Source organism: Rhodococcus sp. GXMU-t2271 (assembly GCF_041414735.1).
In the GTDB taxonomy this organism is placed as follows: Bacteria; Actinomycetota; Actinomycetes; order Mycobacteriales; family Mycobacteriaceae; genus Rhodococcus; species Rhodococcus indonesiensis.
The window spans coordinates 57,672-114,600 of record NZ_JAUIZP010000057.1; the positions used below are offsets into that span (position 1 = coordinate 57,672).

57 protein-coding genes (2 of these 57 only partly in view) are annotated in these 56,929 nt (G+C 69.8%); 12 read left to right on the forward strand and 45 right to left on the reverse strand.

Annotation, left to right across the window (positions count from 1 at the left end; translation table 11 throughout):
- The 16 genes from QYS60_RS20360 to QYS60_RS20435 all read right to left on the reverse strand — a co-directional run.
- On the reverse strand, positions 1-1,063 hold the 5' portion of the coding sequence (locus QYS60_RS20360; RefSeq protein ID WP_289377129.1) for a cytochrome P450. The gene continues 290 nt to the left of window position 1, outside the view; 1,063 of the gene's 1,353 nt are visible here — the first part of the coding sequence; the start codon lies at positions 1,061-1,063; the stop codon falls past the left edge of the window.
- A complete protein-coding gene (locus QYS60_RS20365; RefSeq protein WP_289377128.1) occupies positions 1,060-2,403 on the reverse strand; it encodes a cation:proton antiporter in 1,344 nt (447 codons plus the stop codon). The genes QYS60_RS20360 and QYS60_RS20365 overlap by 4 nt, the downstream gene beginning before the upstream one ends.
- Positions 2,404-2,412: 9 nt before the next feature.
- Positions 2,413-4,203: an NAD(P)/FAD-dependent oxidoreductase gene (locus QYS60_RS20370; RefSeq protein WP_371384109.1), complete on the reverse strand. Its 1,791-nt coding sequence runs from the start codon at positions 4,201-4,203 to the stop codon at positions 2,413-2,415.
- A 4-nt stretch (positions 4,204-4,207) separates the two neighbouring features.
- Positions 4,208-5,128 carry an alpha/beta fold hydrolase gene (locus QYS60_RS20375; RefSeq protein WP_371384110.1) on the reverse strand — a complete coding sequence of 307 codons (921 nt, stop codon included), beginning with the start codon at positions 5,126-5,128 and terminating at the stop codon, positions 4,208-4,210.
- The gene (locus QYS60_RS20380; RefSeq protein WP_289377127.1) at positions 5,118-6,023 is read right to left on the reverse strand and encodes an alpha/beta fold hydrolase; all 906 of its coding nucleotides are present in this window, start codon (positions 6,021-6,023) and stop codon (positions 5,118-5,120) included. Before QYS60_RS20380 ends, QYS60_RS20375 begins: the two co-directional genes overlap by 11 nt.
- A gap of 1 nt (position 6,024) precedes the next feature.
- Entirely contained in the window at positions 6,025-7,440 is a 1,416-nt protein-coding gene (locus tag QYS60_RS20385; RefSeq protein ID WP_289377126.1) for an NAD(P)/FAD-dependent oxidoreductase, read from the reverse strand.
- A complete protein-coding gene (locus QYS60_RS20390; RefSeq protein ID WP_289377125.1) occupies positions 7,437-8,837 on the reverse strand; it encodes an FAD-binding oxidoreductase in 1,401 nt (466 codons plus the stop codon). Before QYS60_RS20390 ends, QYS60_RS20385 begins: the two co-directional genes overlap by 4 nt.
- 11 nt (positions 8,838-8,848) lie before the next feature.
- Positions 8,849-9,874, reverse strand: a complete 1,026-nt coding sequence (locus tag QYS60_RS20395) for a bifunctional lysylphosphatidylglycerol flippase/synthetase MprF (RefSeq protein WP_371384111.1) — start codon at positions 9,872-9,874, stop codon at positions 8,849-8,851.
- Positions 9,871-10,329, reverse strand: a complete 459-nt coding sequence (locus tag QYS60_RS20400; protein WP_289377123.1) for an SRPBCC family protein — start codon at positions 10,327-10,329, stop codon at positions 9,871-9,873. The genes QYS60_RS20395 and QYS60_RS20400 overlap by 4 nt, the downstream gene beginning before the upstream one ends.
- A 23-nt stretch (positions 10,330-10,352) precedes the next feature.
- The gene (locus tag QYS60_RS20405; protein ID WP_289377122.1) at positions 10,353-11,594 is read right to left on the reverse strand and encodes an aspartate aminotransferase family protein; all 1,242 of its coding nucleotides are present in this window, start codon (positions 11,592-11,594) and stop codon (positions 10,353-10,355) included.
- Positions 11,591-12,631 (reverse strand): SDR family oxidoreductase, encoded by a 1,041-nt coding sequence (locus QYS60_RS20410; protein ID WP_289377121.1) that lies wholly within the window; start codon positions 12,629-12,631, stop codon positions 11,591-11,593. Before QYS60_RS20410 ends, QYS60_RS20405 begins: the two co-directional genes overlap by 4 nt.
- A 10-nt stretch (positions 12,632-12,641) precedes the next feature.
- Complete coding sequence (locus QYS60_RS20415) at positions 12,642-13,772, reverse strand: acyl-CoA dehydrogenase family protein (protein WP_003935963.1); 1,131 nt, start codon at positions 13,770-13,772, stop codon at positions 12,642-12,644.
- Positions 13,753-14,175, reverse strand: a complete 423-nt coding sequence (locus QYS60_RS20420; RefSeq protein WP_238586228.1) for a hypothetical protein — start codon at positions 14,173-14,175, stop codon at positions 13,753-13,755. The genes QYS60_RS20415 and QYS60_RS20420 overlap by 20 nt, the downstream gene beginning before the upstream one ends.
- A gap of 68 nt (positions 14,176-14,243) precedes the next feature.
- Positions 14,244-16,490 (reverse strand): MMPL family transporter, encoded by a 2,247-nt coding sequence (locus tag QYS60_RS20425; protein WP_371384112.1) that lies wholly within the window; start codon positions 16,488-16,490, stop codon positions 14,244-14,246.
- 410 nt (positions 16,491-16,900) lie between these two features.
- Complete coding sequence (locus QYS60_RS20430) at positions 16,901-17,551, reverse strand: TetR/AcrR family transcriptional regulator (protein ID WP_371384113.1); 651 nt, start codon at positions 17,549-17,551, stop codon at positions 16,901-16,903.
- Positions 17,552-17,610: 59 nt separating this feature from the next.
- Positions 17,611-18,291 carry an SGNH/GDSL hydrolase family protein gene (locus QYS60_RS20435; protein ID WP_003935967.1) on the reverse strand — a complete coding sequence of 227 codons (681 nt, stop codon included), beginning with the start codon at positions 18,289-18,291 and terminating at the stop codon, positions 17,611-17,613.
- 173 nt (positions 18,292-18,464) lie between these two features.
- On the opposite strand from QYS60_RS20435, the gene QYS60_RS20440 reads away from it, so the two are divergent.
- Positions 18,465-19,334 (forward strand): biotin-dependent carboxyltransferase family protein, encoded by an 870-nt coding sequence (locus QYS60_RS20440; protein WP_371384114.1) that lies wholly within the window; start codon positions 18,465-18,467, stop codon positions 19,332-19,334.
- A 12-nt stretch (positions 19,335-19,346) separates the two neighbouring features.
- Here QYS60_RS20440 and QYS60_RS20445 read toward each other — a convergent pair whose 3' ends face one another.
- The 6 genes from QYS60_RS20445 to carD form a co-directional block, all read right to left on the reverse strand.
- Positions 19,347-19,817, reverse strand: coding sequence for a hypothetical protein (locus tag QYS60_RS20445; RefSeq protein ID WP_371384115.1), 471 nt, complete (start codon positions 19,815-19,817; stop codon positions 19,347-19,349).
- A 118-nt stretch (positions 19,818-19,935) separates the two neighbouring features.
- Positions 19,936-20,898: a 23S rRNA (guanosine(2251)-2'-O)-methyltransferase RlmB gene (gene rlmB, locus QYS60_RS20450; protein ID WP_003935970.1), complete on the reverse strand. Its 963-nt coding sequence runs from the start codon at positions 20,896-20,898 to the stop codon at positions 19,936-19,938.
- Entirely contained in the window at positions 20,898-22,292 is a 1,395-nt protein-coding gene (gene cysS, locus QYS60_RS20455; RefSeq protein ID WP_054371580.1) for a cysteine--tRNA ligase, read from the reverse strand. Before cysS ends, rlmB begins: the two co-directional genes overlap by 1 nt.
- An 11-nt stretch (positions 22,293-22,303) precedes the next feature.
- Complete coding sequence (gene ispF / locus QYS60_RS20460) at positions 22,304-22,780, reverse strand: 2-C-methyl-D-erythritol 2,4-cyclodiphosphate synthase (RefSeq protein ID WP_371384116.1); 477 nt, start codon at positions 22,778-22,780, stop codon at positions 22,304-22,306.
- The gene (gene ispD / locus QYS60_RS20465; RefSeq protein WP_371384117.1) at positions 22,781-23,473 is read right to left on the reverse strand and encodes a 2-C-methyl-D-erythritol 4-phosphate cytidylyltransferase; all 693 of its coding nucleotides are present in this window, start codon (positions 23,471-23,473) and stop codon (positions 22,781-22,783) included. It lies immediately after the preceding gene.
- A gap of 27 nt (positions 23,474-23,500) precedes the next feature.
- Entirely contained in the window at positions 23,501-23,989 is a 489-nt protein-coding gene (gene carD / locus QYS60_RS20470) for an RNA polymerase-binding transcription factor CarD (protein ID WP_003935974.1), read from the reverse strand.
- Positions 23,990-24,275: 286 nt separating this feature from the next.
- Between carD and QYS60_RS20475 the strand changes: the two genes are divergently transcribed.
- From QYS60_RS20475 to dinB, 3 genes are all read left to right on the forward strand, one after another.
- Complete coding sequence (locus QYS60_RS20475; protein WP_003935975.1) at positions 24,276-24,914, forward strand: lipoprotein; 639 nt, start codon at positions 24,276-24,278, stop codon at positions 24,912-24,914.
- A gap of 107 nt (positions 24,915-25,021) precedes the next feature.
- Entirely contained in the window at positions 25,022-26,434 is a 1,413-nt protein-coding gene (gene radA, locus QYS60_RS20480) for a DNA repair protein RadA (RefSeq protein ID WP_040781902.1), read from the forward strand.
- A 25-nt stretch (positions 26,435-26,459) separates the two neighbouring features.
- Complete coding sequence (gene dinB, locus QYS60_RS20485) at positions 26,460-27,707, forward strand: DNA polymerase IV (RefSeq protein ID WP_371384118.1); 1,248 nt, start codon at positions 26,460-26,462, stop codon at positions 27,705-27,707.
- An 8-nt stretch (positions 27,708-27,715) separates the two neighbouring features.
- On the opposite strand, the gene QYS60_RS20490 is transcribed toward dinB, so the two are convergent.
- Positions 27,716-28,276, reverse strand: coding sequence for a PaaI family thioesterase (locus QYS60_RS20490; protein WP_371384119.1), 561 nt, complete (start codon positions 28,274-28,276; stop codon positions 27,716-27,718).
- A 97-nt stretch (positions 28,277-28,373) separates the two neighbouring features.
- On the opposite strand from QYS60_RS20490, the gene disA reads away from it, so the two are divergent.
- Entirely contained in the window at positions 28,374-29,459 is a 1,086-nt protein-coding gene (gene disA / locus QYS60_RS20495) for a DNA integrity scanning diadenylate cyclase DisA (RefSeq protein WP_003935979.1), read from the forward strand.
- A 37-nt stretch (positions 29,460-29,496) separates the two neighbouring features.
- Here disA and QYS60_RS20500 read toward each other — a convergent pair whose 3' ends face one another.
- Together QYS60_RS20500 and QYS60_RS20505 are read right to left on the reverse strand one after the other, a co-directional pair.
- On the reverse strand, positions 29,497-30,270 hold the full coding sequence (locus tag QYS60_RS20500) for a hypothetical protein (protein ID WP_371384120.1): 774 nt from the start codon (positions 30,268-30,270) through the stop codon (positions 29,497-29,499).
- Positions 30,271-30,328: 58 nt separating this feature from the next.
- On the reverse strand, positions 30,329-30,955 hold the full coding sequence (locus QYS60_RS20505; protein ID WP_003935981.1) for a carbonic anhydrase: 627 nt from the start codon (positions 30,953-30,955) through the stop codon (positions 30,329-30,331).
- A 95-nt stretch (positions 30,956-31,050) separates the two neighbouring features.
- On the opposite strand from QYS60_RS20505, the gene QYS60_RS20510 reads away from it, so the two are divergent.
- Positions 31,051-31,926, forward strand: a complete 876-nt coding sequence (locus QYS60_RS20510; protein ID WP_003935982.1) for an A/G-specific adenine glycosylase — start codon at positions 31,051-31,053, stop codon at positions 31,924-31,926.
- Between the two features lie 7 nt (positions 31,927-31,933).
- Here QYS60_RS20510 and QYS60_RS20515 read toward each other — a convergent pair whose 3' ends face one another.
- On the reverse strand, positions 31,934-32,677 hold the full coding sequence (locus tag QYS60_RS20515; RefSeq protein ID WP_371384121.1) for an alpha/beta fold hydrolase: 744 nt from the start codon (positions 32,675-32,677) through the stop codon (positions 31,934-31,936).
- 32 nt (positions 32,678-32,709) lie between these two features.
- On the opposite strand from QYS60_RS20515, the gene QYS60_RS20520 reads away from it, so the two are divergent.
- Positions 32,710-33,036 (forward strand): antibiotic biosynthesis monooxygenase, encoded by a 327-nt coding sequence (locus tag QYS60_RS20520; RefSeq protein WP_289377109.1) that lies wholly within the window; start codon positions 32,710-32,712, stop codon positions 33,034-33,036.
- Positions 33,037-33,046: 10 nt separating this feature from the next.
- A complete protein-coding gene (locus QYS60_RS20525; protein WP_289377108.1) occupies positions 33,047-33,550 on the forward strand; it encodes a DUF1990 family protein in 504 nt (167 codons plus the stop codon).
- A gap of 63 nt (positions 33,551-33,613) precedes the next feature.
- On the opposite strand, the gene QYS60_RS20530 is transcribed toward QYS60_RS20525, so the two are convergent.
- Complete coding sequence (locus QYS60_RS20530) at positions 33,614-34,054, reverse strand: OsmC family protein (protein WP_289377107.1); 441 nt, start codon at positions 34,052-34,054, stop codon at positions 33,614-33,616.
- A gap of 178 nt (positions 34,055-34,232) precedes the next feature.
- On the opposite strand from QYS60_RS20530, the gene QYS60_RS20535 reads away from it, so the two are divergent.
- Positions 34,233-34,850 carry a YrhK family protein gene (locus QYS60_RS20535; RefSeq protein ID WP_289377106.1) on the forward strand — a complete coding sequence of 206 codons (618 nt, stop codon included), beginning with the start codon at positions 34,233-34,235 and terminating at the stop codon, positions 34,848-34,850.
- Between the two features lie 47 nt (positions 34,851-34,897).
- Positions 34,898-37,744, forward strand: coding sequence for a BTAD domain-containing putative transcriptional regulator (locus QYS60_RS20540; RefSeq protein ID WP_371384122.1), 2,847 nt, complete (start codon positions 34,898-34,900; stop codon positions 37,742-37,744).
- A gap of 19 nt (positions 37,745-37,763) precedes the next feature.
- Here the strand turns inward: QYS60_RS20540 and QYS60_RS20545 are convergent, their stop codons facing one another.
- Complete coding sequence (locus QYS60_RS20545; RefSeq protein WP_371384123.1) at positions 37,764-38,963, reverse strand: acyl-CoA dehydrogenase family protein; 1,200 nt, start codon at positions 38,961-38,963, stop codon at positions 37,764-37,766.
- Positions 38,964-39,069: 106 nt separating this feature from the next.
- On the opposite strand from QYS60_RS20545, the gene QYS60_RS20550 reads away from it, so the two are divergent.
- Positions 39,070-39,948 (forward strand): PIG-L deacetylase family protein, encoded by an 879-nt coding sequence (locus QYS60_RS20550; protein WP_371384124.1) that lies wholly within the window; start codon positions 39,070-39,072, stop codon positions 39,946-39,948.
- 9 nt (positions 39,949-39,957) lie between these two features.
- Here QYS60_RS20550 and QYS60_RS20555 read toward each other — a convergent pair whose 3' ends face one another.
- Positions 39,958-40,905, reverse strand: a complete 948-nt coding sequence (locus tag QYS60_RS20555; protein WP_371384125.1) for a helix-turn-helix transcriptional regulator — start codon at positions 40,903-40,905, stop codon at positions 39,958-39,960.
- Between the two features lie 94 nt (positions 40,906-40,999).
- On the opposite strand from QYS60_RS20555, the gene QYS60_RS20560 reads away from it, so the two are divergent.
- Positions 41,000-41,593: a TIGR03086 family metal-binding protein gene (locus QYS60_RS20560; protein WP_003935992.1), complete on the forward strand. Its 594-nt coding sequence runs from the start codon at positions 41,000-41,002 to the stop codon at positions 41,591-41,593.
- A 70-nt stretch (positions 41,594-41,663) separates the two neighbouring features.
- Here the strand turns inward: QYS60_RS20560 and QYS60_RS20565 are convergent, their stop codons facing one another.
- The 16 genes from QYS60_RS20565 to ftsH all read right to left on the reverse strand — a co-directional run.
- Positions 41,664-44,189: an ATP-dependent Clp protease ATP-binding subunit gene (locus tag QYS60_RS20565; RefSeq protein ID WP_371384126.1), complete on the reverse strand. Its 2,526-nt coding sequence runs from the start codon at positions 44,187-44,189 to the stop codon at positions 41,664-41,666.
- A 256-nt stretch (positions 44,190-44,445) separates the two neighbouring features.
- A complete protein-coding gene (locus tag QYS60_RS20570; RefSeq protein WP_289377098.1) occupies positions 44,446-45,876 on the reverse strand; it encodes a phospholipase D-like domain-containing protein in 1,431 nt (476 codons plus the stop codon).
- A gap of 220 nt (positions 45,877-46,096) precedes the next feature.
- Positions 46,097-46,453 (reverse strand): Lsr2 family protein, encoded by a 357-nt coding sequence (locus QYS60_RS20575; protein WP_289377097.1) that lies wholly within the window; start codon positions 46,451-46,453, stop codon positions 46,097-46,099.
- Positions 46,454-46,555: 102 nt separating this feature from the next.
- The gene (gene lysS / locus QYS60_RS20580; RefSeq protein ID WP_289377096.1) at positions 46,556-48,064 is read right to left on the reverse strand and encodes a lysine--tRNA ligase; all 1,509 of its coding nucleotides are present in this window, start codon (positions 48,062-48,064) and stop codon (positions 46,556-46,558) included.
- 76 nt (positions 48,065-48,140) lie between these two features.
- Positions 48,141-48,584, reverse strand: a complete 444-nt coding sequence (locus QYS60_RS20585; protein WP_371384127.1) for a rhodanese-like domain-containing protein — start codon at positions 48,582-48,584, stop codon at positions 48,141-48,143.
- Between the two features lie 87 nt (positions 48,585-48,671).
- Positions 48,672-49,514, reverse strand: a complete 843-nt coding sequence (locus QYS60_RS20590; RefSeq protein WP_003935998.1) for a type III pantothenate kinase — start codon at positions 49,512-49,514, stop codon at positions 48,672-48,674.
- 2 nt (positions 49,515-49,516) lie between these two features.
- Entirely contained in the window at positions 49,517-49,954 is a 438-nt protein-coding gene (panD, locus tag QYS60_RS20595; RefSeq protein WP_003935999.1) for an aspartate 1-decarboxylase, read from the reverse strand.
- A gap of 31 nt (positions 49,955-49,985) precedes the next feature.
- Positions 49,986-50,927: a pantoate--beta-alanine ligase gene (gene panC / locus QYS60_RS20600; protein WP_371384128.1), complete on the reverse strand. Its 942-nt coding sequence runs from the start codon at positions 50,925-50,927 to the stop codon at positions 49,986-49,988.
- Entirely contained in the window at positions 50,920-51,855 is a 936-nt protein-coding gene (locus QYS60_RS20605) for a Rossmann-like and DUF2520 domain-containing protein (protein WP_054371497.1), read from the reverse strand. Before QYS60_RS20605 ends, panC begins: the two co-directional genes overlap by 8 nt.
- Positions 51,856-51,983: 128 nt before the next feature.
- Positions 51,984-52,865 carry a DUF6779 domain-containing protein gene (locus QYS60_RS20610; protein ID WP_371384129.1) on the reverse strand — a complete coding sequence of 294 codons (882 nt, stop codon included), beginning with the start codon at positions 52,863-52,865 and terminating at the stop codon, positions 51,984-51,986.
- 130 nt (positions 52,866-52,995) lie between these two features.
- Positions 52,996-53,460, reverse strand: a complete 465-nt coding sequence (locus tag QYS60_RS20615) for a DUF3180 domain-containing protein (RefSeq protein WP_003936003.1) — start codon at positions 53,458-53,460, stop codon at positions 52,996-52,998.
- Positions 53,460-53,984 (reverse strand): 2-amino-4-hydroxy-6-hydroxymethyldihydropteridine diphosphokinase, encoded by a 525-nt coding sequence (folK, locus tag QYS60_RS20620; protein ID WP_371384130.1) that lies wholly within the window; start codon positions 53,982-53,984, stop codon positions 53,460-53,462. The genes QYS60_RS20615 and folK overlap by 1 nt, the downstream gene beginning before the upstream one ends.
- On the reverse strand, positions 53,981-54,349 hold the full coding sequence (gene folB, locus QYS60_RS20625; RefSeq protein ID WP_003936005.1) for a dihydroneopterin aldolase: 369 nt from the start codon (positions 54,347-54,349) through the stop codon (positions 53,981-53,983). The genes folK and folB overlap by 4 nt, the downstream gene beginning before the upstream one ends.
- Positions 54,346-55,167 (reverse strand): dihydropteroate synthase, encoded by an 822-nt coding sequence (gene folP, locus QYS60_RS20630; protein WP_052033950.1) that lies wholly within the window; start codon positions 55,165-55,167, stop codon positions 54,346-54,348. The genes folB and folP overlap by 4 nt, the downstream gene beginning before the upstream one ends.
- Positions 55,168-55,199: 32 nt before the next feature.
- A complete protein-coding gene (folE, locus tag QYS60_RS20635; RefSeq protein ID WP_289381516.1) occupies positions 55,200-55,817 on the reverse strand; it encodes a GTP cyclohydrolase I FolE in 618 nt (205 codons plus the stop codon).
- A 68-nt stretch (positions 55,818-55,885) separates the two neighbouring features.
- Positions 55,886-56,929, reverse strand: partial view of an ATP-dependent zinc metalloprotease FtsH gene (gene ftsH, locus QYS60_RS20640; protein ID WP_289381505.1) — the end only. It continues 1,296 nt past the right edge of the window; the window shows 1,044 of its 2,340 coding nt (coding positions 1,297-2,340); its start codon lies off the right edge, out of view; its stop codon occupies positions 55,886-55,888.

A 56,929-nucleotide genomic window follows, 5' to 3' on the forward strand; every position in this document is an offset into this window, starting at 1 on the left:
CGGCGTGGACGATGCCGATCGCGGGGAGCACGGTGATGCCCGCGGGCAGCCGGTATCCGCCCAGGTCGACAGGTGCGGTGAGCTGCCGGGCCACATCCTGGATCACCGGCTTGATGCGCAGCGCCTCCCTGGCCACCGCGCCGAGATACTCGTCGTCCCACGTGTCCGCCGCCTTCTGCGCGGCCGCCAGCACGCCGGGGTTGCGGACCAGTTCGTGGAAGGCCCACGCCAGCCCCGTGGCCGTGGTGTCGTGCCCGGCCAGGAGAATGGAGATGAGCTGATCACGCAGTTCTGCATCGCCGAGCCCACCGTCTGCGTCCTCCACCGCGGCCTGCACCAGCCGGGAGAGCACGTCGGTCCGGTCGTGCAGGTCGCCTGCGACCCGGCGTTCGGAGATCTCGGCGTAGACGATCTCGTCGAATCTGCGCTGATGCTTCCAATGCGTGCTCCAGGGCCGGATCCGCGCAAGCTTCGGGCTGTGCAGTCCCATCAACGTGATCGGGTCGATCTCCGTGATGTGCCGGATCGAGGGTCGCAACTCGGCGAGGCGGTCGGGCGCGGTGACACCCAGCACGACGGTGAGGATGACCTCCAGCATGAGGTCCTGCAGCCGCCCCAATGTGGCGAAGGGGCGGCCCACGGGCCATTGCGCGACCTCGTGCCGGACCAGCGTGGTCACGTCGTCGCGGTAGCCCTGCAGTGCCCGAGCGCTGAACGCGGGCGTGAGCAGCCGCCGGACCCGCCTGTGCCGGTCCTCGTCGGTGACCAGCACGGCGTGCTCGCCCATGACCGGACGCATGATGGCGTTGCCCTCGCCGGCATGGTAGATCTCGGGGCTGCCGGCGAAGACCGTCCGGATGTCCTCCTGCCGTCCGAGCACCACCATGGGCCGGTACGGCGCGGTGGGCTTGATCAGGAAGGTGTCACCGTAGCGCCGCGTGAGCACGGGATAGATACGATGCCGCGCCAGCGTGAACAGCAGGGTCTGGACCACGGCGGGCAACCTCGGGCCGGGCGGCAGCGATGTCGGAGGATGCGCGGTTTCGGATCGGGACAGGGTCATCGTGGTTCCTCGAGTGAGACGGTGCCGGCCCCGGACCGGGACTCGGCGGGTCGCGCGCCGGGTTGCTCTTCGGCAGCGCGGTCGGAGCGACCGACGGCGCGGCGCAGGATGGGTGGGGCCATGACGGACGTGACGACGGCGACCAGGACCAGGGCCGTGTACGCCTCGGTGCCGAGCACCCCCAGGCTCAGGCCGACGGTGGCGATGATCACCTCCACCACACCGCGTGCGTTCATCCCGGCCCCCAGAGCGACACATTCCGCGCGGTCGAGACCGCTGAGTCTGCCGCCGACGAACGCACCGGCGAACTTCCCGGCGACGGCCACGACGAGGAGCCCGGCCGTCGCCAGCAGGACACCGGGCCGGAGCAGACCGGACAGGTCCATCCGGAGCCCTGCGGTGGCGAAGAACAGCGGGGCGAGGACCGACATGACAACCGCATGCAAGGGTGCGAGGACCGGCGCCCGCACGCCGCCGGAGCCGACGAGGACACCGGCGACGAATGCACCCAGGATCGGCTCCAGTCCCATGGCGTGCGTGGCCGCCGCACCGCCGAGGACGAGGATCACCGCCGTGCTCACCATCGCAGTCGAATCGCGTGACGCCTCGGCGTGGCGCACCGCGCGGCGCACGAGCATCCTGCCGACCGTCGCGGCGAAGAGCACGACACCGACAAGACATCCGACCGGCTCCAGCACGTCCGATGCCCCCAGTTCCCCGGCCGTCACCAACGCGGACACCAGCGAGAGCAGGAACCAGGCGATGACGTCGTCGATCACCGCTGCGGACAGGACGAGTTGCCCGATCTTGCCGTCGGTCAGCCCGAGTTCCATGAGCACCTTGGCGATGACCGGGACTGCGGTCACGCAGATCGCCACCCCGACGAACATCGCGAAGACGGCCGGGCTCGTGCCCTCCGGACGCATGGGGGGCGGCGCGATCGCACCGATGCCGACACCGAGTGCGAGGGGAATCAGCAGGCCGGCAAGGCTGATCTTGGCTGCCGGGCCGGCCAGCCGTCGCAGACGCCCGACGTCCACGTGCATTCCCGCCAGACCGACGAGCAGCAGTACGCCGAACTGGCCGACGGCGTCGAGAAGGTGGACCTGCCCGCCCTCCGCAGGGAACAGCCACCCCCACACGCCGGGAGCCACGTGCGCCAGGACGGACGGCCCGAGCAGCACTCCGGCCAGCAACTCTCCGGCAAGGGTGGGCAGGCCGAGTCTGACCGCCAGACCGCCGAGGACCCGCGCACACAGCAACAGCACGGTGACCTGCACCAGGAAGACCAGCAACCAGTGCGCCGGCAGCGGCGCGTTGAGGTCGAGTGCCGATGTCATCGGATTCGCCTAGTCGAGTCCGCCGACCCGACGCCAGTCCCGGTTCCGATACGACACCATGTCGCGGGCCACCTGCATGCTCAGCCCGCTGCCGTGGCGCAGCTCCGACAGATACAACTTGCCCGCTTCCTTAGCCACTCCGGCGAATCCGTTGGTGAAGTAGGTTCCGCGGATGTGGGGCGGACTGGCGTACTTGCCCCACAGCAGAAGCCGGGTCATATCCCACAGCGTGAACTCACCCGTGGGCAGACGATTGTCCGGGTCCAGCGCTCGCCAACCGGTCCACCGCGCGGACGGAACCAGCTCGCTCTCCTTCAGCGCGACGTGGATGCGGTGGCCGGCCTCGGTCGCGTCGATCTCCTTGTCGCGGTATGCCTGCATCGCCGCGCACGCCGCATCGAACATCGCAGCGAACCGCGGATTGTCGACGGCCTGCAACCCGCGGTAGGGCGGTTGCTCCAACCGATCGAACACCGCCTTGTCCCTGGTCTTCTCGTACTCCATGACGGTCTGCATCTGCGCGTTGGCGCCGTACATGGTGGCCAGGCACCACACCCGGTGCCACGCATTCCACAGGTCGAAATGGTCCCAGGAGGTGTACGAGAAGCTGACGAGATCGTCGTAGTACCGGAACGACCGCTTCGTCCAGGTCTGGACGTACTCGAACCGCTCCACCGAGAAGTCGCCCTCCCGGACCGCGGAGATCAGCCGGTGACCGAGTGCGTTCAGGATCATCATGGTGACCGCGAGACCGCTGGAGAACAGCGGATCGATGAAGTCGGACGCGTGCGGGAGCAGGACCCAGCGATCGCCGACGATCTGCTTCGAGGCGAACTGGCTCCGGTTCGAGGACGTGTACGGCCGCACCGCCCGGGCCGCCCGCATCTGCCGCTGGATCGTGGGAAAGCGGTTGACGTGCGCCCAGAACTCCTCCTCCGGCGTCTCGTCGTCTCGCTTCGGGTACACGTCGATGTCGAGATTGATCCCGACACTGCACAGTTGACTGGTGGTGCCCACGTGGTTGTCGAAGGGAATCACCCACGCCCAGCCGCCCTCGAACAGGTGGTGCAGCGTTCCCTGGGAGAACGGGCTCGGCATCAGGTGCTGCTTGCGCGGCGGGGCCACGCGGTCGAACGGTTCGACACCCACGAAGTGATTGAAGATCGTGCGGGACCGGGTCCGGTACGGCGGGTCGATGCGCAGATCGAGCTGCTCGCCGAGCAGACTGCGCATGCCTCCCGCGTCCACCACGAAGCCGGCCCGGAAGTCACCGCTCGACGCGGTCCGGATGGTTGCCCCGTCGGAGTCGAAGTCGACCGCGGTGACCGGCGTGTAGGTCAGACCCGTCGCACCGTACGACAGCGCGACCTGGAACATGTAGGCGTCGACGTCCTGCCGGAAGAAGTGCGAATCCGGGCCGATGGGCGGGCTCCACGTCGGATGCTGTGTGCATTCCTCGGCCGCGAACGGCTCTCCTTCGCGGTGGTACGCGAATCCGAAATTGCGTTTCACCCCGGATGCGGCACTGACCTTCCGCCGAAGTGTGTTGTGCCCGGCCAGGTATCCCAGCTCCGGGACGTCGTAGCGACGCGCCAGCACCCGCAGCCCGACGATCGTCTCCGGCACCGTCGACTCCCCGATCGCGAAGCGTGGATGTCCGCCGGCTTCGATCATCACGACCCGGACGCCGTTGCGGGCGAGGATCGCCGCGAGCGCGGTTCCGCCGATGCCGCCACCGATGATGGCGACGTCGAAGGTGCGGGTGTCGTCGGCCACATCGGGTCTACTGATTTCCAGCATCGTCTCAGCTCTCCTGGTTCGTCGAGATTGCGGCAGCCGGCACCGAGCTGGTGCGCTGCACGAAGTCTGCGAGCAGCTGTGCCACTTCGAACGGTTTGTCCTCGGGAAGCAGCGAACACGAGTCGGCGATCCACTCGAGTCCGGCATCCGCGAAATCTCCGGCCAGACGCTCGGCGTGTGCGGGTGGGAACACGCGATCCTCCCGGGACCACACGACGAGCACCGGCCCCGGGAAGTCACCGAACGACTCTGCGGCCGCGAGGACAGCGCTCGGTTCCAGGCTGCGGAGCATACGGCGGAGGTCTGCGTAGACGGCGTCGCTCTCGAGAGCCGGGAGGACCCACGAGTCGGAGGTGGCCGGTTCGACCGGTCGACGCGTGAGCCAGCCGTAGGACATCGGCAACCGTCGCAGGGCCCGGATGCGCAACGGGCCGAGAATCAGTTCACGCGCCGCCGGCGCGTAGGCGATGGCCTTCATGATCGCCCGGTACCGCCGCGGTGGGCAGTTGTCGTACGCGCCGCCGGCCGTCAGGGCCAACCGTCGGACGAGGTCCGGCCGCGTCGTGGCAACCAGTTGAGCGACGGGGGTGCCGCCGTCGTTGCCGACCAGCGTCACCTCGCGCAGATCGAGTTCTTCGAGCGCCTCCGTCACGATCGCCGCCAATCCGGCGAAGGACAGATCCGCCTCGGGCATCGGGACGGAATGGGCGCCGAAGGGAAGGTCCAGCGCGATGCAGCGGAAGCGCCCGGACAGAGCGGCAACCACCTTGCGCCAGACGTTCGCATTCGTGAGTGGACCGTGAAGGAGAACGATCGGTTCACCGGCACCGGCCTCGAAGTAGGCGAGCCGGCCGGTGGACAGTGTGAGCTCGCGCCGGGTGCCGAGACTGCGATGGCGCCACCATGCGCGACGATCATCGGTCATGAGGGACTCTCGTTTCGGTCGTGGTGATGAAGTGCGAGACGAGTGCGGCCACCCGCTCGGGTCGGTCCTCGGGTGCGAGGGTGTAGGCGTCCTGGATCCATTCCAGCCGTGCATCCGGAAAGTCCCTCGTGAGCCGGTGCGCATTGGCCGGCGGGCAGAATCGGTCCTCCCGGGACCACGCGACGAGGACGGGACCGTCGAACCTGTCGAAGTGCCGCGCTGCTTCCAGTGTGTGCCGCGACTGCAGACCGGTCACCACTCGTGCCAGGTCCCGGCGCACTCCGCGATCCCGGATCGCCGGCAGCACATACGAATCCGAGATGTGTGACGGAAGTGCCCGGCGGGTGAGCCAGCCCTGGGCGATCGGCAGCCGCCGCAAGGACCGCACCGTCATCGGCGCGAGAATCGGGAGCAGGCCTCCGGGCACCGATGCCGCGAGCTTGAAGAAGCCGAATGCCGCGGGCGGACAGTCGCCGTACGCATCACTGGAGGTGAGGACCAGGCGTCCGACGAGATCGGGACGTTGTGCGACGACGAGCTGCGCGACCGCGCCGCCCGTGTCGTTCGCCAGCAGGGTTGCGCCACTCAGTCCCAGCGTCTCGATCGAGTCGACGACCAGTCGTGCCAGCCCGGGCAGTGACAGGTCGACGTGGGGCACGCCGGTATCGTGCGATCCGAAGGGCAGGTCGAGCGTCACGCACCGGAACTGCTTCGACAGCGGGGGCACGACCCGACGCCACAGGTTCGCGTTGACCATCGCGCCGTGGACGAGGACGATCGGTTCGCCGTCTCCGCGTTCGAAGTATCTCACCGCACCCGACCCGATGCGCACGTCGCCGCGTTCGCCGAGATCGGGATGCCGCCAGCCGGACTGGAATCGATTGCGCACCATCATGTCACCTCGCCTGCTTCCGGCCGAACTGCCGGTACAGCGATGCCCTTGCATCGTCGACGACGGAGACCACCGAATTGTGCGGCCGACTCGCGGCACGGACCATGGACACCGCCGCGGGCAGACCCATCAGCCTGCGTGGGTTGTACTCGTGCCTCAGCATGAGCGTGAGGTTGTCCCGGCGCCGGCGGGACGCACTGATGTAGCGGAACAGTTCGATGTCCACCGAGTTGGTCGGAAGACCCAGTCCGATCGACCGGGAGAAGTAGTACATCGGACGCGCTTCGGCGTCGCGTTCCTTCCACCACCGTCGGGTAGCGCGGTCGATGGTGCGCGGGCTCCCCCATTCCGGCAGCACCGTGCGGGTGAACATCCGTACCTGCCGCAGGGCGTCGGAGATCCCCTGGCCGGTGATGACGTCCTTGAAGTGCCCGGAGTCGCCGATCAGCACCCAGCCCGGACCCGCCGCCTCCCGGAAGTAGCCGTCCATCCGACGTACCTGGCGGACGTCACCGACCTGTTCCGCGGCGGCCATGAGACCGCGCAACGTAGGGATGATGCGCTGCGCGTTCTCCTCGAACACCTCCCTGTTCCGGTAGTCGCGGGGATCGTCGCGAGGCGGTTGGGCGACGACCAGGGTCAGGCCGTCGTCGCACGGGACCATGAAATAGATGTCGCGGCCGTCGCGAACCAGCTGGAACTCGGGCGGCACCGGCAGATTCCGGTAGTACCGCCAGACGGCATCGCGATCGTTGGTGGTGACCGCGTACTTGGCGGAACCCGCGAGCTTCGCAACCGTCGAGTTCCTGCCGTCCGCACCCACGACCAGTGGTGCCAGGATCCGGATCTCGCTGCCGTCCGCTCTCGTCGCCAGCACCCCCCGAACCCGTCCGTTGTGCTCCTTCAGCAGCCGTCGCACCGTCACGCCGGTGCGCACCGGCACCCCGACGGCTTCGACTCTGCGACGCAGGAGCTCGTCGAGACCCGAACGTCGCACACACATCCGCGGCCACTGCGGGTGATGCACGGACATATCCACTCCGTCCATGACCGTTCGAGTGGAATGCAGTGGCGGCGACCCGAACTCGTGCAACTCGCGCAGCACGCCCAGCTCGTCCCACAGCCGCAGGTCCTGCAGGTAGTGAGTGGAGAGCACATCCGTTTCCCGCTCACCACGGTCGAGCAGCGCCACGCGCTTTCCCGCCTCCGCGAAGCGGACGGCGAGTGCACATCCTGCGATCCGGGCGCCGACTATCACGATGTCGGCGGTCTCGACGGACGGTTCACCGGTCCGGCTCGAGATACTCTCGCTCTCACGGTCGCCCGCACCGCTCGGCGGCCCGGGATCCTGCGTCGCGGCACCGGGCGGGATGTCGTCCGTCGGCGGCGCCAGGACGGTCGAATCTATCTTCGCGCTCATGAGAAGAGTCCTTCCTCGGCCGGAGCGACGCGCCCGGACACGTCCTCCCGGGACTTCGGCGATCCGGTCCGCAGGTCGTGCCGATCGGCGAGGTCGAGCATCCTCAGGTATGCCCTCGTGCCGGCCTCGAGGGCGGGCTTCGGCAGCGCCAGGCCCCGCAGGCGGGTCCACGGCAGTGTGCTGTCGGCCGCACTGCCGCCCACCGTCCGCCCGAATCGCCAGGCGGAATCCACGGCGAGGGACAGACCGTGACCACACCAGGCGCCCGCATAGAGGACACCGGGCCGTCCGGGCACCGGCGCGACGACCGGCAGCCGGTCCTCGGTACTCCCGGCCAACGCAGTCCATCTCGCCACCACCGGAACATCCTTCAGAATCGGGAACCTCTCACCGATCTCGCGACGGAGTCTCTGCTGTACCGCATCCGCGGTGCGGGCGTCGGGGACGGGATCGCCGGTCGGTACGACGACCGGTCCCCCGCCGAATACCAGCCGGTGGTCGGCGGTCATTCGGTAGTAGTTGAAATAGTTTCGCTGGTCGATGATTCCGCCACGACCGTTCCAGCCGAGCGCAGCGCGCTGTTCGGAGTTCAGCGGCTCGGTGGCCAGTACGTGAGCTCGGATCGTCACCACCGAGTTCGGGAAGGGGTTGAGCTTCTGCGCGTACCCGTCCACGGCCAACAGGACACGGTCCGCGGTGATGTCGGCCGACGCAGTGTAGAGCTTGGTTGCGCCCCCTCGTGCCGGCTGCATGTCGACGACACGACTGTGCTCGTGGATCTCGACACCGCGGCGGCGTAGTGCGCCGGCCAGGCCGAGCAGCAGGCGGTACGGATCCACGAGCAGCACGTTCTCGTACGAGAATCCGGCCACGTATCCCGGTCCCGCCCGCTCGACGAGGTCCTGCGGACCGAGCCACTCGACGCCGAAGCCGAGTTGTTCGAGGTGCATGAGATGGGCCGCCATCCGCTCGCGCTGACGCGGCGTGAGCGCCGCGAGCGTGTGCGGTTCCTCTCGCGCATCACAGTCGATCTGCTCGGTCCGGATGAGCTCGCGCAGCAGGTTCACCCCGTGCTGCGAGGCGCCGAAGGCGGCGCGCGCCGTGGTATCGCCGTACCTCCTCCTCAGCGACGCGAGCGGGATCTTCAGACCGGGACCGACGATGCCGGTGCTGGCGCCCGTCGCCCCCGATCCGATCCGGCCGGCCTCCAGGACGGTGATCTTCAGTTCGGGCCGTTCCCTGACCGCGTAGTAGGCCGCGGTGAGTCCGGCGAGTCCGGCGCCGACGACCACGAGGTCGGCCCCGGCCGACCCGCGAAGTCGTGGTGCATCGGGGACGTAATCCGCCAGTTGCTTCCAGATCGGTGCCGTGTCCAGGCACCGGGTCGCATCGACCATTGTTCCTCCTTTCAGAGCGAATTCGTCGCCCGGGCGAGACTCCAGAGATCTCGCAGGCGAACACGACCGGGAAATGCGATGTACTCCGGGGTCACCAGGGTGGGACGCCATTTGAGTTTGAAGGCCAGCTGACTCGCGGCCGGATAGACGGCCGAACCGTGCTTCGCGATCAGTCCTGTTGCGGTGGTCAGCATGCGGGACGCACCCGGAAGAGCAGCGTCCGGGTCGATGCCGACGAACGGCGTGAGCCCCAGGTGCAGCCAGGGCGCATTGTCCTCGCGCAGCACCTGTGCCGCCTCGGCGAAGGTGTGCTCGACAACGCCGGGTGGCGCGTCCGGGGATCGCCGCGTCAAGTCGTAGAGCCAGCCGGCCTTCTCACCGAACACAGGCGAGTAGGAGATGTACGCGACGATCCGGCCGGCGGCTTCGGCGACGAAGAGCCGGCGTTGATCCTGGACCTCGCCGCCGCGCTCCCCGACCATCAGCCTGAGTCCCTTGACATGACGCCCCTTGTTCCGCAACCACGCGGCATCGAGACGGTCCAGTTGGGTGGTGAATGCGGGGTCGGTCAGCTGCTCCGGCGTCGCCTCGCGCACGGTCACCCCCTCACGGCGCGAACGGGTGATCATGTTGCGGGTCTTGACGAACTTCCGGCCGCGCAGGCTGAATGCGGAGAGGTCGATGCTGTACGAGGATCCGAACTGATTGACCACCCATCCGTTCGCGGCTGCGCGCTCGGCATCGGACCGCTCCAGTTGCACGGCCACGACCCGTTTCCCGGCGCGCTTCGCCGCTTCGGCGAAGGCACCGTCGACGGCGGATCGATCATGCTCGGGGGTGACGGCACCGGTGAACTGGATCCAGTATCGTCGGCCGATCGGCCGGTAGGCGACGAACCCGGTGCGACCCGGCACCGTGAAGTACCGGTTGCCCTCGTTGAGTGCGAGGAACGCGGACGAGCTGCGGGCGCAGTCCCGCAGCACGGCGAGCGCATCGCGCCGCGCGAGGTACTGCGCAGCGTCCTGGGTGGTGGTCACGCGTCGACCGCCAGCGCCGGCTGTCGTATCTCGCCGAACAACCCGGACAGGATGAGGGCGATGTTCTCGCGTAGTGCTCCCTCGGCGACCGGGTCGAGAATGTCGGCCAGTGACGGAATGCCCAGGTCGAACCGGGCGTCGAAGACCACCGACGCGCCGTCTTCCGTCCGGCCGATGCGCCAGGTTCCGTCGAACACCTCGAAGTCCCCTTCGAGTTGCGTGAACTCGATTGTTCCGGCCTCCCGGTCGAGCACATCGTGCTCGGTCCAGCGCAGCAGCCCCTTGCGGAACTTGACGGTCCAGCTGGACCGGACTTCGCCGACGTCCGCCGGGGCCACCTCGACCGCGACCACCGCTTCGGTCAGCCGGGGGTAGCTCTCGAAGTCGCCGATCCGGTCGAAGGCGGCGCCCGGGTCGATTCCGGGTAGGACGAACGACATGGTGACACTGCGCATGGGGGTTCTCCTTGCTGTAGGGCTCAGGCGAAAAAGGCAGCGGACAGCGCGTCGGTGAACGCGGTCAGGAAGAAGTCCAGTTCACCGTCGGAAAGGACGGCCGGTGGGGTGAGACGTAGCACGGTCGGCGAATTCAGGGAGTGGTTGACCAGAACGCCGCGATCGACGAGGTTCAGGTACAGGTCCCCGACCGATCGAGGATCGGCGAACTCGATGCCGATCAGCAGTCCCCGGCCGCGGACCTCGATGCGGTGCGCCGAGGAGTGAGCCGCCACGGCGTTCCCGACCGCGTGGACCAGGCGCCGGCCCAGATCCGCCGCCTTGCCGACGATGTCGTCGTCGCGCATGACACGGATCGCCGCCGAGGCTGCCGCACACGCGATCGGCGAGGCCGCGAAAGTCGAGGAATGCAGGTACGGGTCCTTGGCGAACGGGTGGTATGTCTCTGCTGTGGCGACCATCGCGGAGATCGGGACGACACCGCCCGACAGTCCCTTGCCGACGAGCATGATGTCCGGAACGATCCGAGCGTCGTCGATACCCCACCACGTGCCCAAGCGACCCAGACCGGTCTGGATCTCGTCGACGATCAACAGCGCGTCGTGCTGTCGGCACAGATCGGCCGCGGCCGCGAGATAGCCGGAAGGAGGGACGATCACACCACCCTCGCCCTGTACCGGCTCGACGATGAGGACGCCCCGGCCGGCGACCCGGGCGAGCGCGGCATCGAGTTCGGCGGCGTCCCCGTACCGCACGGCGGTCACCCCCGGCAGCAGCGGCTCGAACGGCCTCTGGAAGACCGGGCGGGCGGTGACGCTCAGTGCCCCCAGGGTCTTGCCGTGGAAGCCGTTGACGGTCGTGACGATCTCGGTCTTGCCATGCGCCCGGGCCAGCTTCAACGCCGCCTCGGTGGCCTCGGCGCCCGAGTTGACGAAGTGCACGAGGTCCAGTCCCGCAGGCGTGACGGAGGACAGGGCAGCCGCCGCGTGCACGCCCGTGGGTTCGAAGAAGACACGCGTCGACATCGGATGCGTGTCGATCTGCCGGTGCACCGCTGCCGTCACCTCCGGATGCCGGTGCCCGAGCAGATACACCCCGTGGCCGCCGAAGTTCAGGAAGCGCCGGCCGTCCGCGACGACGACCCAGGCGCCCTCCGACGCGACCTCCTCCATGCCACCGAGCAGACGGCCGAGAGCGGCTCGGCCACTGCCCTGGTGAGCACGGCAGAGATCCTCGATCCCGGTCCGGACGCCCGAGGCGGTCACGCTGCCCGCCCGTCGTCGTCACCGGCCGCGAGCCCCTTCACCTGCGCCCAGTAGCGCATCGACAGGTAGGCCGTCTTCCTGAGCTCCTCCGTGGTGACCTGCGCGGCGAAGCCCAGTTCCGGCAGCGAGTTCGGCAGCGGGTCGGTGCTCTGGAAGAGCCAGGCGAACTCGAGCAGATCGCGGAACTTCGCCTGGAGCGGGGCCGGAAGCGAATCCTCCAGCAGCGGAAGGATCAGGCGGTCCACGGCCTCGGTAGGGATGAGACGCGGTTCCCGCGTCGACAGACCCAGGTCACCCGCCAGGCCCATGCACAGGTCCATGATCTGCCGTGCGCACAAGGCTTGGTCGCCGGCTGTGAGCCAGTACTCGCCGGAGGTGACCTCCTGGCGTACGAGCCGGCCGATGACGGACGCAACCAGGTCCTGCGGTACGAAGTCGATGAGAGCGCTCGCCGGCATCGGGATCATCGGTGCGGCGCCCCGCACGATCGCTCCCAGCACCGCATGCAGGCCCTGGAACGCCGCCATCCGCCCGTCCGCCGAATCACCGATGACGATCGACGGCCGCACGATCACACTCGGCACGGGGTGCGATCGGACGAGCGCTTCGGCTTCGATCTTGGACTGCACATAGGCCGCGGCTCCCGGCGAATGCCCTTGTGCGGAAGGAGGATCCGCAACGAAGGCGGTACTGAAGAAGTACAGCGGCGCCGATGCCTGCGTCGCCAGCTCCAGCAATGCCGTCGGGCCGCCGAGATTGACCTCACGAATCCGTCGCGGGTCCTCCCGCCAACTGGTTGCCGCCGCCGCGTGCACGATCACATCCACCCGGCGGGACAGGACGGCATAGTCGCCGGCGGACAGGCCGAGCCGCGGTTCGGCGAAGGACCCGGCGAACTCGCTGACCCGGACGTCGTCGACCGGGTTGCGATTGCGCATGCAGACCACGTCGAAGTCGTGCGAAAGCTCGTCGATCAGTGCCCGTCCGACGACACCCGAGCCGCCGGTCAACAACAGTGTCTTTCTACGCCACGTCATTGTTCGCTCCTCATGCGATCTCGAGGGGGCTGCCCGCGAAATAGCGCGTCAGTGGTCCCGCCATTCGCGTGCGCGACGGCGGGTGGAAGCCGAGGCCGTTGACGGCCCCAGCGAGGTATCCGACGTCGTCCGACGTCATGAAATTCATGCCACCGAGCAGTTCGACCGCTCTGGGTACCACCGACGCGATCGTGTCCTGTACCGCGTACCGCACCAAAAGGGTGTCGGCCAGGAGCCCCGCGTCCGTCTGCGCGTGCGGGACCTGCCGGGCGATGTTCTCGATCGCCGCGTGCGCGCTCTCGGTGCGCGAGACGAGCTGCATCCGCTCGCCGTCGGCGCATCGTTCCACCGACAGCACACGCTCGACCAGTGCACTGGCCGCACCCAGGTACGAGGCGGCCATGAGCAGCTCGAACCACACGAAACCCGCGGTCTGGACGGCGTCGAGCCGCCCGTCCTCGGTCACCTCCGTGAGTACCACCAGATCCGCAGGCACCAGGACGTCGTCGATCGTCACCTGGTCGCTCTCGGCGCCGGCGAGAGCGAAGCTGGACCAGAACGGCGCGACCGTCACACCCGGGTCGTCGGCGGGAATGAGTGCAACGGCCAGCCGGTCCCCGCGACCGTCCGGGGAGGGCAGCCGGAGACTGGCGGTGAGCAGGTCCATGGACCGCGCCAGGCTGCACGGTCGTTTCGTGCCGCTGACCCGGACCCCGTCGGCCGTCACCGTGGCGTCCATGGTCGGGGCGAGGATGTGGCCGTCGGGGCGGCCCTCCGCGAATCCGGACGCGACCAGCATGTTCTTCGCGGAGATCGCTTCGAGGACGAGCCACTCCTTCCCCCCGGCTTCGGCGAGCAGCACGAGGCTGGACACGGAGAAGTGGTGCATGGTGCTCGCCACGGCGAGAGACGGCGACCGTGAGCCCAGTGCCCGCTGGATCCTGACGGCATCGAGAGCATTCGCGCCCTTGCCCTTGTATTCGACCGGAATCACGAGTCCGGCTCCGCCGGCATCACGCAGCAGCGGGATACCGAGGGCCGAACTGCCCTCGAGGTCCGCGAGCGGGACACCGGCCAGCGCGTCGTCGAGTCCCGGCAGGAACTGTTCGAGTACGGCACGTTCACGCGCGAGGAAGCGCACGTCGAAACCCCCTGTGGTTCGTGGAATCGTCGGAGCGGACACCGACGCGGTGGTAGGCACGGTCGAAGGCATCGAACTCCGGATGCTTCACCGGTTCGAACGAGATTCCGAACGGCTTCATGGTGTTTCCGAACAGAGCTCGGTCCCCGCACAGATGGATCGGCAGTGCGAGAAGCGCCCATTCCGGACCGAAGATCAGCGACCATACCGCCGCAATTGCGGCTGCCGTGAGGAAGCTGTGCATCACGTTGTAGGCGACATAGTAGCCCTTCGCAACCGCGTGATCCGCGCTGCGCCGGTACGCGATCGCGCCTGGAATGTAGCCGATGATGTCGATGATCAGAAAGAGCGCGACGAACGCCACCCAGTCGATCTCGTCGAGATGGGCGACGGCCAGCACCACGACGACCACCAGTGCGAGAAACCACTCGGCCCGCGCGACCGCGTGCGTGGCCTCGGTTTCGAATCTGTTCAGGTTGTCCACAGCGACTGCTCTTTTCGTAGTTCTGGGATCGGGACCGCATCACCTTCGCGGAGTCCGCGTCCGGCGTGCCATCGGGCCAGCGGCGCGGGAGCCCACCAGTTGTACCGGCCCGTCAGTGCCATGACGGCCGGGACGAGGAACGTGCGCACCACGAACGCGTCCACCAGTACGCAGATGGTCAATCCGAGGCCGAGTCCGCGCATGAACGAAACCTCCCCGGCGGTGATCGCGAGGAAGACCACCGTCATGACGACCGCGGCGGCCGTGACGATGCGACCTGTCCGCGCCAGGCCGACACACACCGACCGCTGGTTGTCCCCGGTCGCCAGCCATTCCTCGCGGATGCGCGACAACACGAAGACCTCGTAGTCCATCGAGAGCGCATAAGCGATGGCAGCGAGCAGAGGTGGAACGAACGCCGTGACATGTCCGGTCGCGGTGGTACCCAGACCCCCGAGGTTGCCGTCCTGGAAGATCCACACCATGGCACCGAATCCGGCTGTGAGCGAGAGGGCGTTGGTGACCAGCGCTTTCACTGGAAGCACCACGCTGCCGGTCATCAGGAACATGAGCACGAACGTCGCGAGTGCGATCAACGCGACTGCGATGGGCGCCCGGTCTGTGATGCCGTGCACGTTGTCGAGGTCACGCTGCGCGAGGCCGCCGAAGAGCGTGGGTGCCGGCGACCGGACATCGCGCAACTGTTCGAGCTGCTCTTTGCCCTCCTGCGAGTACGGGTCCATCGCGGTCGAGACCGTGACGTACGCGCTGTCACCGGAGATTGCCGAATCGACTCGGAGTGGGCTGATCTGCATGCCCTTCGCATACACCCCGCCGGGACTGCTGACCGACAGGACACCGTCGATCGTCGACAGTTCCCTCGCGTACTCCGCGACCTGCTGCACGGTCGTTACTGCACCGGTCAGAACGATCGACGTCGAGCCGGCGAAGTCCTGGGCGAAATCGGCGCGCAGAATGTCGCCCGTCTGGCGCGAAGTCGTCGACTCCGGCAGCGCCCGGTCGTCGGGATACGCCAACTGCACACCCTGGAACGGCCACGCGAGGGTCAGCAGCACGATCGTGAGCGTCGCCAGGACGACGACCGGTCGTCGCATCACCGCCGCCGACGTGCGGTACCAGAACGAATCCTCGACGGCACGGATCGGCACGGCTTCGCGACGAATCCAGCGGCGCAGCGGCTTTCGCACATCGAGCGCGTCGATCCGATCTCCTGCGAGAACGATCAGCGCCGGCGCGACGCACAGCGCACCTGCCATCGCGAATCCGACACTCGCAAGACCGGCATATGCCAGGGAGCGAAGCAGATACGGTTCGAAGATCAGCAACGTCGCCAGGGTCACCGCCATGGTCAGTGCCGAATAGAACACGGTTCGACCGGCCGTGAGCATGGTGCGCACCAGCGCCGCGTGTGCGTCGGTCCCCGCATCCCGTTCCTCACGGAATCGGTTGACGATGAACAGCGTGTAGTCGACCGCGAGAGCCAGACACAGGCCCGTCGCCAGGTTCACCGCGAACACCGAGACGTCGGTGACGGCGTACAGCGCCCAGAGACAGGCACCGGTGCCGACGACGGCGACGGCCGCGACGAGCAGCGGGAGCAGCGCCGCCACGAGACTGCCGAACACCCACACCAGCGCGATGAAGGTCAGCGGTACCGCAATGATCTCGAGCCGGATCAGATCGCTTCGGGACTGTTGTGTGCCTTCGTAGTACGTGATGGCCTGACCACCGGCTGTGACGGTCACCCCGTCGCGGGTTCCGACGAGGGACGCGGCGATCTCGTGCGCCCGGATCGGTGCGTCCCGATCGTCGCCGGCGATTCGTGCGACGACCAGCCCGGTGTTCCGGTCCGCACTCAGCAGGGCCTGGTCGAGAGGGGACGGGGTGGTCCAGTACGACTTGATCTCGCCCGCGTGTGGTGACTCTTCCAGTGCCGCAACAATCCTGGAGGATTCGTCGCGCGCTCGCACACTGCCGGCCCCTGCAGGGTCGGTGACCGTGAACACCAGCGGCAGTCCACCCGCTCGGAACGTATCGTGCAGGATCTGTTCTGCCCGAGCTGATTCCGATGACGGAACATCGTATCCACCGGACGGCAGCCGGGTTGCGGCCGGCGCTGCACAGACACCTGCGACGACGAGGAACAACATCGCCACCCCGACCACGGTGCGAGGTAGACGCCATGCCAATTCGGCGAGTCTGCCAAGGATCATGCGCTGTGCCCATTCTGATCAATCACCGGCACGGCGACCTGGACGTCGGCGACCTCGTTGTGCACCGACATCCAGATGTGTTGCCGTAACGGTGAATCCCCCCAATGACCTGCCACCGAGGTCCCCTACCCGGTGTGGCCGCTGTCTCGACAGCCATGCGCCGGCGCCCCCCCTCGGCCGGTCGGACCGACGGCGGCGCCGTTGCCGATGATCATGCCCGAGGGCACCCCCGGCGTCAACCTGTCAGCGAACAACCTCGACGACGTCCGGACCGGCCACCCGGATCCCGACGAGTTGGGCGTTCCTGTGCATATGGTTGCCCCACAACGAAGTCGGAGATATCCGAATCACGAGGCCCGCCATCGGATCGCACCGGCTCACACGCGCGAGTTCGCGCCCTGTCGGGAGGTTCACCCCGGCGGACGCAGCAGTCCTTCCACGACACGCCGGACCTTGTTCCCCGCCGCTCCGTCTCCGAGGCGCATGGCGGTGTTCGCGGATCTCAGCACTGCGTCGATCTGGAACGCCGCGAGATCCGCATCGAGAGCGGTAATTTCGCCGTTCTCGACGGCGAACGTGAGCTCGCTGGAAAGTGCGTCGATCCACTCCTGCTGGTTGCACGCGAGCTTGTCCCGAATCGGACCGGGTCGGCTGTCGAACTCCGTCAGGTTGGCTGCCTGGAAACAGCCGCCGGCGAACAGTGGCCGTTCCGCGTAGACGATCCAGCGTCCGATCAGCTCCCGGATCCGCTCCACACCTCGGGGCGCCGACAGGGCAGGACGAACGACGAAATCGACGAACATCGACCGGGCATGGTCGACGGTGGCGAGCTGCAGCGCCTCCTTGGTACGGAACAGGCTCTGGATACCGGCCTTGCTGAGACCGGTGTCGGTGGCGAGGCGTCCGAAGCTCAGCCCCTCGAGTCCGTCCAGCGACGCGATGTCGACAGCTTGATCCAGGACCGCGCGACGAGTTCGGGCGCCCCGGAGAAGCCGCTTGTCGGTGATGTCACCGACAAGCGGACTTCCCGTTCCCGACGACGGGGGGGTCGCGCTCGACATGCTGGGAATGTTACGTCACCCGATTCTCCAGCGATTTCGTGCCGGATCCGGCCCTGCCCCTAGGACCGGGGTGTGCCCACCCGAGCCGCAAGCTGCTCGAGGACCAACGTCGCGAGGACGGCCTGCCCGGTGGTGGCGAAGTGAATCTTGTCCTCACTCAGCAGGTTCTCCCGGTCGTTGAGGGGGTGGTCCCACGAATCGGCGAGGACGGCGTCGAACTCGCGGGCGAGTTTCCGGGTGATGTCGTTGAGGCGGGCGACACGCTCGGTCCAGTCCGGGAAGGCCGGGATGACGAACGCGCGGCCCAACGTCAGGACACTGAGCTGGGCGCCCGTCCCCGCCGCCCAGGTGTACATCGTGCGCAGACCGTCTTCGATCTGCTCCCAGTCGGGATTGCGACGGAGGAGATCGTTCGCACCGCTGTTGACATGCAATAGATCGGGTTCGAAGGCGACGATCCGCTCGGCCTGCTCCTCCAGCGCCTGCGCCGTCGTAGCGCCGATGCGCGCAGTGTTGAGGTAGCGGAGGTCGGGTTCGACCATCCGAAGTACCCGTTCGACCCGAGCAGGCCAGCCGAGGTTGTCGTAACCGGGCGTGGGATCCCCCGCCCCTACCGACAGGCTGTCGCCGAACACGGCATACCGCTTCCACGGTGCACCCTCGAGCAGCGCGGCGGCCTGGGCCGGAGGCAGGACGTGCGGGTCGGTGTCCTCGGTGAGTGGCTTCGATGCTGTCGTCATGCAACTGAGCATACGATCGACCGTATTACATCAGCAAGACGTGGCGCTCCGGTCGTGCTCGAAGCGGCTGCGTGTGGCTCGACGCCGACCGCTCTCCGAGGGCGGATGCGTTCGGGGGAAGCGAGATCGCCCGGACTCGCCCGGTGCAGGCGTGGGGCGAGGACAATTTCCCCATGCAGGGGCTCGAGGTCGTCCACAGCGGAATGTTCACCACCGTCCAGGACCGCGGCCGGCCGGGACGCGAGGACCAGGGGCTGGGCGTGTCGGGCGCTGTCGACCGAACGGCGCACGACGCCGCGAACCGCCTGGTGGGCAACGACCCGTCTGCGGCGACGCTCGAGATCACCGGCGGCGGGCTGACGGTGCGCAGCATCGGCGCGAACGTCGTCGCGGTGACGGGCGCCCGCGTTCCGGTCACCGTCGACGGTCGTCCCGAGGCCGACTACTCGGCGCTCAGGCTGGACGACGGCGCCGCGCTGGCCCTGGGCAATCCGACGAGCGGGTTGCGCTCGTATCTGGCGGTACGCGGTGGAATCGACGTGCCCGAGACCCACGGCAGCCGATCCACCGACACCCTGACCGGGACCGGGCCCGACCGGATCAGGGACGGCGACCGGCTACCGGTCGGCACCCTGGCGGGCGAGCTGCCCGGTGCGGAACAGATCCCGCCGCCGGCCCCGATCGAGGATCCCGCGATGCTCCGCGTGCATCTGGGCCGGCACTCCGGAGAGTTCAGCGCCGGTTCGGTGCATGCGCTGCTGCACGAGACATGGACCGTCACCCCGCAGCTGGACCGCATCGGCATCCGCTTGCAGGGTCCCGGCAGACTGCATCTCGCGCGTGGCGGGACCGATCGCCCGGAACCGACCGTCGCGGGCTCGGTGCAGGTCCCCCCGGACGGCAACCCCATCCTGTTCCTTGCCGACCATCCGGTCGTCGGCGAGCACCCGGTGATCGCCGTCGTCCTGCCCGCCGATCTTCCCGGCGCCGCACAGCTCGGACCGGGGCATCGGGTGCGGTTCGTCGCCACCCTCGTCCGGTGACTGCGGAACAGCTCAGGACACCGCGACATCTCTCGGCGGCCGGACCGCAGGGCTCGGCTCCACGACGACACACTCCTGGACGTGGTTGTCCCGCACGGTGATTCGCAGCAGCGTGCCCGCCGGTGTGCGAACGTCGACCGTACCGGCGAGAACGTGGTCGAACGTGAAGTTCCCGGACGGAACCGTCGCACGCGAGGCACGCTGCAGCCGCGCCCGGCGCGAAAGGAAGGTGTCGATCAGGTAGGCCAGCCACTCCGTGTAGAAGTAGAAGCACTCGCCGCCGTTCCACACCAGCGCGGTGCCGTCGGCGGTGGGTACCCACTGGCACCACGACAGCGGGCGCCCCCGGCTGGGCAACCCGTCGGCCGGTGACCGGTGGGGGCCGCTCGCCGGTCCGGCGAACGCGACGAGAAAGTCGATCTCGTGTCGGTTCAGCGGCGGATCGATAGCGATCCGTCCGGTGAATTCGGTTCGTTGTGCCATGTGTCCCCCGTCCGCGGTCGATCAGGTCTACCCGATTCGACGCGGTCGGAACCGGAACGGTTCCCCGAACACCGGTCGCGCGGCCGATAAGACTTCACCGCCCGCACGGCCGAGGGAGCTACAGCATGCGGCGTTGACGCGCGATGTCCGCGAGCACGACACCGGCGGCGACGGACGCATTGAGCGACTCGACGTCGCCGGCCATCGGGATCGACAGGATAGAGTCGCACGTCTCCCGGACCAGGCGGGACAGTCCCTTACCCTCGGAGCCGACGACGATCACCACCGGGTCCGTGCCGTCGAAATCGTCGAGGGTGGTGTCGCCCCCCGCATCCAGACCGACGACCCGGACCCCACGGGACTGCCAGTCCTTGAGGGTGCGCGTCAGGTTGGTCGCCCGGGCGACCGGGAGGCGGGCCGCGGCGCCCGCGCTGGTTCGCCATGCCACCGCCGAGACGGCCGCGCTGCGACGCTGCGGGATCAGCACGCCGTGGCCGCCGAACGCCGCGACCGAGCGGATCACCGCGCCGAGGTTCCGCGGGTCGGTGATGTTGTCGAGAGCCACCAGCAGCGGCCGCTCGTGGTTGTCGTGGGCGACGGCCAGCAGGTCGTCCGGGTGGGCGTAGCGATACGGCGGGACCTGCAGTCCGATGCCCTGGTGCATGCCGTTGGCGGTGAGCCGGTCGAGCTCGCCGCGCGGGACCTCCAGGATCGAGATGCCGGCGTCTCCGGCCCGCTGCACGGCCTCCTTGAGTCGCTCGTCCGCCTCGGCGCCCACGGCGACGTACAGGGCCGTCGCGGGAACGTCCGCGCGGAGGCACTCCACCACCGGGTTGCGGCCCAGCACCATCTCCGGGCCGTCCTCGCCTTTGCGACCGGCCGTGCTGCGACCACGCTTGTCGGCGGTCTTCGCCGCAGCACGGGCGCGCCGCGCGGCGGGATGGTACGGACGGTCCTCGGCCTTGGGGGTGGCCCCACGGCCCTCGAGCCCGCGGCGGCGCTGCCCGCCGGAGCCGACGACCTGTCCCTTCTTGGTACCACCCTTGCGGATCGCACCTCGTCGCTGAGAATTACCAGCCATCACTGCCCTGCTTTCAGGGACCACTCGGGTCCGTTGGGCGTATCGGTCACCTCGATGCCCGCCGCCGTCAATCGATCGCGCACCTCGTCGGCGAGCGCCCAGTTCTTCGCAGCCCGCGCTGCCTGCCGGCGCTCGAGCTCTGCGGCCACCAGCACCTCGAGGGCTTCGAGGGCCGCCGAGTCGCTGCCGGCCACCTCGGCCCAGTGCGGGTCGAGCGGGTCCACCCCGAGGATCCCGAGCATGGCACGCACCTGTCCGGCGATGTGCACCGCAGTGTCCAGGTCGCCGGCGTCGAGCGCCTTGTTGCCCTCGCTGCGCCGGCCGTGGATCTCGGCGAGCGCCTTCGGCACGCCGAGATCGTCGTCGAGGGCGGCGGCGAACTCCTCGGTCCACGTTCCCACCGGGATCTCACCGGCCCGGTCCCGGGTCTTGAGGACGAACGACTCCAGTCCGCGGTACCCCGCCGCCGCCTCGTGCAGAGCCGCGTCGGAGTATTCGAGCATGGACCGGTAGTGGGCACTGCCCAGGTAGTAGCGCAGCTCCTGAGGACGCACTCGGGCGAGGACGTTCGGGATGGACAGCACGTTGCCGAGAGACTTCGACATCTTCTCGCCGCCCATCGTCACCCAGCCGTTGTGCAGCCAGTACCGCGCGAACCCGTCACCGGCGGCCTTGGCCTGGGCGATCTCGTTCTCATGGTGCGGGAAGACCAGGTCCATGCCGCCACAGTGGATGTCGAAGGACTCCCCGAGGTAGTACTCCGCCATCGCGGAGCACTCGAGGTGCCAGCCCGGGCGGCCGCGGCCCCAGGGCGTCGGCCACGACGGCTCGTCCGGCTTCGCCGCCTTCCACAGGGTGAAGTCACGCGGGTCCCGCTTGCCGCTCCCCGCGCTCTCCCCCTGATGGACGTCGTCGATCCGGTGCCCCGACAACCGGCCGTACTCGGGGTAGCTGAGCACGTCGAAATACACATTGCCGTCGGCCGCGTACGCGTGGCCGGCGTCGATCAGGCGCTGCATCAGCTCGACCATCTGGGTGACGTGACCCGTCGCGCGCGGCTCCACGGACGGCGGCAGCACTCCGAGCCGGTCGTAGGCGTGCGCAAAGGCCCGCTCGTACGTCGTCTTCCACTCCCACCAGGGGCGGCCTGCCTCGGCGGCCTTACGCAGAATCTTGTCGTCGATGTCTGTGACGTTTCTCACAAAGGCGACATCCAGGCCCTTGGCCATGAGCCAACGCCGCAGCACGTCGAACGCGACGCCGCTGCGCACGTGACCGATGTGGGGCTCGCCCTGGACCGTCGCGCCACAGAGGTACACCGAAGCCCGGCCGGGGACCAGCGGAACAAAATCCCGCACGGCCCGCGATTCGGTGTCGAACAAGCGCAAGGTCACGACCGGCAATCCTACCGGTCGTCGTCGCGCGGAAATACGAGTGCCGTCGCGACGGCGGCGATACCCTCGCCGCGCCCGGTCAGCCCGAGCCCGTCCGTCGTCGTCGCGGATACCGACACCGGCGCACCGAGGACTTCGGACAGCACCTGCTGCGCCTCGTCGCGGCGGGGACCGATCTTCGGCCTGTTCCCGATCACCTGGACGGCCGCGTTCCCGATCGTGAAGCCCTGCAGGTCGAGCAGGTGCCGCACCTCGGCGAGCATCGACACCCCGCTCGCGCCGTGCATCTCCGGGCGGCCGGTACCGAAGACCGAACCGAGGTCACCGAGACCGGCCGCGGAGAGCAGTGCGTCGCACAGCGCGTGCGCCGCGACGTCACCGTCCGAATGGCCTGCGCATCCGTCGGCATCCTCGAACAGCAACCCCGCCAGCCGGCACGGCCGTCCGGGTTCGATCGGATGGACATCGGTACCGATTCCGACGCGCACTCATCTCTCCTGTCGGACGGGGGTCCCGGCCGCGAGCACGGCGCGGGCCAGGACCAGATCGAGCGGTGTGGTGATCTTGAAGGCGAGCGGTTCGCCCGGAACGGTGTACACACTCTCGCCGAGGCGCTCGACGAGGCCCGCATCGTCCGTGGCGTCGCCGGCGCCGGCGTTGGCTCGGCGCAACAGGTCGGCGGCGAATCCCTGCGGCGTCTGCACCGCGCGGAGAGCGGACCGGTCGGGGGTGCCGGTGACCCGGCCCGCGCCGTCGACGCTCTTGACGGTGTCCGCGACCGGCAGCACCGGGATCACTGCACGACGACCGCCGCGCAGTTCCGCCACGATCCGGGCGAACAGCACCGGTGGAGTCAGGGCGCGTGCGGCGTCGTGCACCAGGACGTAGGCGGCGTCGTCCGCGGCCGCCAGTCCGGCGCGCACCGAATCGGTGCGTTCTGCGCCGCCCGCCACCACTCGCACCTGCGGCGGCGCCGTGGCCGCGACGGACGCCACCAGTTCCGGCGGCACCACCACGACGACCCGGTCGACCGCCGCCGAGGTCAGCATGGCCGCGACGGACCGGTCCAGCATCGTGCGCCCGTCGAGTTCGACGAACGCCTTCGGCAGCGATTCGCCCAGGCGTACGCCACGGCCGGCCGCCGGAATGATTCCGACGACCGGCCCGTTGCGATCGTTCATCTGCAGTTCTGCGGTGCGCGTGGCCGCTCAGGAAGCGGCGGCGAGCACCTCGTCGAGCAGGCTGTCGGCCTTGACGTCGTCCGTGCCTTCCGCGAGGGCGAGTTCGCCCACGAGAATCTGCCGGGCCTTGGCCAGCATCCGCTTCTCACCTGCGGACAAGCCGCGGTCCTGCTCCCGCCGCCACAGGTCGCGCACGACCTCGGCGACCTTGTTCACGTCTCCGGAGGCCAACTTCTCCAGATTGGCCTTGTACCGCCGCGACCAGTTGGTCGGCTCTTCGGTGTGCGGCGCGCGCAGCACCTGGAAAACCTTGTCGAGGCCCTCTTGCCCGACCACGTCGCGAACCCCGACGTATTCCGCATTATCCGCAGGTACCCGAACCGTCAGGTCGCCCTGAGCGACTTTCAGAACCAGATATTCCTTCTGCTCACCCTTGATGGTGCGAGTTTCGATAGCTTCGATCAGCGCCGCACCGTGATGGGGGTATACGACGGTATCTCCGACCTTGAAAATCATGTGTCCCGTGCCCCTTTCGATTCTTCGAGTTTAACACGTGCTTACATCCGGCTCCCATCAACGGCGCAGGTCAGGGGCACAGAGGCGTGCGCGTAGGACTTGACAGCCAATCGGTTCCGTGTATCCCGTGATGTTCGACACGTCACCCGAAGCAACCCTCGACGGCCTCAACGAGGCGCCCGGGCAGGACGAAAGCCACGACTTCCGCCCCCGGCGCAGACTCGGCGCTCTTCTACTACTACTCTGCCTAGTGGATTGCGAGCCTTACTCGAGTGGAGGACAACCCGTGACTGCTCTCAAAGCGCCGACTCGCCGAGTCGCGACCGCTCTCGCCCTGGCCGCGGGGGCGGCGCTCACGCTGTCCGCCTGCGGCGCCGGCCAGATCAGCCAGACCGCCACCCAGGTGGCCGCGGTCAACGGCAACAGCGCCGAAGTCGGGGACATCGCGCTGCGCAACGTGCACGTGATCTACCCGGACTCCGAGGAGTACAGCCTCGAACCCGGAGGCAAGGCCGCACTCGGCTTCACCGTGGTCAACCTGAGCGAGACCACCCCCGACGAGCTGACCCGCATCACCACCGACTTTGCGTCGTCGACCACCGGCGTGTCCGGCCTGCGCATCGAGCCGCAGGCGTCGATCTCGGCCGGCCTGACCGGTGAGACCCTCGCCGAGGACGCGACCGCCGAGGCCGCAACCGACGAGTCCCCGCGTCCCGCCGAGGCCGCGGAGTCCTCCGACACCCCGTCCGTCGCCCAGGTCGAGCTCACCGGCCTGAAGGAGGGCGTGCGCCCGGGCCTGACCATTCCGGTCACGTTCACCTTCGCCGAGGCCGGCGACGTCACCGTGCAGGTCCCGGTCGACGCAGGCACCGAGGTCGAGCGCAACGTCTCCGAGAAGTCGCCGGTCGAGGGCGAGGGTCACTGACCGGCACCCCGACACTCCCGGGGCCCGGGCCGAGCACTCCACTCGGTCCGGGCCCCGTTCTCATGTCGGCACCCTGTCGTGTCGGCCCCCGGCCCTAGGCTGGCGCGGTGGCAAAGACGAAGTCGACCTACCGGTGCACCGACTGCGGGCACACCGTCGCGAAATGGGTGGGCCGCTGCCCGGACTGCGGGACGTGGGGTTCGATGGACGAGGCGCCGGCGTTGCCCACCGCGGTGGCGGCGCGGCCCGGCACCTCGCTCGCCCGCGCCGGGGCCGCTGCACTGCTCCCGACCACCCCCGCCACACCGCTGACCCTCGTCGACAGCAGGACCACCCACGCGAAGCCCACCGGCATCGAGGAACTCGACCGCGTGCTCGGCGGCGGCGTCGTACCCGGCTCGGTGGTACTGCTCGCCGGAGAGCCCGGCGTCGGCAAGTCCACACTGCTGCTCGAGGTGGTCCATCGCTGGGCGCAGCGCGGCAGCGACGACCGGGCCCTCTACGTCACCGGGGAGGAATCTGCGGGCCAGGTGCGCCTGCGCGCCGACCGCACCGGGTCCGTGCACGAACGTGTCTTTCTCGCCGCCGAGTCGGATCTGGCGACCGTCCTCGGCCACATCGAGCAGGTGAAACCGACCCTGCTCGTCGTCGACTCCGTGCAGACGATGCTCGCCGCCGACGTCGAGGGCGTGTCCGGCGGCGTCACCCAGGTCCGGGCGGTGACCAGCGCGCTGACCTCGCTCGCCAAAGCCAGCGGTGTCCCGGTGCTGCTGATCGGGCACGTCACCAAGGACGGTGCGGTGGCGGGGCCGCGCTCGCTCGAGCACCTGGTCGACGTGGTTCTGCACTTCGAGGGCGACAAGCACTCCACCCTGCGCATGGTGCGGGGTGTGAAGAACCGCTTCGGCGCCGCCGACGAGGTGGGCTGCTTCGAACTGACCGAGGGCGGCATCGTCGGCGTCAGCGATCCGTCGGGACTGTTCCTGCACCACCGGACCGAGGAGGTGGCCGGGACCGCCGTGACCGTCACCATGGACGGGAAACGGCCCCTGCTCGGCGAACTGCAGGCCCTGGTCGTGCCGACGCAGAACCCTGCACCCCGGCGCGCCGTCAGCGGCCTGGATGCGGCGCGGGTCGCGATGGTGCTGGCCGTGCTCGAGCGGCGATGCCGGCTGCCGCTCGGCAAGTGCGACGTCTACGCCTCGACCGTCGGCGGCATGCGCATCACCGATCCGGCGGCGGACCTGGCGCTGGCCCTGGCGGTCGCGTCGGCCGCGCGGGAACGCCCCCTGCCGCCAGGCACGGTACTGCTCGGCGAGGTCGGCCTGGCCGGCGAGGTCCGCCGCGTCACCGGAGCCGGCCGACGCATCGCGGAGGCGAGCCGGCTCGGCTTCGGCCGCGCGATCGTGCCGCACGAACTCGCGCAGGCGGGACGGCGGACGTCGCGGCCCCCGGGCTCCGACGGCGGTCCGATCGAGGTCGGCAACGTCGGTCAGGCCCTGGCCGCGCTGGGACTGTAACCCTGTCGGAACCGGATGCGAACATATGTTCGTGTCCGGTCACGCGACCATCCTGCACGCCGACCTCGACTCGTTCTACGCCTCGGTCGAACAACGCGACGACCCACGCCTGCGCGGCCGTCCCGTGATCGTGGGTGGGGGCGGCGTCGTTCTCGCCGCCAGTTACGAGGCGAAGGCCTTCGGCGTCGCGACGGCCATGTCCGGACGTGCCGCCCGCGCCCTGTGCCCCGCGGCGATCGTCGTTCCTCCCCGCATGCACGCGTACACGCAGGCCAGCCGCGCCGTGTTCGCGGTGTTCGAGCAGACCACGCCACTCGTCGAGGCGGTCTCCGTCGACGAGGCCTTCCTCGACGTCGCCGGCCTGTGGCGGATCGACGGCACCCCGGCGGACATCGCCGCCCGGCTGCGGCGCGACGTCGCCGAACAGGTGGGGTTGCCGATCACGGTGGGGGTGGCCCGGACCAAGTTCCTCGCTAAGGTCGCAAGCGGGGTCGCCAAGCCCGACGGGCTGCTGGTGGTGCAGCCCGACCGGGAACTCGAGTTCCTGCGTCCGTTACCGGTCGAACGGTTGTGGGGTGTCGGCAAGGTGACCGCCGCGACGCTGCACGCGCACGGCCTCCACCGCGTGGCCGACCTCGCACGGGAGAGCGAGGTCGAGCTCGTCGCGCTGCTCGGCAGGTCGGTGGGACGTCACCTGCATGCGCTGGCGCAGGGATACGATCCGCGACCCGTCCGGCCCCACCGTCGGCGCCGGACCATGGGGGCCCAGCACGCCCTCGGCCGGCCCCGCAGCGCCGGCGGACACGATCCCGAGATGATCGACGCGACCCTGCGAATGCTGGTGGAACGGGTCACCGGCCGCATGCGTGCGGCCGGTCGTCCCGGCCGCACCGTCGTGCTGCGCCTGCGCTTCGCCGACTACTCCCGGGCGACGCGATCGCACACGCTGCGCGCACCCACGGCCCGCACCGACGTCGTCCTCGGCGCCGCGCGGGAACTGCTCGGACTCGCGCAGCCACTGGTCTCCGACCGGGGGCTGACCCTGATCGGGGTGGGCGTGTCGAATCTCGACTCCGCCGATACCGAACAGCTCGAGCTGCCGTTCGACGAACCACCCCGCGACGGCGCGGCAGCCGGTCACCCGGCCGTCGACCGTCGCGCACTGGACGCCGTGCTCGACGATGTGCACGGCCGGTTCGGTACGCGCGCGCTCACCTCGGCCTCGTTGCTCGGCCGGCGGCCGCACCCGGCCGTGCCCCTCCTCCCGGAGTGACCCCGGTGTCAGACGGACGAGGTGCCGTGCGGCGACACGGGCACGCCGTCGACGAAGTCCTTGGCCCGGTCGAAGTGCTCCGCACCGACGGTGAGGAACAGCCCGCGCGACGTCGCAACGACGACGTCCGGGTCGGCGAACGGGCCCTCGACGATGCGGGCCTCCGCGCTGGTGTAGACCTTGCGGCGTACCGTGCCGTCGATCCGCGCGCGCAGTTCCAGCACCGATCCGAGTGGGATGGGCGCGGCGAAGTCGATCTGCAGGTGGCCGGTGACGACGGGCCGGCGCAGGACCATGCACGCCATGCCCTGCGCCTCGTCGAACGCGGTGGTCAGGATCCCGCCGTGGATGAAGCCCGGACCGCCCTGGTAGCGGTTCGCGAAGTCGAGCATGCCGGTGACCTCGAGGCCCTCCCCGAAGGTGAACTGCATCGCCATTCCCGCGGGCTGGTCGTCACCGCAGCCGAAGCACCTGCTCCAATGAGACGGAATCGGTGCGCCCGCCCCGGGATGGTCGTCGGGGAGCTCGGGAAGGGCGAGGTCGTCGGGCAGGGTCCAGGTACCGCTCATGGGGAAGTAATCTAGTCGGCGGTTCGGTCGGCTCCCCCGGGCGGACCGACACGAAGTGGCGTTCGCCGCACCGGCCGGACACGGAAAGGAACCATCGATGACCGATGTGGCACCGTCCGTGACGCTGCGCGAGACCATCGCCCGGCTTGCACCCGGCACCGCCCTGCGCGACGGTCTCGAGCGCATCCTGCGCGGCCGCACCGGAGGCCTCATCGTTCTCGGGTTCGACGACGAGGTGGCGGCGCTGTGCGACGGCGGCTTCGAGCTGGACGTGGAGTTCGCCCCCACCCGGCTGCGGGAGCTGTCGAAGATGGACGGCGCGGTCGTGGTGTCCACCGACGGCAGCCGGATCGTGCGGGCCAACGTGCAGCTGGTACCCGATCATCGGATCCCCACCGTCGAATCGGGCACGCGGCACCGCGCCGCGGAGCGCACCGCGATCCAGACGGGCTACCCGGTGGTGTCGGTGAGCCAGTCGATGAGCATCGTGACCGTCTACGTCGACGGTCAGCGGCACGTGATCAACGATTCGGCCACCATCCTCTCGCGCGCCAACCAGGCCGTCGCGACGCTCGAACGCTACAAGTCGCGGCTGGACGAGGTCACCCGGCAGCTCTCGGTGGTGGAGATCGAGGACTTCGTGACGCTGCGCGATGCGCTCACCGTCGCGCAGCGGCTCGAGATGGTGCGGCGCGTCTCGGTGGAGATCGAACAGGAGGTGCTCCAACTGGGCACCGACGGCCGCCAGCTGGCGTTGCAGCTCGAGGAGCTGGTGGGCGACAACGACCTGGCCCGCCAGCTGATCGTGCGGGACTATCTGGCCGGTTCGGAGGCCCCGCAGCTCGTCGCAGTCGAGCAGACCCTCGCCGCGCTGGATCGGCTCACCGACGTCGACCTACTGGATCTGACGACGTTGGCGCGCGTGTTCGGGTATCCGGGCACGATCGAGGCCCTGGACACCGCGACAAGTCCGCGTGGTTATCGCGTGCTGCACCGCGTGCCGCGGCTGCAGTCCTCGCAGATCCACCGGCTGGTGGGCTCGTTCGGGAGCTTGCAGGGCCTGCTGGCGGCAACGGCGGCGGACCTGCAGTCCGTGGAGGGGATCGGCGGGCTGTGGGCACGCTCCATCCGCGAAGGCCTGTCACGGCTGGCGGAGTCGTCGATCAACGGCCCGTACGACTGATCCGCACCCCGGTGCCGATCGGGCACAGGGCGACGGATCAGGCGATGTTGAACGGCTCGGGCGTGCTGCGCAGGCCGCCGAGCTGGCCGACCACCGTGTAGGCGCCGGCCGGAACCCGCTCCCGCGGCGCCTGGCATCCGGGTTCGGAAGTCGTTCCGGACCACTTCACCGCGAACGCGGCCTGACCACCCGGCGGCAGTTTGCGCACGTCGGCGGTCGACTCGGGGAAACAGTCGGTGTTCGACCACAACCGCCGGCTGCCGTCGAGTGAGTACACCAGCACCTGCTGCAGACCCGCGCCGAGGTCACGCTCGCACGCGGTCGTGCCGATGTTGGTGATGACGATCGTGAACTCGGGTTCCTCGCCCACCTGGTAGTTGGGCCGGTCCGCGGTCACCCGCACGGCGAGCGCCTGGTCCGGGCACTGGCCGGCGGCGACGGCGGATGCGCTCGCCGCCGCGGAACTCGAGGACGCGGCGGACCCCGACGTCGTGCTCGACGGGGACGACCCCGGCTGGGACGATCCCGACTCGGTGCCGCCGGAGGACCCGCCGGGACCGGCGGCGGCGACACCGTCGGCCGTGTCGTCGTCCGCCTCGTCTCCAGTGCTGCTGGTCGGGGTGCGGGTGGTGCTGGTCTCGGACGTCAGGACGCCGGCGGCCGCCGCGTCCGGCTCCGGGTCGTCGCCCCCTCCGGTCAGGGACAGGACGAGCCACACGACGAGCGCAAGCACGACCACGCCGACACCCACGGCGAGCGCGCGTCGACGCCAGTAGATCTCGGGGGGCAGCGGCCCGTTCGGTTCAAGCACGTCTCACACGGTATGTGCCACCGGCGAAGGGCCGCCGCACCGAAGTCGGCGTGTCGCGTCAGTCGACCGTCACACCGATGTCGCCGACGTGCCCCTGCAGCTGGACACGGCCGTCGGAGAGCTTGTAGGTGACGCCGGCGATCGCGCAGCGGCCGTCGGCGACGCGCTCGGCGATGATCTGCGACCGCTGGCTGAGCAGCTTCGCGGTTTCCACCACGTGCCGGCCCTCGAGCTCGTCGACGGTGGACAGCCCGTCGTTGCGGCCCATGAGGATCGACGGTGCGACACGCTCGACGATGTCACGGATGAATCCCGGCGGGATCTGCCCCTTGTCGAGCGCGTCCAGGGTGGCCTTGACCGCGCCGCAGCTGTCGTGACCGAGCACGATGATCAGCGGCACGTCCAGGATTCCCACGGCGTACTCGATGGAGCCGAGGACCGAGCCGTCGATCACGTGACCGGCGGTGCGCACGACGAACATGTCGCCGAGACCCTGGTCGAAGATGATCTCGGCGGCCACGCGGGAGTCGCCGCAGCCGAACAGCACCGCGATGGGGTGCTGTCCGTTGACCAGTTCGGCGCGACGGTCGATGCCCTGGCTGGGATGCAGCGGGGTGCCACTGACGAACCGCTGGTTACCCTCGGTCAGGGCCTTCCAGGCAGAGATGGGGTTGGAGTTCGGCATGCGGACATTATCCACCCTCGCCTGTGACGCGCTTCGCACGGCCGGGTTACCGCGAGGTCACATCGGCCCGACATTCCGACGGGAGGACGTGAGAGATGCCGGTCGACGCGACCGCCCTGCTGCGCTGGTACGCCGCCGAGGCGAGGGATCTGCCGTGGCGTGAGGACGGCGTCACCGGCTGGCAGATCCTCATGAGCGAGGTCATGCTGCAGCAGACCCCGGTGGTCCGGGTGGCCCCGATCTGGCTGGAGTGGGTGCAGCGCTGGCCGGTGCCGTCGGCGATGGCCGCGTCGAGCCGGGCCGACGTGCTGCGCGCGTGGGGCAAGCTCGGGTATCCGCGACGGGCCCTGCGGCTGCACGAGTGCGCCGGCGTCCTGGCCGCCGAGCACGGCGACGAGGTGCCGGCGGACGTGGACGTGCTGCTGACCCTTCCAGGCATCGGCGCCTACACGGCGCGTGCCGTCGCCTGTTTCGCGTACGGCCGGCGTGTCCCGGTGGTGGACACGAACGTCCGCCGGGTCGTCGCACGCGCGGTGCACGGCGCGGCCGAGCCCGGCAATCCCTCGACGACGCGGGACCTGGCCGACGTCGAGGCACTGTTGCCACGCACCCGCGAGCGGGCGGCGACGTTCTCCGCAGCCCTGATGGAACTCGGCGCGACGATCTGCACGGCCCGCTCCCCCGACTGCGCCCGGTGTCCGCTTCCGCGGTGCGAGTGGGTGTCGGCGGGGCGGCCCGCCCATGCCGGACCGCCCCGCCGGGTGCAGAAGTTCACGGGCACCGACCGGCAGGTGCGAGGCAGGCTCATGGCGGTGTTGCGCGAGAGCGACGTCCCGGTGGAGCGGCCGGTGCTGGATCAGGTGTGGCTCGCGGATCCGGGGCAACGGGACCGGGCGCTGCACTCGCTGCTCGTGGACGGCCTGGTCGAGCAGACCGACGACGGGCGTTTCGCGCTCGCCGGCGAGGGGTGAGCCGCGCTCACTCGTCGAGCGTGTCGAGGAATCGTTCGACTTCGGCGCGGTATTCGCCGGGGCGCTCGTCGTGCACCAGGTGCCCCGCGCCCGGAATCCGGACGTACCGGGACCGGGGGTGCTCGGCGGCCATCCGCCGCATCTGCCCATCGGGCGTGATGGTGAACTCGCCCTCGACGAGCAGGGCCGGCACCGAGATCGACCGCCACTGGTCCCAGAAGTGCCGGGCGCCCCACTCCTCGGAGATGTCCCGAAAGGTGCCCACCTCCCCGTGCAGGTACCAGCCGTCGGCGCGATGCTCGAAGGAATCGAGGAAGTACCGTCCGGCGACGTCGCCGAAGTACCCGACGACCGCGTCCTCGTCCGGAAACGGTTGCGGCCACTGCGCGATCATCGCGGCCCAGTCCGCCGCGGTCCGGCCACGGAAGTCGGGGGCCATGTCCTCGACGACGAGGGCGGCCACCCGGTCGGGGTACGCGGCGGCGAAGCACCACCCGTGCAGGGCGCCCATCGAGTGCCCGATCACCACCAGGGGTTCACCGATGCCGTCGACGTGCGCGGCGAGGTCTGCGACGAACGCCTCGGTGGTGAGCCGGTCCGGGGCGGGACGCCCGTGGCCGGCGGCATCGAAGGTGTGGACGCGGCCGTGGCTGCGCAGCCACGGCACGTGCCGTCGCCACGTGCGGGAGCTGCCCATCAGGCCGTGCAGCAGCAGGATGGGCCGCCCGGAACCACCTTCGTCGTGCAACACAACCGCCAAGGTAGCGGAGTACGCTCGCCGCCATGGCAGTGGTGAAGATCAACGCAATCGAGGTCCCCGAGGGCGCCGGCCCGGAACTGGAGACACGCTTCGCGCATCGGGCGCACACCGTGGAGAACTCCCCCGGCTTCCTCGGATTCCAGCTCCTGCGTCCGGTGCAGGGCGAATCGCGCTACTTCGTGGTGACCCAGTGGGAGTCGGAGGAGGCGTTCGCGGCCTGGCGGGACGGCCCGGCCCGGCAGGCGCACGCGGGTGAGGCGAAGCGACCGGTCGCATCGGGCGCCTCGCTGCTCGAATTCGAGGTCGTGCTCGACGTCAAAGCCACCGGCGAGGACACCGCTCGCGGCTGAGCGTGCCGACGTGAACGCGCAGCGCCCGTTCAACTACCCGCACGTCGGCGCGACCCGTGGCGGGACACCGGCGGGGTTCCGGCACGCGCACCTGACCTCCCGCCTCGGCTCGGGCGACGTCGCGTTCCGCACCGCCGTCCGGGCGCTCGAGAACTGGAATATGCAGCGGCATGCGGGTTTTCGCGTCGATTCGCATACCCCCGCGCCGCGGGCGGGGCTGGAGGTACGGCTGGATCCCCCCATCGGTCCGGCGCGCTGGGGGTCATGGTGCCGGGTCGTCTACGTCGTCGACGAACCGGATCGTCGTGGCTTCGCCTACGGCACGCTGGAGGGACACCCCATCAGCGGGGAGGAGGCGTTCGTGGTCGAGCGCCGACCCGACGGCGCGGTGTTCGGGCACATCACTGCCGTCTCCCGGCCCGGTCGCTGGTTCACCCGCCTCGGTGCACCGGTGCTGCCGCTCGCTCAGCGGTGGATGATGGGCCGTTACCTCGACGCGCTCGCCGGCGGCTGACACGGCGCGAGTGCGCACCTCCCGGCGGTCGTCGCCGCGGGACGTGCGCACTCGCCGGTTCGCTCAGGATTCGAGCGCTGCGTCGAGCGTGATGTCCACTCCGGTCAGGGCCTTGCTGACCGGGCAGCCCTCCTTGGCTCCCTGCGCCGCCTTCGCGAACCCGTCGGCGTCGAGACCGTCGACCTCGCCGCGGACCGTCAGCTTGATGCCGGTGAGCCGGAATCCGCCGTTCGGGTCCGGGCCGAGCGAGACGTCGGCCGTGACGTCGAGGCTCTGCGGCGTGCCGCCGGCCTCGGCGATCAGCGCCGAGAGTTGCATCGCGTAGCACGACGAATGTGCCGCGGCGATGAGTTCCTCCGGGCTGGTGGTGCCTTCGGCGTCGTCCGCGGCCCGCTTGGGGAACGAGACGTCGAAAGTGGCGCGGCCGGAGCTGGTGAGCTCGACCTGTCCTGCGCCGTCCTGCAGGCCACCGTTCCAGGCTGTGCGAGCGGTACGTGTGGGCATCGATCGGTCCCTTTCGTCGTGGCGTGTTCTCTCAGCCGAACCTACGCCACGTCGCGCGGCGCGGCGCTGCTTCCGCACGGCGGCGAGCCGCCCCGGCACACGGCGGCGAGCCGCCTCGGCACACGGCGGCGAGCCGCATTCTGCACGGCGGCGAGCCGCGCCCGCTAGGTTCGCGGGTGTGTTCACCCGGCCGACGCTGCGCCGCGAATCGCGACTGTTCGTCATCGGTTCCGCCCTGTTCGGGGCCGGTGCCGGCGGCGTGCTCGTCGTCCCCGCCGCTACCTCCAATCTGCTCTACTTCGTGGGCTCGTGGTTCTTCACCGCGGCGGCGACCGTGCAACTGCTGCTGACGCACCGACCGCCGGTGGCGACCCGCGTGGACCGGTACGACTGGTGGTCGGCCGCGGTGCAGTGGGCCGGCACGCTCGCATTCAACGTGAGCACGGGATTCGCGCTCGTCGCCGGTCTGACGGCGACCGAGGAGCGAAACCTGGTGTGGCGCCCCGACGCTGTCGGCTCGGTGTGCTTCCTCGTCAGCAGCGCCCTGGCGGTGGTGGCCACCACCGACACCGATGCGCTGTGGGACCCGCACGCCCGCAACTGGCGCAGCACCTGGCTGAACATGCTCGGTTCGCTCGCCTTCGGCGCCTCGGCCGTCGGCGCCCACGTCGACCCGGCGGGCGCAACGTTCGCACCGCGGCTCGCCGACCTCGGCACCTTCGTCGGCGCGCTGTGTTTCCTCGTCGCGGCGTTGTCGATGCGGCCGGCCGACCCGCCGGACCCGCATCGAACCTGACGTCCCGAGTCTCGGCAGGAGACCGGCCCGGGTGGTCCAATGGAGGCGTGGCCACGGGTGGCGACCGGGTGCGGGTCGAGGTGCTCGGCCCGATCCGGGTGCTGGACGGGGATCGCCAGGACATCACTCCCGACGGGCTGCTGCAACGGCGCCTGCTGGCCCTGCTGGTGCTTCGGCGGGGCCGGGTGGTGCCGGCGCCCTCCGCCGTCGAGGCCCTGTGGCCGTCCAGGCTGCCGGCGGATCCGGCCGCCGCCCTGCAGAACCACATGTTCCGGCTGCGTCGTGGCCTGCCCCACGGCCTGATCGAGTCCGTCGGCGAGGGCTACCGGCTCGATCCGGCCCGCGTGGATGTCGACGCCGACCGCCTCGTCGCGGTCTCGACGGCGGGAGGAACCGATACCGCCGAGATCGACGCCGTGCTCACGCGCTGGCAGGGTCCTGCCTACCCGGAACTCGACGACGTGGACGAGGCCCGCATGGAGGCGACGCGGCTGGAGGAACTGCGTTTCCGGGTCCGGGAGGTGCGGGCCGAGACCCGGCTCGCGCGGGGCGACACCGACGGTCTCGTCGCCGAACTGACCGCACTGTCCGACGCGCAGCCGTCGAGGGAACGACCGCGTGCGCTGCTGATGACGGCGCTCGCGGCAACCGGACGCCGGGCGGAAGCGCTCCGCGTGTACGACGATTTCCGGCGGCTGATCGGCGACGAGCTGGGCATCGAGCCGTCGCCGGCACTGGCGGCCCAGCACGCGGAACTGCTGGCCGGCGCCCCCGATCGGGTGTGGGCTCCGGTGGGCCGGCTGCCGGTTCCGGCGACGTCACTCGTAGGCCGGGACGCTCTCGCGGCGGAGGTGACCGGGCTGACGGAGTCGGGGCGACTGGTGACCCTGGTCGGTCCGGGTGGAGTCGGCAAGACCCGGTTGCTCCTCGAGGCCGGGCACCGGCTCCGCGCCGTCCGACCCGACCGTCCGGTGGTGCTGTGCGAGCTGGCCACTGCCGAACCGGGCTCGGCGGTCGATGTGGTCGCCGCCGCCCTGCGGATCGACGCCCGTCCCGGCACCGCACTCGCCGAGCGGGTGGCCGACGTGCTGGGCGAGACCGAGATCGTGTTGCTGCTCGACAACTGCGAGCACGTGCTCGAGCCGATCGCCGCCTTCGTCGAACGCCTGCTCGGCACATGTGCGAACGTGCGGGTCGTGGCGACGAGCCGGGAGCGGCTGCGCGTTGTGGGCGAGTACGTCCGCAGGGTGCCGACGCTGGCGTACGACGGGGAGGACGCCCCGGCCGTGCGGCTGTTCGAGGAGCGGGCGCGGGCCGTCGTCCCCGGATTCGAGCCGGACGGGCGGGAACGCGCCTGCATCGCCGAGATCGTGCGTCGCCTGGACGGGTTGCCGTTGGCAATCGAGCTGGCGGCGGCGTGCCTGCACACCCACGAGGTCGCGGAGGTCGCGGCGGGCCTGGACCACCGCTTCGAGCTGCTGGCGTCGGGGTACCGCACGACACCGCGGCACGGGTCGCTGGCCGCGGCCGTGTCGTGGTCGTTCGGGCTGCTCCCGGAGGATCTGCGGCGGACCTTCGCGGACCTGTCGGTGTTCGCCGGCTCGTTCGACGCGGCCGACGCCGCGGCGGTCTGCGGCACGGATCCCGGGACGACCGTCGCGGCGTTGACGCACCTCGTGGAGCGTTCGCTGGTGATGCGGATACCCGGTCGCCGGTACATGCTCCTCGAGACGCTGCGGGCGTTCGGCACCGAACAGCTCGTCCGCACGGGCCGGGCCGACACGATCGCGGAGCGGCACGCCCGGCACCTGGTCGACTGGGTCGACCGCGCGGATTCCCGACTGCTGCAGCCGGGTGAGCCGGTCCTGTCGCAGATCGACGCCGCCGTACCGGAGTTGCGCAGTGCGCTCGGCTGGTTGCTCGACCACGACGAGATCGCCCTTGCGGGCCGCCTCGTCAATGCCCTGCTGGACTACGGGATCTTCCGGTTGCGACCGGATGTACTGAACTGGGCCCGGATGGTGATCGCCGCCGACCCGGAGGGGCGGAGCCCGTTCGCTGCGCGCGTGCAGGTGGTGGCCGCCTACGCGGCGTGGATGTCCGGCAACGTACCCGAGACCGGCCGGCTCAGCGCCGGTGCGCTGCGCGCGGTCGAGCGGGTGAAGACCGAGCCGGCTGCGGAAGCGCTGACCGTCCGCGGGAGCTACGAGTTGTTCGAAGGCCATTTGGACGCAGCTGCCGCCTGGTACCGGCGAGCCGCCGCGGCAGCCGTGCACGACCCGGCGCAGCGCCTCATGGCACGTGCCAGCGAGCTGCTGCCGCTGGGCTATGCGGGCGCACCGGCCGCCGTCGGGCTGGCCGCGACACTCCTCGTCGAGATCGGCGATGCACGTACGCCGCACGCGGCGTACGTCTGGTACTGCGCCGGGGAGGCGGACCTGGCGGTCGACGTCGAACGGGCCCGAGCCCGCTTCGCACGGGCCCTGGAGATCGCGGAGCAGACGAACGCCTCCTTCGTGACCGGCCTCGCCGGTGCGTCGAAGGCGTCCATCGACGCCCGGATCGGTGACCCTGTGGCGGCCGCCGCCGAGTACCGGCGGCTGATCCCGCACTGGCGGCGGGCCGGGGTGTGGTCGACGCAGTGGACGATGCTGCGCTCGATCGCCGGACTTCTCGAACGCCTGGGCCGCTACCACGACGCCGCGGTGCTCGAGGGGGCCGTGCGCGCGACAGCGGCCGGTCACCGCATCTTCGGGGCCGACGAGGTGGCCCTGGACGATCTCGGCGTGCGGCTGCGCACCGAGCTCGGCGACGACGAGTACGAGGCGGCGCGGCGACGCGGCGCGATGCTCGACGGCGAGGCCGCCGCCGAGCATGCGCTCCGCGCCCTGTGACCGCCGGGGGGTCGGAACCTCACCATCGGGGCTGTTCGCCGAGGATGCCGAGCAACGACTTGCCGACGAGTTCGTGGGTGAGCGCGTCGTTCCCGGGGTGGAATCCCCCGCACCGCACGTCGCGGTAGAGACGTTCGAGCTCGTTCCCGGTGAACATGCCGGCGCCGCCGGTCACGTCGAGAGCGATGTCGACGACTCGTTTGGCCGCTTCCACCGCCCGCCACTTCATCGCATACACCTTGGGAACCCATTCGTCGCCGTGATCCGCGCCGGCCACCCAGTCCGCGACGAACCGGTCGAGCGTCGCCGAGGCGGCGTCCAGCTCGAGGTACATCTGTGCAACCTGGTGCTGCACGAACGGGTTGTAGGCGTACGCGCCCCGCTCGATCGCCACCGAGGTCTTGCGGCGGGCGCTGCGGACGGCGAGTTCGAGGGCGCGGTCGGCGATTCCCAGATACACCGCCGCCATGAGCGAAAGCGGCCACATCGTCATCGCCACGAGAAACGGATCGCTGCCGTCGCCCGCGGCGACCACCCGCCCGATGCGGTCGTCGGGAACGAAGACGTCGTCGAGAACCGTGTCGTGGCTCTGCGTCGGCCGCATACCGAGGGTGTCCCACGTCGGCACGACGTTCACCCCCGCGCTGCCTCGTTCGACGAACGCGTGCACGATGTGCGGCCCGCCGGCCGCGTCTGCATCGACGGCATGCGCGCCGAGCCACCGCCACGCCGGACCGTTGGAGCCGAACTGTTTGCGGCCGGTCAGGCGATAGCCGCCCGCCACGCGCTGCGCCCGGCACGTCGACAGGAGTACCGGGATGTCGTTGCCCGTCTCGGCATGTCCGGCAGCGAACACGTCGCCGGCCACCGCGGCCTCCGAGATCCAGCGGAGCGACGTGTCGCCCGTGCGTTCCAGTTCGGTCGCCATCCCGATCCAGTACGAGTGCATCGTCATCGCCAGCGCGGTCGCCGGGGCGTAGCGCGCGAGGCGCCGCTGACTTGCGGCCAGCCGGGCCAGATCGAGACCCCATCCCCCGTAGCGGACGGGTACGGCGGCGCCGAGGTAGCCGGCCGCTCGCAGTTCCGCGAGGTCCTCGTCGAAGTAGGAGTTGGACCGGTCGAGTTCGCCGGCACGGGAGCGGAACCGCTCCAGCATCTCGGTCGGCAGCTCGGCCGCCGTCGCGTCTCGGGTCGAGTTCATGGTGAGTGTGGTGTCCATGGCCACGACGATGCGCCGGTCCGCTCCCGTCGCGCTCCCACCGGATCACACCGCCACGAGAGCACATGGGGGCGCCGTGGGAGTCCCCTCCCGCACCGTGGCAGACATGAACGCGACGACCTCCCGGCTCGGGACCATCCTGTCGATCTGGGCCCACCCCGACGACGAGACCTATCTCGCCGCGGGGATCATGGCTGCCGCCCGCGACGCCGGCCGGCGCGTCGTGTGCGCCTCGGCCAGCGCCGGCGAGCACGGAACCGCAGACCCCCGCTCGTGGCCGCCGGAACGGCTGGCCCGGGTCCGCCGCTGGGAAGCGGCCGCCGCCCTGGCCGTGCTCGGTGTCGAGGAGCACCACGTCCTCGGCCTGCCGGACGGCGCCCTCGCCGATCACGACGACGCCGGTCTCGCCTGGGCCGGTCGGCTCCTCGACGATCTGCGCCCCGACACGATCCTGACCTTCGGTGCCGACGGAATGACCTACCACCCGGACCACAACGCCGTACACCGCTGGGTCACCCGCGCCTGGCGTGACCGCGGCTGCCGGTCCCGGTTGCTGTACGCCACCCCGACCGTGGAGCATCTCGCCCGCTTCCGGGACCTCTACGAGGAATGGGGCATGTACATGAGCGACGAGCGCCCCACCGGTGTCCCCGAGGAGCTGCTCGCGGTCCACGTCCGGCTGCGGGGACCCGAGCTGGACCGCAAACTCACCGCGTTGCGGGCCATGGCCACCCAGACCGGCGACCTCGTCGCGCGGATCGACCCGGCGATCTACGCGGCCCAGATCGCGGAGGAGGCGTTCGTCGACGCACTCCGCGTCCCCGACCGCGACGAGGCGGTGACAGGAACGGCGGCGACAGGAACGGCGGCGACAGGAACGGCGGCGACTGGAACGGCGGCGACAGGACCGGCGGCGACAGGAACGGCGGCGACTGGAACGGCGGCGACAGGAACGGCGGCGACAGGAACGGCGGCGGCATGGTGACAGGCCGGTCTACCGGTGCCGCTCGGCGAGGCGCTCGGCCGCCGACCGGACCTGCTCGCGGAGCTCGGGCGGTCCGAGCAGTTCGGCGTCGTCGCCGAGCTGCCACATCGCGGCACCGGCGTGGGCGGCCCCACCGAACTCGGCCTCGACCGCCCACCACCCGTCGTCTGTGGGCCGCTGCGCGACGACGCGGATCGCGATCGCCGCGAGGTCTTCCCGGCGCCGGTCCCGGATCTGCACGGCGGCGGTGACCGTGCCCAGGCCGGCCCGGAACTCGGCGCGGCGCCGCTGCCAGATCCGGGCGAGGTCGACGTCGGGCGGGCGGTGCGCCGCGGTGTCGAGCAGTTGCACCTGCTCCACGCGGGAGAGGCGGTAGGTGCGTTCGGCGCCGCGATGCAGCGCCACCAGATACCAGCGGCCCGCCGCGCTGACCAACCCGAGCGGGTCGACGGTCCGCCACCGCGCCTCGGCGCCACGGGAGCGGTAGCGGATACGCAGGCGACGATCGGTGAACACTGCCTGCTGGACGATGCCGAGGTGCTCGTCCCGCTGGGGATCGACCACCCACCCCGCCGAACTGACCACGATCCGCTCCCCGACCCGGGCCGCGGCGGTGCGCTGCGCCTCGGGTAGCGCCACGGTCACCTTCCGCATCGCCGACGCGAACGCGGGCGCCATGCCGAGCGAGTCGGGCGTCGCCGAGGCGCTCGCCGCGAGCAGGGCGGTCGCCTCGTCGACGGTCAGACCGGTCAGGTCGGTGGTGAAGCCGGGCAGCAACGCGTACCCACCGGCGCGTCCCCGTTCGGCGTAGACGGGGATGCCTGCCGTGGACAACGCCTCGACGTCGCGCAGCACGGTGCGCACCGACACCTCGAGTTCCCGGGCGATCGCCGGCGCGGTCATCCGGCCGCGGTGCCGCAGCAGTAGGACGAGGGACAGCAGCCGATCCGCACGCATGACCGCACTCTCGCAGAGATACCTGACAGGAGATGTCGTGTTTCGACGGAAGCATCGTGTCCGCCGACATCGACACACCACAGGAAGGCCGGACATGAGCACCGCCATAGATCCTCGTCCCCTCTACCGTGACGCCCTGGCGTGGGTGGATCTGCTGTTCGCGCGAGTGCGCCCCGAGCAGATGACCGACCCGACCCCCTGCCCGGATTTCGACGTGCGGGCCCTGCTCGGCCACCTCGTCGCAACCGTGGACAGGGGGCGGGTGATCGGCGACGGCGGCGACCCGCTCAGCATCCCGGAATTCCTCACCGGCGTCCCCGACGACGCATGGCGAGCCGAACTCGAGCGGGCGCAGGCCCACTACCGGAAGGTGTGGAGCGACGACGACCTGCTCGACCGGCCCGTCGTCGCGCCGTGGGGAACGGTGCCCGGACGCGCCGCGGTGCTGAGCAACCTCAACGAGGCTCTCGTGCACGGGTGGGACCTTTCCGCCGCCACCGGTCTGCCGGCCGAACCCGACACGGCGCTCGTGGAGGCCGCATTCGCCGTCGCGCGCCGGACGATTCCCGCGGCCGGGCGCGGCGGACGGGTTCCCTTCGGCACGGTCGTCGAATCCGCGCCGGATGCGAGCCCCCTCGAACGGCTCGCGAACTGGTCCGGGCGGAACACCGCGGCCTGGCGGCGCTGAGCCGGACACACCGACGCCGACGGGCGGCACCCGCAATGGGTGCCGCCCGTCGGCGTTCGCCACAGCGGGACTACTCGGCGTCCTTGGCCAGTGCCACCGCCGGGGTGTCGGGCACCGCCGCCGGCTTCTCGCTCGGGGTGAAGGTGAACTTCGCGTTCTCGCCGGCACCCTCGCCGTCCCAGCCTTCGACGTCGACCAGGACGATCTGGCCGGGGCCGATCTCGTTGAAGAGGATCTTCTCCGAGAGCTGGTCCTCGATCTCGCGCTGGATCGTGCGACGCAGCGGCCGGGCGCCGAGGACCGGGTCGAAGCCGCGCTTGGCGAGCAGCGACTTCGCCTTCTCGGTGAGCTCGATGCCCATGTCCTTGTTCTTCAGCTGCACCTCGACACGACCGATCATCAGGTCCACCATCTCGATGATCTGCTCCTGGGTGAGCTGGTGGAAGACGATGATGTCGTCGATGCGGTTGAGGAACTCGGGCCGGAAGTGCTTCTTGAGCTCGTCGTGGACCTTGAGCTTCATCCGCTCGTAGTTCGACTCGGCGCCGGTGCCCTTGGTGAAGCCCAGGCCCACCGCCTTCGAGATGTCGGCGGTACCGAGGTTCGAGGTGAAGATCAGCACGGTGTTCTTGAAGTCGACCGTGCGTCCCTGGCCGTCGGTGAGGCGGCCGTCCTCGAGGACCTGCAGGAGGGTGTTGTAGATCTCCTGGTGGGCCTTCTCGATCTCGTCGAACAGAACCACGGAGAACGGCTTGCGGCGCACCTTCTCGGTGAGCTGGCCGCCCTCTTCGTAGCCGACGTAGCCCGGAGGGGCACCGAACAGCCGCGACGCGGTGAACCGGTCGTGGAACTCGCCCATGTCGATCTGGATGAGCGCGTCGTCCTCGCCGAACAGGAAGTTCGCGAGCGCCTTCGACAGCTCGGTCTTACCGACGCCGGACGGGCCGGCGAAGATGAACGAACCGGCGGGCCGCTTCGGGTCCTTCAGGCCGGCGCGGGTACGCCGGATCGCCTTGGCGACGGCCTTGACGGCGTCCTCCTGGCCGATGATCCGCTTGTGCAGCTCGTCCTCCATCCGGAGCAGACGGGTGGTCTCCTCCTCGGTGAGCTTGAACACCGGGATACCGGTCCAGTTGGCGAGGACCTCGGCGATCTGCTCCTCGTCGACCTCGGCGATGACGTCGAGATCACCGGCGCGCCACTGCTTCTCGCGCTCGGCACGCTGCGCGACGAGCTGCTTCTCCTTGTCGCGCAGGTTCGCGGCCTTCTCGAAGTCCTGCGCGTCGATCGCGGACTCCTTCTCCCGGCGCGCGTCGGCGATCTTGTCGTCGAACTCGCGCAGGTCCGGCGGCGCGGTCATCCGGCGGATGCGCATGCGCGCACCGGCCTCGTCGATGAGGTCGATCGCCTTGTCCGGCAGGAAGCGGTCGTTGATGTAGCGGTCCGCGAGGCTCGCCGCGGCGACCAGTGCCTTGTCGGTGATGGACACGCGGTGGTGCGCCTCGTACCGGTCGCGCAGACCCTTGAGGATCTCGATGGTGTGCTCGACCGTGGGCTCGCCGACCTGCACCGGCTGGAACCGGCGCTCGAGAGCGGCGTCCTTCTCGATGTACTTGCGGTACTCGTCGAGGGTGGTGGCACCGATGGTCTGCAGCTCGCCGCGCGCCAGCTTCGGCTTCAGGATCGACGCCGCGTCGATGGCGCCCTCGGCGGCACCCGCACCGACCAGCGTGTGCAGCTCGTCGATGAACAGGATGATGTCGCCGCGGCTGTTGATCTCCTTGAGGACCTTCTTCAGGCGTTCCTCGAAGTCACCGCGGTAACGGCTGCCCGCGACCAGCGAACCGAGGTCGAGGGTGTAGAGCTGCTTGTCCTTGAGGGTCTCGGGGACCTCACCGTTGACGATGGCCTGAGCCAGGCCCTCGACCACGGCGGTCTTGCCGACGCCCGGCTCACCGATGAGCACCGGGTTGTTCTTGGTGCGACGGCTCAGGACCTGCATCACGCGCTCGATTTCCTTCGCGCGTCCGATGACGGGGTCGAGCTTGCCTTCGAGCGCGGCCTGCGTGAGGTTGCGGCCGAACTGATCGAGCACCAGCGACGTCGACGGGGTGCCGGCCTCGCCACGGCTGGTGCCGGATTCCTGGGGCTCCTTGCCCTGGTATCCGGAGAGCAGCTGGATGACCTGCTGACGCACCCGGTTCAGGTCCGCGCCGAGCTTGACGAGCACCTGCGCCGCGACGCCCTCCCCCTCGCGGATCAGGCCGAGCAGGATGTGCTCGGTACCGATGTAGTTGTGGCCGAGCTGCAGCGCCTCACGCAGGCTGAGCTCGAGCACCTTCTTGGCACGGGGCGTGAACGGGATGTGACCCGACGGGGCCTGCTGTCCCTGGCCGATGATCTCCTCGACCTGGCTGCGGACGCCTTCGAGGGAGATCCCCAACGATTCGAGCGACTTGGCCGCTACGCCCTCGCCTTCGTGAATGAGGCCCAGGAGAATGTGCTCCGTGCCGATGTAGTTGTGGTTGAGCATCCTGGCCTCTTCCTGAGCCAGGACGACGACGCGCCGCGCGCGATCGGTGAACCTTTCGAACATCGCACTCCCTCACACTCTCCGGCCGACAGGTCCGGTACGCGGATCGTTCCGGACCCGGCTGCCGCGTTTCGCTCCGGCACTCGAGTCGTCGAGTGGAACCAGGTTCCACGACCCCACTCGACACTCTAGTTGCCGCCGTTTCGAGGCGCTGCCCCTCCACCCGATCGGCACCGGCGGCAACTCCGGTTACGAGGGGTAACGCTGCACGTCGACCCCGCGTTCCCACCTCCGTGTACGCCAGCAGCGAACACGCTGCTCAGCGGGGCATCAACCGGCGAATGCGCTGCCCGACGCGCTGCGGGGCGCGTTCGGGGTCGACGAGTTCGTTCTCCGCGAGGGGACTGTCCTCGTCGGCGACGGTGCCCGGCTCGAACCGCTCGAGCGTCCGGCCCGGTCCGCGCAGCCGTTCCACCGCGGCGACGAGCGAGCCTTCGGACCGGACCGCGGACGCGACGTCCTCCGGGGACACTCCGAGGTGTTCGGACAGCAGGCGCTCGCGCATCTCGACGACCGCACGGCTGATGTGGTCGCCCTCGTGGTCCGCCTCGACGAAGAGATCGCACTCGGTGTCGAAGCCCAGGGACCGGTTGTTCAGGTTCGACGAGCCGATGCGCAGCAGCACGTCGTCCATGACGACGACCTTCGCGTGCACGTAGATCGGTGCTCCGCCCGCGGTGACCGGGTAATAGGCGGCGAACCGCCCGTGGACGTCGGCGTTCCACAGCATGTGCAGCAGCTTGCGACGGGCACCGTCCATCGCTTTCTGCTCGAGCCACCCCTCGGCGTTGCGCGGCAGGACCAGCACGATCTGCGGGCCGTCCGGTTCGTGCAGCCGCTTCGCGAGGGCTTCGGCGAGGGTCCGGGACGCCAGGTACTGGCTCTCCATGTAGAGCGTGCGACGGGCGCCGGCGATCACCGCCAGGTAGAGGGCTTCGATCTCCCGGACCTCCGCCCGGTCGCGGAGTTCGGGCAGGGTGCGGGCGACGGCGACGTCGACGTCGCGCAGCGCCGGGCGCAACCCGTCGGGCCAGATGGTGTGGTCCACCTCGACCGGTTCGAGGTCCTCGCCCGTCGCTGCTTTCCACCGGGCACGGGCCTGCTCACCGATCGCGTGGGCGGCCGCGCCGTCCACCGCCGTGGTGACGTCGTGCCACGGTCCGTACCGGCGGCCGCTCGGCTCCCGCCGGTAGCGGCTGTGGTCGGGATGCTCGCTGGTGTCCCACCGATCGACGGTCATGTCGATGCCACCGCAGAACGCGACGACGTCGTCGATCACGATGATCTTCTGGTGATGCGCCGCGCCCACCGGGTGGGCGCCGTCGATCTCGAGCCGGAGCCGGGGGTCGCTCAGCCAGTTCAGCACGAAGACGGGTGTCATCCCGCGCCCGATGGCGGCGAATGCGCCGATGTTCCACTTCAGCAGCATCACCTCGAGGTCCGGATGCCGGCGCGGCAGCCACTTGAGGAACGCACCCAGCCGGTTCGGGCCCTCGAGGGTCTTGTGATCGGGTTCGAACTTGATCCGCGTGTCGAAGTCCCACCCGATCAGGAGGATCCGCCGGCGCGCCTGCAGCATCGCCGACTTGGCGTACCGGAAATAGTCGGCGGCGTCGACGATGCAGGCGAGACGATCGGCCCGATCGATCCGCCAGCACGTCTCACCCGGGACGGCAATCCGCTCTGCCATGGCCGACACGCTACCCGGGAATTGCGCCCGCGCGCCGCGACGGGCGAAAGCGCGGGCCGTTGTGACGTTTGTCTCCGCTTCCCGGCCCCACACCGTTCCGAACGACCGCTCCGCTTTCGGACGAATAGGGGAACGTAATCCACACACCACGACGACCGGGCGATATCCGCGACAGTTGTCGCGGATATCGCCCGGTCGTCCGGAAGTCGGCGCCTACTGCTCAGTGCGCCTTGTTGTATGCCTCGATGATTTCGGCGGAGATGCGGCCCCGCGCCGAGACGGGCATGTCGTTGTTGCGGGCCCATTCCCGGATTTCCGCGGTTCGTTCCCGATCCGAACCACCACGCGCGGACTTGCGCGACGGCGGCGCACTGGGCACGACCTTCGCGCGCTTACGGCCACCCACCTTGCGGGCATGGGTGACCCAGAACTCCAATTCTTCCCGGAGCTTGGCCGCATTTTCCTCGGACAGATCGATCTCGTAGGTGACTCCGTCGAGCCCGAATTCCACGGATTCGTCCGCCGCCGTCTCCCCGTCCACATCGTCGATCAGGGTAACGGTGACCTTCTTTGCCATGTGCTGCAAATCCTCTCGAATGAAGAAGCGCGGCCCCCCGCGGTACGAGACAACAATACCCGGGAATCAATTCATGGCAATACGGAAATCGAATGGGATCAATTACCGTGCCGGACGCACAATTGGGAACAGGATTGTTTCCCGGATTCCGAGGCCGGTCAGCGCCATCAGCAATCGATCGATTCCCATACCGGTCCCGGTCGTCGGAGGCATTCCCTGTTCCATCGCTGCGAGGAAATCCTCGTCGAGGACCATCGCCTCGTCGTCACCGGCGGAGGCCAGCCGCGCCTGGTCGACGAACCGCTCCCGCTGGATCACGGGGTCGATGAGTTCCGAGTAACCGGTGGCCAGTTCGAAACCGCGCACGTACAGGTCCCATTTCTCGGTCACACCGTTCTTGCTGCGGTGCTGCCGGGTGAGCGGCGAGGTCTCGACGGGGTAGTCCCGCACGAAGGTCGGCTCGTGCAACTGGTCGCCGCACTGGTGCTCCCACAACTCCTCGACGAGTTTTCCGTGGCCCCAGCCCTTACCCTCCGGGACCTCGAGACCCACCCGATCGGCGAGCGCGTGCAACTCCTCGAGGGACGTGTCGGGCGTGACCTCGGTGCCGATGGCCGCGGACAGCGACGGGTACATCTCCATCACTTTCCATTCGCCGCCGAAGTCGTACTCGGTGCCGTCGGCGAGGGTGACGACGTGGGTGCCGAACACCGCCATCGCCACCTCCTGGATGAGCTCGCGAATCATCGTCGCCGAATCGTCGTACGTGCCGTACGCCTCGTACGTCTCGAGCATGGCGAATTCGGGCGAGTGCGTGGAGTCCGCACCCTCGTTGCGAAAGTTGCGGTTGATCTCGAAGACCTTCTCGATGCCACCCACCACGCAGCGCTTGAGGAACAGTTCCGGCGCGATACGCAGATACAGATCCATGTCGAGCGCGTTCGAATGGGTGACGAACGGACGCGCCGTCGCACCACCGTGCAGGGTCTGCAGCATCGGGGTCTCGACCTCGAGGAAGCCACGCCGCTCGAGAGCATTGCGCAGTTCGCGCACCACGGCGACACGCATGCGGGCGTTGGCGCGAGCCTCGGGACGCACGATCAGGTCGGCGTAACGCTGCCGGACGCGGGTCTCCTCGTTCATCTCCTTGTGCGCGACCGGCAGCGGGCGCAGGGCCTTCGCGGCCATCTGCCACGAGTCCGCCATGACGCTGAGCTCGCCGCGGCGAGAACTGATCACCTCGCCGTGCACGAACACGAAGTCGCCGAGGTCCACCTCGTGCTTCCACGCCGCCAGGGACTCCTCGCCGACACCGTTCAGGCTGATCATCGCCTGCAACTGGGTGCCGTCGCCCTCCTGCAGCGTGGCGAAGCAGAGCTTGCCGGTGTTGCGGAAGAAGATGACCCGGCCGGCGACGCCGACCTGCTCACCGGTGACGGTGTCGGGCTCGAGGTCGGGGTACTTCTCGCGGATCTCCGCGAGGGTGTGAGTGCGCGGCACGACGACGGGGTACGCGTCCTTGCCCTGCGCCAGGATCCGTTCGCGCTTCTCGCGGCGGATACGGATCTGCTCGGGGGTGTCGTCGGACTGCTGAACCGGTGCATCACTCACGGGTGACCAGACTATCGGACCGCGTCGGACGCCCGCGCAGCACCGACGCGCCCGGGGACACCGATGCCCCGGCGGATCAGTGTGCGGTGACGCGCGCCACGTCGTCCTCGACGTGCGGGGCAGCGGCGATCGCACCGGTCACCCCGGCCGCCGCCAGGGCCGCGTACCCGCCGGCGAGACCGGTGACGCGGCGCAGACCGAGGGCCTGCAGCCCAGCGACGACCGTGTCGGTCTCCGCGCCGGAGGCCGAGACCACGACCCACTCGACGTCACGGTCGACAGCCACCGCCAGGCGCTCGTCGTCGGCTGGATGCAGACGCCGGGGCAGCAGGTCCGCAGAGATGGCCAGGGCGCCGGGCAAGGTGCCCTGGGCGGCGCGTTCGGCGTGGGTGCGGATGTCGACGACCACAGCGCCGCGCGCGACGGTCGCGGCCAGTCCGGCCGGATAGATGCGCTCGGTGGTGAGCGGGAGGGGGTGGGCGGGTGCGGCGACGAAGGATGCAGCAAGCGCAGTGCGCATGAGAGAGACTCCAGGAAGGTGTGAACGATCGAGGCGGACGTCAGCCTCGACAACACTCCTGGGCGCTCATGCAGCGGATCACGGCGACTATTCTTGCACAGGATCGCGGCGGGCGGAACCCACTGCGGCGGATCGGGCGCCGCGCCGTGCGAGATTGCGCTCGTACACCAGGCGCAGTCCCTCCAGCGTCAGGTCCGGCTCGTGATGCTCGAGCGTTTCGGATTCCGGCATGATCAGCGGCGCCCGGTCGCCGGTCCCGATGACCGCGACGTCGTCACCGTCGAATCCGCGCTGCTCGGAACGCACCAGCCGCACCAGTCCGTCGACCATCCCGGCGAATCCGAAAACCGCTCCGGACTGCATGCATTCGACGGTGTTCTTGCCGACCACGGCCCGCGGGCGCAGCAACTCCACCTTGCGCAGCGCCGCGGACTGGGAGGCGAGCGCGTCCATCGACACCTCGATGCCGGGGGCGATGATGCCGCCGAGGAACTCCCCCTTCGCGGAGACCACGTCCACGCACGTGGACGTCCCGAAGTCCACCACGATGCACGGACCGTCGTAGAAGTGATGTGCCGCAAGGCTGTTGACGATGCGGTCGGCGCCGACCTCCTTGGGGTTGTCGACGAGCAGCGGCACCCCGGTGCGCACGCCCGGCTCGACGACCACGTGCGGCACGTGTTCCCAGTAGCGGGCCAGCATCACCCGGATCTCACGCAGCACCGACGGAACCGTGGACAGCGCGGTCACACCGGTGATCTGATCGACGTATCCGCCGAGCAGACCACGGAAGATGAGCGCGAGCTCGTCGGCGGTCATCCGCGGATCGGTACGCATCCGCCAGTCCCGCAACAACTTCGCATGCGAGCCGCTGCCGGTGAACAGACCGAGTACGACGTTCGTGTTCCGGACGTCGACGGCGAGGAGCACTGCTACACCAACGAACCGGAGTCGAGCGTGGCGAGCATGCGCGGGGTGATCAGACCGGAACCCTCCGGCGCGTGCGCCGGATCGTTGCCGAGCTCGACCTGGCGGTTGTCCGCGTCGACGAACACCACGCGCGGGTTGTAGTCGCGGCACTCCTGCTCGTTCATCACGCCGTAGGCGATGAGGATGACGAGGTCACCGGGGCTCACGAGACGTGCTGCGGCACCGTTGATCCCGATGACGCCGGAGCCTCGCTCGCCCGCGATGACATAGGTTTCGAGACGGTTGCCGTTGTCGATGTCGACGATCGCGACCTGCTCACCCTCGAGCAGGTCGGCGGCATCCATCAGGTCCTGGTCGACCGTCACCGAACCCACGTAGTGCAGATCGGCGTGGGTCACCGTGGCGCGGTGGATCTTCGACTTCATCATCGTGCGGAACATGGTGTCTCCTCAGCTTTTCGTGCCGGTCGCGCTATCGGCGGGTGAGCAGGTCGTCGGGGGTGGACGCGTCGACCGGGCCGGTCTCGCGTTCGAGGAATCCGGTGCCGATTGCGACACCGACGTTGTCGATGAGCCGGGTGGTGCCGATCCGAGCGGCGATCAGCAGCCGGCCGTCGCCACGTTCCGGGGCGGGACCGAGATCCGCACCCCGCAGTTCGAGATAGTCCAGCTCCACCTCGGGCTCGGCGGCGAGCACCTCGCGTGCGGTGGTGAGCACGGCCTCCGGCCCGCCGGCGGCGGCATGCGCCCCGGCGACCAACGCCGCAGACAGCACGGTGGCGATCCGGCGCTGCTCCGGATCCAGGTAGCGGTTGCGCGACGACAGCGCGAGCCCGTCCTGCTCGCGCACCGTCGGCACGCCCACGACGCGGACGTCGAAGTTCAAGTCCTGCACCATCTGCCGGACCAGCGCGAGCTGCTGGTAGTCCTTCTCACCGAAGAACACGACGTTGGGCGCCGCGATCTGCAGCAGCTTCGCGACGACGGTGAGCATGCCCCCGAAATGCGTCGGGCGGCTGCCGCCCTCGAGCTCCGCACCCAGGGGACCCGGATGGATCATGGTCCGCCTGCCCTCGGGGTACATCGCGGCCGCCGTCGGCACGAACGCCAGCTCGACACCGGCCTCGCGCAGCAGCGCGAGGTCCGCGTCCAGGGTGCGGGGGTACGCGTCGAGATCCTCACCGGCACCGAACTGCAGCGGATTGACGAAGATCGACACCACCACCACGGCACCGGTGAGCTTCGCCTGCCGGACGAGTTCGAGGTGACCGGCGTGCAAAGCACCCATCGTCGGCACGAGTGCCACGGTGCGGCCGACCCCGCGCAGCGCCTTGGTGACCTTGGTCAGGCCGGCGGGATCGTGGTGCACGGTCAACTCGCCGCGCACGTAGCCGCCCTGTTGCGTTTCACTCACCGTGATCAGCCCCTTCGAGGATCTCCATCAGTTCCGGTTTCGCACCGGCCCGCTGCGCCGAACGCAGCGACATCGCCCGGTAGCCGGCGGCGATCCGAGAATCGACCTCGTCGAGCTCCCGCAGGTGCGTGGCCACGGCCTGCGCGTCGCCTCGAGCGACCGGACCGGTCAGCGCGGACGGTCCGCGGCGCAGCGCGTTGTCGAGCGCCGCCGACAGCAGCGGTTGCAGCACCCGCTCCGCGACACCACCGGGCGCGTCGTCGACGAGTTGCTGGCCGAGCAGTTCGTCACCCTCGAGCGCCACCCGCAGCGCCTCCACCGCATCGACCACGAGGGTGACGAGGTGGTTGCTGCCGTGGGCGAGCGCGGCGTGGTACAGCGCACGCCGCTCCTCCCGGACACGCACCGGTTCGCCGCCGATCTCGAGCACGAGGGACTGGGCGATCGCGTAGCCGATGTCGTCGGCGGCCGTGATGCCGAAGCACGCCGACGCGAGCCGGACGGTGTCCTCGTCGTGGCCGGTGAACGTCATCGCCGGATGGATGGCGAGCGGCACGACCCCCTGGTCGGCCAGCGGAGCGAGAACACCGACGCCGTTCGCACCGGACGTGTGGGCGACGATCGTGCCGCGCGATACGGAACCGGTGGCCGCGAGGCCGCGGACGAGAGCGTGGAGTTCCGAGTCCGGGACGGCGAGGAGCAGCAGGTCGCAGCGCGCGGCTACCTCGTCGACAGGGAGAATTTCGGTGTCCGGGAGCCGGGTGCGGGCGCGGTGCTTGGACTGTTCGGACACGGCGGAACAGGCCACGACCAGGTGGCCGACGCGTTCGAGTGCCGCGCCGATCGCCGTGCCCACCCGCCCGGCGGAAACGATTCCGACCGTCAGTCGTGCAGGCGCAGGCTCGTTGGTGATCCCGAAGGAAGTCACGGGAGTCCTCTCGTTCGTTCCAGTCCCGCTCGGCGGGTACCAGACGTTCCGATCGACGATAGCGCGGTGCGAGCGACCACGGCCACGGCTGAGAACGTGATCTGCGCCTCACCCGCCGTGGCGGGTGCTCAGCGTTCGGCGGACAGGGCGGCGAGGATCTCCGCGACCGTGCGCCCCTGGCTGTGCGCGCCCTCGCCCGCGTCGTCCGACCGCCGCCGCCGGGCACGCCGGCCGGTGGGTTCGGCGTCGTCGTCCGCGTCCGAGGTCTCGTCCTCCGGCTGCGCCCCGGCGTCCCGGGGCTGCTCCGACCCGTTCTCGGGCTGCTCCGCCCGGGACCCCGCGTCCTCGGGTTGCTCCGGCGGTGCCTCGGCTCCGGTCCGGTCCTCGACCGCGGCCTCGACCTCGACCGCGGTCCGATCCTGCCGTTGCGGGGCCGGCGACGCACCGGAAGCGGCCGTCGCCCCCGCCGGGCGGCGGGGCACAGCGGTCGTTGTGTCGCCGTCGGTGACCACCGTGGTCTCGGCGGTCACCGGCTCGTCGTCCGGCGACGCGAAGAACGGACCCGCCGGACGAGGCGCGGCGGTGACCCGGAAGTTCCCGCCACCGAGCTCCTGCAGTTGCCCCCGGCCCGCCCACAACGCCGCACGGTCCTCGGGCAGCCGGCCGTCGAAGAGCACCTCGAGGTTGCGTCGCAGCGCACCGAGTTCGGCTCGCAGGGCGGCCATCTGGTCGGCGTCGATGCGCAGCTCCGAACGGACCTTCTCCTCGACCGTCAGCTCGTACTCACGGCGTGCCGCGATCTCCCGTTCGAGCTGCAGTTCGTACACGGTCTGCAGATCCCGGACCTTGGCACGGTCCAGTGCCGACTCGCGTCGATACTTCGTCATGGCGATCGCGCCGACGGTGGCAGCCCACAGCGCGACCACCAGCCCGACACGCAACAGCTGGACGCTGTCGCTGAAGACCAGGAACAGCGACGCGATCAGCGCCAGGGCGAGCAATCCCGCCACGATCACAGAACTCGCGCTGCGCCGTGGCCGACGGCCCTTCCTCGTTCGCACCGGGGTCCCCATGGGCTCCAGACTACTGGGCGGGGCCGCCGTGTCCCGAGAGTCGAGCGCACCCGAGGCGCCGTCACGGTCAGGTCGCCGGCTCGTCCGGATCTTCCGGTGTCCGGCAACAATGTTCGAGCCACAATGCGGCGCCGGCGAGCGCCACGCCGGCGAGCAGCCCGACGATCACACCGGCACTGTCCTCGACCGCGGCCTGGAGCACCGGTCGCTGCGGCACCAGGTACAGCAGGAATCCCGCCCAGATGCCCGCGCTGGCCGCACCGACCAGTGCCGATGCCTTCGCGAGCGCCACCGCACGAGCCGCCGTGATGGGATGCAGCTGGTGCGGTCCGTCGCCGATCTCGTGCTTGCCGACCCGGGAGCGGATCACGAAGGCCAGCACCACCTCGACGATCGCGACCGGATACAGCGATGCTCCCGCGTAGACGGGGATCGGCGGCAGCGTGCCGTACAGGCCGCGCGCCAGCAGCCAGGCCGCGACGGCGGCGAGCACTGCCAGCGCCAGCAGGTCCCGGATACGCGTCGGCTTCATCACCGCGGCGGCTCCAGCCGGTGCTCGGTGCGGCGCACACCTTCGCGTTCGTCGACGTCGAGAGCCGCGAGCCACTCCGTCAACGGCCGCCGCATGCCGTCGGCGACCAGCGTCGCCTGCGGTTCGACGTCCCACCACGGGACGAGCACGAAGGCACGCAGGTGGGCGCGCGGATGCGGCAGGGTCAGTTCGGGGTCGTCGCTGAGAACCTCGCGACCGTCCGAGTCGTGGCAGGTGACCACATCCACGTCGAGGCTGCGCGGGCCCCACCGCTGTTCCCGGACCCGGTCGGCGGCAGCCTCGAGCTGCCGCCCCAGATCGAGCCAGCCGCGGCAGTCCAGCGACGGGTCCTCGGCGACGACGACGGCGTTGAGGAAGTCCTGCTGCTCGACCCCGCCCCACGGCGCCGTCGAGTACACCGGCGACACGGCCACGATTCGGTCGCCGAGGGCTTCGGTGACCGAGCGCAGATGCGCTGTCCGGTCCCCGACGTTCGAGCCGATGGACAGCACCGCCCGGCTCACGAGCCGCTCCGGGTGCGCTCGACCACCACCGCCACGTCGGCGAAGGTCAGCGGGATCGGCGCCGACGGCTTGTGCAGGGTGACCTCGACCCGGGTGACCCGCGAGTCGGTGAGGACGTCGTCGGCGATCTCACCGGCGACGGTCTCGATGAGGTCGCGCGACGGGCCCGCGACGATCGCGGCGGCCCGCTCGGCGAGGATGCCGTAGTGCAGGGTGTCGTCGAGGACGTCGCTCGCGGCAGCCGGTGCGAGATCGAGCCACGCGACGATGTCCACCAGGAAGTCCTGGCCGTCGCGCTTCTCGTGGTCGAACACCCCGTGGTGGCCGCGGACCCGCAGTCCGCGCAGTTCGATCCGGTCGCTCACGCCGATCCTCCCGCCGCACTGCCGCGCTGCCACGCTCCGACGACGGCGACAGCGTCCAGCGACGCCCGCACGTCGTGCACGCGCACCCCCCAGGCGCCGTGCTCCGCCGCGAGCGCCGACACGACGGCCGTGGCCACCTCGCGGCCACCGGGTGGCCGGATCGTGCCGTCGGGGGCGGCGAGCAGGGAACCGAGGAAGCGTTTGCGCGACGCACCGATCAGCACCGGGTAGCCGAGTTCGGTGAGTTCGGGCAGGCGATGCAGCAGTTCCCAGTTGTGGTCGGCGTCCTTCACGAAGCCGAGGCCGGGATCGAGGATGATGTTCGCCGGATCGACCCCGGCGGCGATCGCGGCGTCCACCTGCACCATCAGCTCCCCCCGAACTTCACGGACCACGTCGTCGTAGTGGGTGGATCCGCCGGCGTGCACGAAGCCGCCGGCGGGCCGCCAGTGCATGAGGATCCACGGCACGCCGGCCGCGGCCACGACCGCGGCCATGCGAGAGTCGGCGCGTCCGCCCGAGACGTCGTTGACGATGGTGACCCCGGCCTCGATCGCCGCCTCGGCCACGGACGCCCGCATGGTGTCGACACTGGTGGGAATTCCGGCGGCGCTCAACGCGGCGACGACCGGGGCGACCCGCCCGGCCTCGACCTCCGGGTCGACGCGAGCCGCTCCGGGACGGGTGGATTCCCCACCGACGTCGACGATGTCCACACCGAGGTCACGCAGTTCCAGGCCGTGCGCGATCGCCGCGTCACGGTCGAGGTACCGGCCGCCGTCCGAGAACGAATCCCGCGTCACGTTCAGCACGCCCATCACCACCGGGCGCCCGGGGTTCGGCAGCGTGCTCACCGGCGCAGGATCAGATCCAGGGCCTCGGCACGCGACGCCGAGTTGGTCTGCAACAACCCGCGCACCGCCGAGGTCGTGGTGCTCGCCCCCGGCTTGCGGATGCCCCGCATGGCCATGCACAGATGCTCGGCCTCGACGACCACGATCACCCCGACCGGATCCAGCTTGCGCATCAGCGCATCCGCCACCTGACTGGTCAGCCGCTCCTGCACCTGCGGCCGCTTGGCGTACAGATCCACCACCCGCGCCAGCTTCGACAGGCCCGTCACCCGGCCGGTGGGACCGGGGATGTAGCCGACGTGCGCGACGCCGTGGAAGGAGACCAGGTGATGCTCGCACGTCGAGTACATCGGGATGTCGCGGACCAGGACGAGTTCCTGATGGCCCTCGTCGAAGGTCTTGTCCAGGACCGAGTCCGGGTCGGTGTACAGACCGGCGAACATCTCCCGGTACGCCCGCGCGACCCGGGCCGGAGTCTCGAGCAGCCCTTCGCGCTCGGGATTCTCCCCCACCGCGATCAACAGTTCCCGCACCGCCGCCTCCGCGCGAGCCTGATCGAAGGCCCGGCCCGATTCCCGGCTGCGCAGGGGCTGACCGTCACCGCCGATCGACACGGAATCCGCCTCGGAATCCAGGTGGTTCACCGACACCAGACCGTACCTCCACTCTTCTCGACTCGGGTTCAGCGCGGACCGGTCGGCCCCTCCCACGGCTGGGTCGGCGGTGACTCGGGAGCTACATTCCTGTCGGCCTGTCGCTCGTCCTCGTCGGCCGGGCGCGCGGGCTGGGTCCATTGCGGATACCCAGGATAGGTGCTCTGCGGCTGCTCGGATTCGGCAGGCGGCCAACCGGGTGCCGACCAGCCCGCCGGGGCGCCGTAGTCGGGCCGGGTGGCGTGGCGCGGTCCGCCCGGGTACGGCGGCTGCCCGAAGCCCGGCAGCGGCTCCGATGCGGGTGCCGGCACCGGCGCCGGATGCCCGTTGGTCGGCGCCGCGGGCTGCGGCTGCGGGTGCTGCGGGTGCTGCGACTGAGACTGCGGCTGCGGCTGGGCCGGCTTGGTGAAGGACGGGCGCACCGCTTCCGGCGGCCACGGCTCACCGCGTTCCTTCGCCCGCTCGGCCGGCGTCTTGATGGGAGGCTTGTCCGACGGCGTACGTCCACCGAAGTCGTTGAACTCGGTGATCCGCGGCCGCTTCTCGACGGAGGCGAGGATCCGCTCGAGATCCTTGCGGGTGAGGGTCTCGTGTTCGAGCAGCTCCCCGGCGAGCACGTCCAGCACGTCGCGGTAGTCGTTGAGGATCGCCCAGGCCTCGGTGTGCGCGGCCTCGATGAGGTTGCGCACCTCTTCGTCGATCTCGCGGGCCACCTCGTGCGAGTAGTCGGACTGCACACCCATCGAGCGGCCCAGGAACGGATCGCCGTGTTCCTGCCCGTAGCGGACGGCACCGAGGCGGGCGCTCATGCCGTACTCGGTCACCATCGCGCGGGCGATCTTGGTGGCCTGGTCGATGTCCGAGGAGGCACCCGTCGTCGGCTCGTGGAACACGAGTTCCTCGGCCGCCCGGCCGCCCATGGCCATCACCAGGCGGGCGATCATCTCCGAGCGGGTCATCAGGCCCTTGTCGTCCTCGGGGACGGTCATCGCGTGACCGCCGGTGCGGCCGCGGGCGAGGATCGTCACCTTGTAGACCGGCTCGATGTCGGGCATCGCCCACGCGGCGAGCGT

What these genes read in the sequence shown, in the direction of transcription:
- QYS60_RS20565 (WP_371384126.1), bottom strand. Translation starts at nt 44,189, where the DNA reads ATGTTCGAAAGGTTCACCGATCGCGCGCGGCGCGTCGTCGTCCTGGCT.
- QYS60_RS20615 (WP_003936003.1), bottom strand. Translation starts at nt 53,460, where the DNA reads ATGAAGCCGACGCGTATCCGGGACCTGCTGGCGCTGGCAGTGCTCGCC.
- QYS60_RS20575 (WP_289377097.1), bottom strand. Translation starts at nt 46,453, where the DNA reads ATGGCAAAGAAGGTCACCGTTACCCTGATCGACGATGTGGACGGGGAG.
- QYS60_RS20370 (WP_371384109.1), bottom strand. Translation starts at nt 4,203, where the DNA reads ATGCTGGAAATCAGTAGACCCGATGTGGCCGACGACACCCGCACCTTC.
- QYS60_RS20585 (WP_371384127.1), bottom strand. Translation starts at nt 48,584, where the DNA reads ATGCGCACTGCGCTTGCTGCATCCTTCGTCGCCGCACCCGCCCACCCC.
- QYS60_RS20520 (WP_289377109.1), top strand. Translation starts at nt 32,710, where the DNA reads ATGGCAGTGGTGAAGATCAACGCAATCGAGGTCCCCGAGGGCGCCGGC.
- QYS60_RS20400 (WP_289377123.1), bottom strand. Translation starts at nt 10,329, where the DNA reads ATGCGCAGTGTCACCATGTCGTTCGTCCTACCCGGAATCGACCCGGGC.
- QYS60_RS20440 (WP_371384114.1), top strand. Translation starts at nt 18,465, where the DNA reads ATGCAGGGGCTCGAGGTCGTCCACAGCGGAATGTTCACCACCGTCCAG.
- QYS60_RS20445 (WP_371384115.1), bottom strand. Translation starts at nt 19,817, where the DNA reads ATGGCACAACGAACCGAATTCACCGGACGGATCGCTATCGATCCGCCG.
- carD (WP_003935974.1), bottom strand. Translation starts at nt 23,989, where the DNA reads ATGATTTTCAAGGTCGGAGATACCGTCGTATACCCCCATCACGGTGCG.
- QYS60_RS20550 (WP_371384124.1), top strand. Translation starts at nt 39,070, where the DNA reads ATGAACGCGACGACCTCCCGGCTCGGGACCATCCTGTCGATCTGGGCC.
- QYS60_RS20430 (WP_371384113.1), bottom strand. Translation starts at nt 17,551, where the DNA reads ATGTCGAGCGCGACCCCCCCGTCGTCGGGAACGGGAAGTCCGCTTGTC.
- QYS60_RS20365 (WP_289377128.1), bottom strand. Translation starts at nt 2,403, where the DNA reads ATGACATCGGCACTCGACCTCAACGCGCCGCTGCCGGCGCACTGGTTG.
- QYS60_RS20390 (WP_289377125.1), bottom strand. Translation starts at nt 8,837, where the DNA reads ATGGTCGATGCGACCCGGTGCCTGGACACGGCACCGATCTGGAAGCAA.
- QYS60_RS20510 (WP_003935982.1), top strand. Translation starts at nt 31,051, where the DNA reads ATGCCGGTCGACGCGACCGCCCTGCTGCGCTGGTACGCCGCCGAGGCG.
- panD (WP_003935999.1), bottom strand. Translation starts at nt 49,954, where the DNA reads ATGTTCCGCACGATGATGAAGTCGAAGATCCACCGCGCCACGGTGACC.
- QYS60_RS20490 (WP_371384119.1), bottom strand. Translation starts at nt 28,276, where the DNA reads ATGAGCGGTACCTGGACCCTGCCCGACGACCTCGCCCTTCCCGAGCTC.
- QYS60_RS20570 (WP_289377098.1), bottom strand. Translation starts at nt 45,876, where the DNA reads ATGGCAGAGCGGATTGCCGTCCCGGGTGAGACGTGCTGGCGGATCGAT.
- ispD (WP_371384117.1), bottom strand. Translation starts at nt 23,473, where the DNA reads ATGAACGATCGCAACGGGCCGGTCGTCGGAATCATTCCGGCGGCCGGC.
- QYS60_RS20530 (WP_289377107.1), bottom strand. Translation starts at nt 34,054, where the DNA reads ATGCCCACACGTACCGCTCGCACAGCCTGGAACGGTGGCCTGCAGGAC.
- QYS60_RS20555 (WP_371384125.1), bottom strand. Translation starts at nt 40,905, where the DNA reads ATGCGTGCGGATCGGCTGCTGTCCCTCGTCCTACTGCTGCGGCACCGC.
- QYS60_RS20435 (WP_003935967.1), bottom strand. Translation starts at nt 18,291, where the DNA reads ATGACGACAGCATCGAAGCCACTCACCGAGGACACCGACCCGCACGTC.
- QYS60_RS20505 (WP_003935981.1), bottom strand. Translation starts at nt 30,955, where the DNA reads ATGCCGAACTCCAACCCCATCTCTGCCTGGAAGGCCCTGACCGAGGGT.
- QYS60_RS20545 (WP_371384123.1), bottom strand. Translation starts at nt 38,963, where the DNA reads ATGGACACCACACTCACCATGAACTCGACCCGAGACGCGACGGCGGCC.
- QYS60_RS20375 (WP_371384110.1), bottom strand. Translation starts at nt 5,128, where the DNA reads ATGACCGATGATCGTCGCGCATGGTGGCGCCATCGCAGTCTCGGCACC.
- QYS60_RS20380 (WP_289377127.1), bottom strand. Translation starts at nt 6,023, where the DNA reads ATGATGGTGCGCAATCGATTCCAGTCCGGCTGGCGGCATCCCGATCTC.
- QYS60_RS20560 (WP_003935992.1), top strand. Translation starts at nt 41,000, where the DNA reads ATGAGCACCGCCATAGATCCTCGTCCCCTCTACCGTGACGCCCTGGCG.
- disA (WP_003935979.1), top strand. Translation starts at nt 28,374, where the DNA reads ATGACCGATGTGGCACCGTCCGTGACGCTGCGCGAGACCATCGCCCGG.
- rlmB (WP_003935970.1), bottom strand. Translation starts at nt 20,898, where the DNA reads ATGGCTGGTAATTCTCAGCGACGAGGTGCGATCCGCAAGGGTGGTACC.
- dinB (WP_371384118.1), top strand. Translation starts at nt 26,460, where the DNA reads ATGTTCGTGTCCGGTCACGCGACCATCCTGCACGCCGACCTCGACTCG.
- QYS60_RS20425 (WP_371384112.1), bottom strand. Translation starts at nt 16,490, where the DNA reads ATGATCCTTGGCAGACTCGCCGAATTGGCATGGCGTCTACCTCGCACC.
- QYS60_RS20410 (WP_289377121.1), bottom strand. Translation starts at nt 12,631, where the DNA reads ATGACGTGGCGTAGAAAGACACTGTTGTTGACCGGCGGCTCGGGTGTC.
- folP (WP_052033950.1), bottom strand. Translation starts at nt 55,167, where the DNA reads ATGGGCGTGCTGAACGTGACGCGGGATTCGTTCTCGGACGGCGGCCGG.
- QYS60_RS20385 (WP_289377126.1), bottom strand. Translation starts at nt 7,440, where the DNA reads ATGAGCGCGAAGATAGATTCGACCGTCCTGGCGCCGCCGACGGACGAC.